The sequence below is a fragment of the Streptomyces sp. V4I2 genome, from assembly GCF_030817655.1.
In the GTDB taxonomy this organism is placed as follows: Bacteria; Actinomycetota; Actinomycetes; order Streptomycetales; family Streptomycetaceae; genus Streptomyces; species Streptomyces plumbiresistens.
In genome coordinates this window covers 6,664,090-6,719,462 of the sequence record NZ_JAUSZM010000003.1, presented here as the reverse complement: position 1 = coordinate 6,719,462, position 55,373 = coordinate 6,664,090, and the positions used below count along the sequence as shown (strand labels likewise).

At 70.4% G+C, this 55,373-nt stretch carries 54 protein-coding genes and 1 pseudogene (2 of these 55 only partly in view); 24 read left to right on the top strand and 31 right to left on the bottom strand.

Annotated features, from left to right (window positions below):
• Together QFZ76_RS31905 and QFZ76_RS31900 are read right to left on the bottom strand one after the other, a co-directional pair.
• Window positions 1-397: the 5' end (the start) of an N-acylneuraminate cytidylyltransferase gene (locus QFZ76_RS31905; protein ID WP_307676933.1), read on the bottom strand. It extends 857 nt beyond the left edge of the window; the window shows 397 of its 1,254 coding nt (coding positions 1-397); the start codon lies at window positions 395-397; the stop codon falls past the left edge of the window.
• 35 nt (window positions 398-432) lie between these two features.
• A complete protein-coding gene (locus QFZ76_RS31900) occupies window positions 433-1,812 on the bottom strand; it encodes a DUF6716 putative glycosyltransferase (protein WP_307676932.1) in 1,380 nt (459 codons plus the stop codon).
• Between the two features lie 198 nt (window positions 1,813-2,010).
• Between QFZ76_RS31900 and QFZ76_RS31895 the strand changes: the two genes are divergently transcribed.
• The 4 genes from QFZ76_RS31895 to QFZ76_RS31880 all read left to right on the top strand — a co-directional run bounded on the left by QFZ76_RS31895 (window position 2,011) and on the right by QFZ76_RS31880 (window position 7,173).
• Window positions 2,011-2,997 (top strand): glycosyltransferase family 2 protein, encoded by a 987-nt coding sequence (locus tag QFZ76_RS31895; RefSeq protein ID WP_307676931.1) that lies wholly within the window; start codon window positions 2,011-2,013, stop codon window positions 2,995-2,997.
• On the top strand, window positions 2,997-4,331 hold the full coding sequence (locus tag QFZ76_RS31890; protein ID WP_307676930.1) for an alpha-2,8-polysialyltransferase family protein: 1,335 nt from the start codon (window positions 2,997-2,999) through the stop codon (window positions 4,329-4,331). The genes QFZ76_RS31895 and QFZ76_RS31890 overlap by 1 nt, the downstream gene beginning before the upstream one ends.
• A gap of 137 nt (window positions 4,332-4,468) precedes the next feature.
• Entirely contained in the window at window positions 4,469-5,455 is a 987-nt protein-coding gene (locus QFZ76_RS31885; protein WP_307676929.1) for a hypothetical protein, read from the top strand.
• Window positions 5,456-5,478: 23 nt separating this feature from the next.
• A complete protein-coding gene (locus QFZ76_RS31880; RefSeq protein ID WP_373464548.1) occupies window positions 5,479-7,173 on the top strand; it encodes a phospholipid carrier-dependent glycosyltransferase in 1,695 nt (564 codons plus the stop codon).
• A gap of 186 nt (window positions 7,174-7,359) precedes the next feature.
• On the opposite strand, the gene QFZ76_RS31875 is transcribed toward QFZ76_RS31880, so the two are convergent.
• Complete coding sequence (locus tag QFZ76_RS31875; protein ID WP_307676928.1) at window positions 7,360-7,773, bottom strand: ATP-binding protein; 414 nt, start codon at window positions 7,771-7,773, stop codon at window positions 7,360-7,362.
• Window positions 7,774-7,970: 197 nt separating this feature from the next.
• On the opposite strand from QFZ76_RS31875, the gene QFZ76_RS31870 reads away from it, so the two are divergent.
• Both QFZ76_RS31870 and QFZ76_RS31865 read left to right on the top strand, forming a co-directional pair.
• Window positions 7,971-8,807: a helix-turn-helix transcriptional regulator gene (locus QFZ76_RS31870; protein WP_307676927.1), complete on the top strand. Its 837-nt coding sequence runs from the start codon at window positions 7,971-7,973 to the stop codon at window positions 8,805-8,807.
• A 7-nt stretch (window positions 8,808-8,814) separates the two neighbouring features.
• On the top strand, window positions 8,815-9,000 hold the full coding sequence (locus QFZ76_RS31865) for a DUF397 domain-containing protein (protein WP_307676926.1): 186 nt from the start codon (window positions 8,815-8,817) through the stop codon (window positions 8,998-9,000).
• Between the two features lie 61 nt (window positions 9,001-9,061).
• Here QFZ76_RS31865 and QFZ76_RS31860 read toward each other — a convergent pair whose 3' ends face one another.
• From QFZ76_RS31860 to QFZ76_RS31850, 3 genes are read right to left on the bottom strand one after another with little or no spacing between them, the layout of a single operon-like run.
• Complete coding sequence (locus QFZ76_RS31860) at window positions 9,062-9,190, bottom strand: hypothetical protein (protein WP_307676925.1); 129 nt, start codon at window positions 9,188-9,190, stop codon at window positions 9,062-9,064.
• A gap of 32 nt (window positions 9,191-9,222) precedes the next feature.
• Entirely contained in the window at window positions 9,223-11,556 is a 2,334-nt protein-coding gene (locus tag QFZ76_RS31855) for a glycosyltransferase (RefSeq protein WP_307676924.1), read from the bottom strand.
• Complete coding sequence (locus QFZ76_RS31850; protein ID WP_307676923.1) at window positions 11,553-13,022, bottom strand: glycosyltransferase family 29 protein; 1,470 nt, start codon at window positions 13,020-13,022, stop codon at window positions 11,553-11,555. Before QFZ76_RS31850 ends, QFZ76_RS31855 begins: the two co-directional genes overlap by 4 nt.
• 228 nt (window positions 13,023-13,250) lie before the next feature.
• Here QFZ76_RS31850 and QFZ76_RS31845 point away from each other — a divergent pair, with 228 nt between their 5' ends.
• A complete protein-coding gene (locus tag QFZ76_RS31845; protein WP_307680189.1) occupies window positions 13,251-14,366 on the top strand; it encodes an acyltransferase in 1,116 nt (371 codons plus the stop codon).
• A gap of 55 nt (window positions 14,367-14,421) precedes the next feature.
• On the opposite strand, the gene QFZ76_RS31840 is transcribed toward QFZ76_RS31845, so the two are convergent.
• Window positions 14,422-15,072 (bottom strand): TetR/AcrR family transcriptional regulator, encoded by a 651-nt coding sequence (locus QFZ76_RS31840; protein ID WP_307676922.1) that lies wholly within the window; start codon window positions 15,070-15,072, stop codon window positions 14,422-14,424.
• Between the two features lie 71 nt (window positions 15,073-15,143).
• On the opposite strand from QFZ76_RS31840, the pseudogene QFZ76_RS31835 reads away from it, so the two are divergent.
• A pseudogene (locus tag QFZ76_RS31835) lies at window positions 15,144-16,581 on the top strand (FAD-dependent oxidoreductase).
• A gap of 11 nt (window positions 16,582-16,592) precedes the next feature.
• Here QFZ76_RS31835 and QFZ76_RS31830 read toward each other — a convergent pair.
• Together QFZ76_RS31830 and QFZ76_RS31825 are read right to left on the bottom strand one after the other, a co-directional pair.
• Entirely contained in the window at window positions 16,593-17,168 is a 576-nt protein-coding gene (locus tag QFZ76_RS31830) for a Uma2 family endonuclease (RefSeq protein ID WP_307676921.1), read from the bottom strand.
• Between the two features lie 93 nt (window positions 17,169-17,261).
• Window positions 17,262-18,842 (bottom strand): methylmalonyl-CoA mutase, encoded by a 1,581-nt coding sequence (locus QFZ76_RS31825; RefSeq protein ID WP_307676920.1) that lies wholly within the window; start codon window positions 18,840-18,842, stop codon window positions 17,262-17,264.
• Between the two features lie 240 nt (window positions 18,843-19,082).
• Here QFZ76_RS31825 and QFZ76_RS31820 point away from each other — a divergent pair, with 240 nt between their 5' ends.
• Window positions 19,083-19,901 carry a L,D-transpeptidase family protein gene (locus QFZ76_RS31820; RefSeq protein ID WP_307676919.1) on the top strand — a complete coding sequence of 273 codons (819 nt, stop codon included), beginning with the start codon at window positions 19,083-19,085 and terminating at the stop codon, window positions 19,899-19,901.
• Between the two features lie 232 nt (window positions 19,902-20,133).
• Here the strand turns inward: QFZ76_RS31820 and QFZ76_RS31815 are convergent, their stop codons facing one another.
• From QFZ76_RS31815 to QFZ76_RS31795, 5 genes are all read right to left on the bottom strand, one after another.
• On the bottom strand, window positions 20,134-21,225 hold the full coding sequence (locus QFZ76_RS31815) for a hypothetical protein (protein WP_307676918.1): 1,092 nt from the start codon (window positions 21,223-21,225) through the stop codon (window positions 20,134-20,136).
• Window positions 21,225-21,887 carry an RNA polymerase sigma factor gene (locus tag QFZ76_RS31810; RefSeq protein ID WP_307676917.1) on the bottom strand — a complete coding sequence of 221 codons (663 nt, stop codon included), beginning with the start codon at window positions 21,885-21,887 and terminating at the stop codon, window positions 21,225-21,227. Before QFZ76_RS31810 ends, QFZ76_RS31815 begins: the two co-directional genes overlap by 1 nt.
• Before the next feature lie 318 nt (window positions 21,888-22,205).
• Entirely contained in the window at window positions 22,206-23,108 is a 903-nt protein-coding gene (locus QFZ76_RS31805) for a hypothetical protein (protein ID WP_307676916.1), read from the bottom strand.
• Entirely contained in the window at window positions 23,105-23,734 is a 630-nt protein-coding gene (locus tag QFZ76_RS31800) for an RNA polymerase sigma factor (protein WP_307676915.1), read from the bottom strand. Before QFZ76_RS31800 ends, QFZ76_RS31805 begins: the two co-directional genes overlap by 4 nt.
• A 160-nt stretch (window positions 23,735-23,894) precedes the next feature.
• Window positions 23,895-24,287 (bottom strand): hypothetical protein, encoded by a 393-nt coding sequence (locus QFZ76_RS31795; protein WP_307676914.1) that lies wholly within the window; start codon window positions 24,285-24,287, stop codon window positions 23,895-23,897.
• A 359-nt stretch (window positions 24,288-24,646) separates the two neighbouring features.
• Between QFZ76_RS31795 and QFZ76_RS31790 the strand changes: the two genes are divergently transcribed.
• The gene (locus tag QFZ76_RS31790) at window positions 24,647-27,262 is read left to right on the top strand and encodes an FG-GAP-like repeat-containing protein (RefSeq protein ID WP_373464547.1); all 2,616 of its coding nucleotides are present in this window, start codon (window positions 24,647-24,649) and stop codon (window positions 27,260-27,262) included.
• Between the two features lie 93 nt (window positions 27,263-27,355).
• Here the strand turns inward: QFZ76_RS31790 and QFZ76_RS31785 are convergent, their stop codons facing one another.
• Window positions 27,356-27,742, bottom strand: coding sequence for a hypothetical protein (locus tag QFZ76_RS31785; protein ID WP_307676912.1), 387 nt, complete (start codon window positions 27,740-27,742; stop codon window positions 27,356-27,358).
• A gap of 175 nt (window positions 27,743-27,917) precedes the next feature.
• Between QFZ76_RS31785 and QFZ76_RS31780 the strand changes: the two genes are divergently transcribed.
• A complete protein-coding gene (locus QFZ76_RS31780) occupies window positions 27,918-28,412 on the top strand; it encodes a DUF1877 family protein (protein WP_307676911.1) in 495 nt (164 codons plus the stop codon).
• A gap of 17 nt (window positions 28,413-28,429) precedes the next feature.
• Here the strand turns inward: QFZ76_RS31780 and QFZ76_RS31775 are convergent, their stop codons facing one another.
• From QFZ76_RS31775 to QFZ76_RS31765, 3 genes are all read right to left on the bottom strand, one after another.
• Window positions 28,430-29,005 (bottom strand): hypothetical protein, encoded by a 576-nt coding sequence (locus QFZ76_RS31775; protein WP_307676910.1) that lies wholly within the window; start codon window positions 29,003-29,005, stop codon window positions 28,430-28,432.
• 76 nt (window positions 29,006-29,081) lie between these two features.
• Window positions 29,082-29,597 carry a hypothetical protein gene (locus QFZ76_RS31770; RefSeq protein WP_307676909.1) on the bottom strand — a complete coding sequence of 172 codons (516 nt, stop codon included), beginning with the start codon at window positions 29,595-29,597 and terminating at the stop codon, window positions 29,082-29,084.
• Between the two features lie 99 nt (window positions 29,598-29,696).
• The gene (locus QFZ76_RS31765; protein ID WP_307676908.1) at window positions 29,697-31,316 is read right to left on the bottom strand and encodes a glycoside hydrolase family 20 protein; all 1,620 of its coding nucleotides are present in this window, start codon (window positions 31,314-31,316) and stop codon (window positions 29,697-29,699) included.
• 198 nt (window positions 31,317-31,514) lie between these two features.
• Between QFZ76_RS31765 and QFZ76_RS31760 the strand changes: the two genes are divergently transcribed.
• The 5 genes from QFZ76_RS31760 (at window position 31,515) to QFZ76_RS31740 (ending at window position 35,713) form a co-directional block, all read left to right on the top strand.
• Entirely contained in the window at window positions 31,515-32,093 is a 579-nt protein-coding gene (locus QFZ76_RS31760; RefSeq protein WP_373464378.1) for a 2-oxo-4-hydroxy-4-carboxy-5-ureidoimidazoline decarboxylase, read from the top strand.
• A gap of 191 nt (window positions 32,094-32,284) precedes the next feature.
• The gene (sdhC, locus tag QFZ76_RS31755; protein WP_266434677.1) at window positions 32,285-32,665 is read left to right on the top strand and encodes a succinate dehydrogenase, cytochrome b556 subunit; all 381 of its coding nucleotides are present in this window, start codon (window positions 32,285-32,287) and stop codon (window positions 32,663-32,665) included.
• A 7-nt stretch (window positions 32,666-32,672) separates the two neighbouring features.
• Window positions 32,673-33,155, top strand: coding sequence for a succinate dehydrogenase hydrophobic membrane anchor subunit (locus QFZ76_RS31750; protein WP_307676906.1), 483 nt, complete (start codon window positions 32,673-32,675; stop codon window positions 33,153-33,155).
• 24 nt (window positions 33,156-33,179) lie between these two features.
• Window positions 33,180-34,934: a succinate dehydrogenase flavoprotein subunit gene (gene sdhA / locus QFZ76_RS31745; protein ID WP_307676905.1), complete on the top strand. Its 1,755-nt coding sequence runs from the start codon at window positions 33,180-33,182 to the stop codon at window positions 34,932-34,934.
• The gene (locus tag QFZ76_RS31740) at window positions 34,934-35,713 is read left to right on the top strand and encodes a succinate dehydrogenase iron-sulfur subunit (RefSeq protein WP_266434683.1); all 780 of its coding nucleotides are present in this window, start codon (window positions 34,934-34,936) and stop codon (window positions 35,711-35,713) included. Before sdhA ends, QFZ76_RS31740 begins: the two co-directional genes overlap by 1 nt.
• 164 nt (window positions 35,714-35,877) lie before the next feature.
• Here QFZ76_RS31740 and QFZ76_RS31735 read toward each other — a convergent pair whose 3' ends face one another.
• Genes QFZ76_RS31735 through QFZ76_RS31725 form a run of 3 tightly spaced genes read right to left on the bottom strand, consistent with a single transcriptional unit; the run spans window position 35,878 to window position 39,222 of the window.
• The gene (locus QFZ76_RS31735) at window positions 35,878-38,334 is read right to left on the bottom strand and encodes a DUF4132 domain-containing protein (RefSeq protein WP_307676904.1); all 2,457 of its coding nucleotides are present in this window, start codon (window positions 38,332-38,334) and stop codon (window positions 35,878-35,880) included.
• Complete coding sequence (locus QFZ76_RS31730; RefSeq protein ID WP_307676902.1) at window positions 38,334-38,726, bottom strand: hypothetical protein; 393 nt, start codon at window positions 38,724-38,726, stop codon at window positions 38,334-38,336. Before QFZ76_RS31730 ends, QFZ76_RS31735 begins: the two co-directional genes overlap by 1 nt.
• A 55-nt stretch (window positions 38,727-38,781) precedes the next feature.
• Window positions 38,782-39,222 (bottom strand): hypothetical protein, encoded by a 441-nt coding sequence (locus tag QFZ76_RS31725; protein ID WP_307676901.1) that lies wholly within the window; start codon window positions 39,220-39,222, stop codon window positions 38,782-38,784.
• A gap of 150 nt (window positions 39,223-39,372) precedes the next feature.
• Between QFZ76_RS31725 and QFZ76_RS31720 the strand changes: the two genes are divergently transcribed.
• The 5 genes from QFZ76_RS31720 to QFZ76_RS31700 all read left to right on the top strand — a co-directional run bounded on the left by QFZ76_RS31720 (window position 39,373) and on the right by QFZ76_RS31700 (window position 42,261).
• Complete coding sequence (locus QFZ76_RS31720) at window positions 39,373-39,783, top strand: VOC family protein (protein ID WP_307676900.1); 411 nt, start codon at window positions 39,373-39,375, stop codon at window positions 39,781-39,783.
• Between the two features lie 104 nt (window positions 39,784-39,887).
• Window positions 39,888-40,283, top strand: a complete 396-nt coding sequence (locus tag QFZ76_RS31715) for a hypothetical protein (RefSeq protein ID WP_266434697.1) — start codon at window positions 39,888-39,890, stop codon at window positions 40,281-40,283.
• The gene (locus QFZ76_RS31710) at window positions 40,280-40,804 is read left to right on the top strand and encodes a thiol-disulfide oxidoreductase DCC family protein (RefSeq protein ID WP_307676899.1); all 525 of its coding nucleotides are present in this window, start codon (window positions 40,280-40,282) and stop codon (window positions 40,802-40,804) included. The genes QFZ76_RS31715 and QFZ76_RS31710 overlap by 4 nt, the downstream gene beginning before the upstream one ends.
• Before the next feature lie 10 nt (window positions 40,805-40,814).
• Entirely contained in the window at window positions 40,815-41,561 is a 747-nt protein-coding gene (locus QFZ76_RS31705) for a TetR/AcrR family transcriptional regulator (protein WP_307676898.1), read from the top strand.
• A gap of 91 nt (window positions 41,562-41,652) precedes the next feature.
• Window positions 41,653-42,261: a Uma2 family endonuclease gene (locus tag QFZ76_RS31700; RefSeq protein WP_307676897.1), complete on the top strand. Its 609-nt coding sequence runs from the start codon at window positions 41,653-41,655 to the stop codon at window positions 42,259-42,261.
• Here the strand turns inward: QFZ76_RS31700 and QFZ76_RS31695 are convergent.
• Window positions 42,254-44,662 (bottom strand): MMPL family transporter, encoded by a 2,409-nt coding sequence (locus tag QFZ76_RS31695; RefSeq protein ID WP_307680188.1) that lies wholly within the window; start codon window positions 44,660-44,662, stop codon window positions 42,254-42,256. The two genes, QFZ76_RS31700 and QFZ76_RS31695, sit on opposite strands and share 8 nt — an antisense overlap.
• 164 nt (window positions 44,663-44,826) lie before the next feature.
• Here QFZ76_RS31695 and QFZ76_RS31690 point away from each other — a divergent pair, with 164 nt between their 5' ends.
• Window positions 44,827-45,516 carry a response regulator transcription factor gene (locus tag QFZ76_RS31690; RefSeq protein WP_307676896.1) on the top strand — a complete coding sequence of 230 codons (690 nt, stop codon included), beginning with the start codon at window positions 44,827-44,829 and terminating at the stop codon, window positions 45,514-45,516.
• Complete coding sequence (locus tag QFZ76_RS31685; protein WP_307676895.1) at window positions 45,513-46,988, top strand: HAMP domain-containing sensor histidine kinase; 1,476 nt, start codon at window positions 45,513-45,515, stop codon at window positions 46,986-46,988. The genes QFZ76_RS31690 and QFZ76_RS31685 overlap by 4 nt, the downstream gene beginning before the upstream one ends.
• A 51-nt stretch (window positions 46,989-47,039) precedes the next feature.
• Here QFZ76_RS31685 and QFZ76_RS31680 read toward each other — a convergent pair whose 3' ends face one another.
• The 5 genes from QFZ76_RS31680 to QFZ76_RS31660 all read right to left on the bottom strand — a co-directional run bounded on the left by QFZ76_RS31680 (window position 47,040) and on the right by QFZ76_RS31660 (window position 51,287).
• A complete protein-coding gene (locus QFZ76_RS31680; RefSeq protein ID WP_307676894.1) occupies window positions 47,040-47,441 on the bottom strand; it encodes an ATP-binding protein in 402 nt (133 codons plus the stop codon).
• A 148-nt stretch (window positions 47,442-47,589) separates the two neighbouring features.
• A complete protein-coding gene (locus QFZ76_RS31675) occupies window positions 47,590-49,143 on the bottom strand; it encodes an ABC transporter substrate-binding protein (protein WP_307676893.1) in 1,554 nt (517 codons plus the stop codon).
• Between the two features lie 219 nt (window positions 49,144-49,362).
• A complete protein-coding gene (locus QFZ76_RS31670; protein WP_307676892.1) occupies window positions 49,363-49,692 on the bottom strand; it encodes a hypothetical protein in 330 nt (109 codons plus the stop codon).
• Window positions 49,693-49,730: 38 nt separating this feature from the next.
• Window positions 49,731-50,990, bottom strand: a complete 1,260-nt coding sequence (locus QFZ76_RS31665; protein WP_307676891.1) for a metallophosphoesterase — start codon at window positions 50,988-50,990, stop codon at window positions 49,731-49,733.
• 57 nt (window positions 50,991-51,047) lie between these two features.
• Window positions 51,048-51,287: an SCO4848 family membrane protein gene (locus QFZ76_RS31660; RefSeq protein ID WP_062702372.1), complete on the bottom strand. Its 240-nt coding sequence runs from the start codon at window positions 51,285-51,287 to the stop codon at window positions 51,048-51,050.
• A 91-nt stretch (window positions 51,288-51,378) separates the two neighbouring features.
• On the opposite strand from QFZ76_RS31660, the gene QFZ76_RS31655 reads away from it, so the two are divergent.
• The gene (locus QFZ76_RS31655) at window positions 51,379-52,722 is read left to right on the top strand and encodes a D-alanyl-D-alanine carboxypeptidase family protein (RefSeq protein WP_307676890.1); all 1,344 of its coding nucleotides are present in this window, start codon (window positions 51,379-51,381) and stop codon (window positions 52,720-52,722) included.
• On the opposite strand, the gene QFZ76_RS31650 is transcribed toward QFZ76_RS31655, so the two are convergent.
• The 4 genes in view from QFZ76_RS31650 to QFZ76_RS31635 are tightly spaced (each overlapping or abutting the next) and all read right to left on the bottom strand, a layout consistent with a single transcriptional unit that may run on beyond the window.
• Entirely contained in the window at window positions 52,670-53,578 is a 909-nt protein-coding gene (locus QFZ76_RS31650; RefSeq protein ID WP_307676889.1) for a YihY/virulence factor BrkB family protein, read from the bottom strand. The genes QFZ76_RS31655 and QFZ76_RS31650 overlap by 53 nt on opposite strands.
• The gene (locus tag QFZ76_RS31645) at window positions 53,566-54,003 is read right to left on the bottom strand and encodes a GtrA family protein (protein ID WP_307676888.1); all 438 of its coding nucleotides are present in this window, start codon (window positions 54,001-54,003) and stop codon (window positions 53,566-53,568) included. The genes QFZ76_RS31650 and QFZ76_RS31645 overlap by 13 nt, the downstream gene beginning before the upstream one ends.
• Window positions 54,000-54,980 carry a decaprenyl-phosphate phosphoribosyltransferase gene (locus tag QFZ76_RS31640; protein WP_307676887.1) on the bottom strand — a complete coding sequence of 327 codons (981 nt, stop codon included), beginning with the start codon at window positions 54,978-54,980 and terminating at the stop codon, window positions 54,000-54,002. The genes QFZ76_RS31645 and QFZ76_RS31640 overlap by 4 nt, the downstream gene beginning before the upstream one ends.
• A protein-coding gene (locus QFZ76_RS31635; protein ID WP_307676886.1) for a phosphatase PAP2 family protein crosses the window boundary here: on the bottom strand, window positions 54,973-55,373 show its 3' portion. It continues 109 nt past the right edge of the window; 401 of the gene's 510 nt are visible here — the last part of the coding sequence; the start codon falls outside the window, past its right edge; the stop codon is at window positions 54,973-54,975. The genes QFZ76_RS31640 and QFZ76_RS31635 overlap by 8 nt, the downstream gene beginning before the upstream one ends.

Here is a 55,373-nt window from a genome sequence, read left to right as displayed (position 1 = left end):
CCACCCCGTCGATGTCCTCGCGGACGATGAACGGGCTGGTGCACTGCACGAGCAGTACCACGTCGACGGCCGCCCCGTGCAGGGCCTCGTGGGCCTCCATTGCGTGCAGGACCGCGGCCTCCGAGGTCGCCAGGTCCCCGGCGATGGCGGCGGGCCGCAGGACGACCTCCGCGCCGGCCTGGCGGGCCGCGGCGGCGATGGCCTGGTCGTCGGTGGAGACGACGACGTCGGTCACCAGCCGGGTGGCGCGGCACTCGCGCACGGCCCGGACCACCAGCGGGACACCGCCGACGGGGGCGAGGTTCTTCGCGGGTACGCCCTTGGAGCCGCCGCGCGCGGGGATCACCGCGAGCACCCGGCGCACCGAAGCGCCTTGGCCCGCTTCCGGGTTGGACATGGCCTGTACTCCTAGGGAAGGGATCGGGGCGCCGCTCACAGCTCGCCCATCCGCCGGATGACGGGGGCGACCCGCTGCACGCCGTGCCGGTAGGCGCCGCGCGCCGCCCGGCGCACGATCTGCCGGACCGGGCCCGGCTCCTTGTCGGCGGCGGGGGCGCCGGGCAGCGGGCTGCCGTCGGGGCCGAGGTGGTGGCGGGCGAGGATGCCGGGCAGATAGCCGGGCGCGGTCGCGGGTGTGTAGTACGGCGTCAGCGGGGGCAGTTCGGGCGCGGCCAGCAGCTTGGCGATGCGCTCGCGGGCCGCCTCGAAGGCCGTCGCGTACGAGCCGTCCGTGGCGACGCCCTGCCGGGCCACCCACTCCTCGTCGGGCGCCGGCCGGTGACCGGCGTCGAGCTGGTCCCAGGAGGCCAGGCACCCGGAGCCGACGAAGTGGTGGTTGCCGAGCACCTCGCGAACGCCGAGGTCGGTCAGCACGACGGTCGGGATGCGGCGGTGCAGGGATTCCAGGGCGGCCGTCGAGCTGACGGTCACCAGCAGGTCGGTGCGGTCGAGGACCTCGCCCATGTGGCCGTAGACGAGACGGAAGTTGGGCGGCACGTCGGAGCGCTGCGCCAGCTTCTGGTAGGGCAACTCCTCGATGTGCGTGGTGTGTTCGCCCGGCTTGGAGCGCAGCTTCAGCAGCACCTCGCGCTCGGGGAACATCCGCGCGTGCCTGACGAGCCGCTCCAGCAGGTACGTACGGTCCTTGCGGCTGTCCGGGACGGACGGCTGAGCCGCGAAGACCACCGTGTAGGGCCTGCGCCCTTGCTTCGCAGACGAGTCGTGCTCCCCCGTGTAGGGGGCGCCGCCGAGGAACGGGAGTGCCACCTCGGTCACCGACGAGGCGTCGGCGCCCACTCCCTCGTACACCGCGGTGAAACGGTCCGCGTCCTGGCGGGAGTTGGCGAGGACGAGGTCGGCGCCGTGCCGCAGCAGCAGGCCGTCGGCGAGCTTCTCGTAGACGACGCCGACATAGCCGGTGACGACGACGGGACGCTTCTGACGGCCCTCCCAGACCCGCCCCAGGCCGTGCAGCATCGCCTGGACGCCGCCGCCGACGAGGGCGATGACGACGACGTCGTACTCTTCCTCGGCCATGGCCCGCAGGAACTCGACCGCGGTGACCTCGCGCAGCGAGTCGGCCCGCACGCCCACCTCTTCCAGCTGGCGGGGTGTGGGCGTGGCCCGGCCGCGCAGCAGGAACCCGCTCAGCGCGGGGCCCGCTTGCGCGTCGTCGCGCGATGCGGTTTCCATGGACGGGCCCGGCGTGATGCGGTCCGCGGTCAGCGCACCCCATTTCCAGCGGGTGTCCGAGTCCGCGAGGACGGCGATTCGCGGGGTGTTCCTTGTACTTGGTCCTGTACTTGGTGGCACGAGGAAAACGCTAGGAAGCAATTTCTAGGTGCGGCCCAACCAGGAATCAACGAAAAGTTAACAACAGCCCCCCTGGAGCCGAACTGGCCCACGGGAAAGCGGAAAGTACGCGGGATGCACCATTCCGACACATGGAGTTCACCCCCTGTATAGGCACCGTACGGTTCAGCTGCCGGACCGGCTCCTAGGGTTTTGCAGGTGCCAAAGCTTTCCGTGATCGTGCCGTTCTACAACGTGCAGCAATTCGCCCCGGACACCCTCAGAAGCCTTCGGATGAACGCTCGGCGTGACTTCGAGTTCGTACTGATCGACGACAGATCGACGGACGAAACCCCGGCCATTCTCGAACGCGCCGCCGACGAGCTCTCGGACGTCGCCCAGGTGCGTTACATCCGCCATGAGGTGAACGGCGGCCTCGCCACCGCGCGCAACACCGGCCTGGACGCCGCGCAGGGCGAGTACCTGACGTTCCTGGACGGCGACGACTGGCTGGCCCGCGGTTACCTCGCCGAACTGGTGTCGTCGATCGAGCAGTTGGGCTGCGACTTCGTCCGCACCGACCATGTGCAGGCCACCGCCCGCGCCCGGACCGTGCACCGGGCCCCGGTCGGCAGACGCGGCGAGGTGCTGGACCCGCGCGAGGCGATCCTGCCCGCGGACCGGACGACCTCGGTGGACTACGCCTACGCCTGGGCCGGCGCCTACCACCGCCGTCTGCTAGACCGGGGCCTGCTGCATTTCACCGACGGGCTGCGCACGGCCGAGGACCGGCCGTGGATCTGGAAGCTGCACCGCGAGGCCGAGTCGTTCGCCGTGGTGAGCCTGCTGGGCGTGTTCTACCGGCGTGGGGTCGCCTCCTCGCTGACCCAGATCGGCGACGCCCGCCAGCTCGACTTCATCCGCGCCTTCGACCAGGTGATCGAGGAGACGGCGGCGGACCCGGACGCCGGCACCCTGCTCCCCAAGGCGGTGCGCACCTACTGCGCGATCATCGCCCACCACCTCGCGGACGAGTCCAAGTGGGAACCGGCCGTGGCCAAGCAGCTGCGGGCGATGAGCGCGGCGGCGATACAGCGCATGCCGCAGGACGCGCTCGGTGACGTACTCGAGACCATGGACATGCGCCGCTCCTCCAGGCTGCGGCGGCTGCGGCGCCGGGTCACCACAGCGAGGGCGGCCGCCTGATGTCCTCCCGTACCGTGCAGATCTTCTGCGCCTCGACGCTGTACGGCGCCGCCACCCTGGCCGCCGCGATCGACTCCGACCTGTTCGCCGAGCCGGACCGCCGGGTGCTGCTGGTCTTCAACAACTCGGCCAACCCGGAGACCACCCCGGCGCTCGACGAGATGCCGGGCTTCGAGCCGCTGCGCGGCCACTTCGACGAGGTGCTGTCCTGGAACGAGGCCATCCGCCCCTTCCACCCCGGCTCCTGGACCCCGCGCCCGGACGACGTCCCGCTCTTCGAGCGCTATCTGCGCCTCCTGTGGGGCCTCGGCGAGGACCGCGTCGAGCTGGTCCTGGAGTCCATCCAGGTCACCCCCGCCCTCACGGTGGCCCAGCTGTTCACCGGCGCGCCCGTCGACGTCTACGCCGACGGGCTGATGAGTTACGGCCCCACGCGCAACAAGCTCGACCCGCTGGTCGGCACGCGGGTGCGGCGGCTGCTGCACCTGGACCTGGTGCCGGGGCTGCGGCCGATGCTGCTGACCGAGTTCGAGGTGCCGGCGGTCGTGGTGCCGACCCCCGCCTTCCTGAAGGTGATGGGCGAACTCACCACGTCCCTCCCGGAGTTGCCGGTCCTCCCGGACAACGCGGCGCTGCTGCTCGGCCAGTACCTGTCCGCGCTGAACATCCTCTCCGCCAAGGAGGAGGAGGACCTGCACGTGCGGATGATGCGCGGCGCGGTAGAGCGCGGGCACCGGACCATCGTCTTCAAACCGCACCCCACCGCGCCGGCCCGCTACAGCCGCCTCCTGGAGACCGAGGCCGAGAAACTGGGCGTCGACCTCACGGTGCTGGACACGCCGGTGCTTGCCGAGGTTCTCTTCGAGAAGGCGCGACCGGGACTGGTGGTCGGCTGCTTCTCCACGGCCCTCTTCACGGCGGCCGTGTTCTACGACCTCCCCGTCGCCCGCATCGGCACCGAGCCGCTGCTGGACCGGCTCACCCCGTACCAGAACAGCAACCGGGTCCCGGCGGTGCTGGCCGACGCGGTGCTGGCGGACCTGGAGTCCCGGGGCGGCGAGGACCCGATCCCGGCCGAGGATCTCAACGGCCTGGTCACCGCGGTCGGCTTCACGATGCAGCCGCAGATCCACCACCGGCTGCGCCCGGCGGCGGAGCGCTACCTCTCGAAGCACTTCGGGCCGCGCACCCAGCGCTATTTCAAGCGCAAGCGCCTCACGTCGCTGGGGTTGCCGGGGGGAATTCCGGAGCGGTTGGCGTTTCTGCCGCGCAGTTCGACGGCGCGCCGGGTGGTGCGGCGGGCACGGGCACTGAAGAAGGCTGTGAAGCGCTGAGCGAAGTGTGGATGAATTCACGGATAAGGCCAAGGAAACAACGGCACATGATCGAGCGTCTCCGTGGATTCCATGGCTAGGCGGTGTCCGTGACTCTAGGATCACGGACACCGCTTACCGAATCCCGCGAGGAACTCATGACGAAGCTCGGCCGACTCTACTCGATGTTCGACAGCGTCCAGCTGCCCGACAACCTGCCCTATACCCAGTGCAGCACCTGGGAATTGCAGTTCCTGTACCTCGTCGGGCGCCACACCCTGTCGGGCGAGGGCCACATCGTCGAACTGGGTTCCGGTGGCGGCGGATCGACGTACGCCCTGGCCATGGGCCTGAAGGAGAGTCCGGTCTTCGACGAGAAGACCGGGCGCCTGCACGCCTACGACTTCTTCCGCGTCGGCAAGGGCACCTTCGCCACGGAGAAGTTCTTCGACTCCGGTCACAAGCCCGAGGACGACAACTCCTTCCTGAACGACTTCCGCGGCCGCCTGGAGCCCTTCCTCCCGTTCCTGGAGATCCACGCCGGCGACCTCTGGCAGACCTCCGACCCGAACGACACCACGCCCGTCGAGTTCCTGCACATCGACATCGCCAAGACGGCCAGGGTCTTCCGCTGCGTCTCCGAACGCTTCCTGACCCGCATGCGCCCCGGCTCGGTCGTCCTCCACCAGGACTTCGCCGGCCCGCGCCTGCCGTGGCTGCACTGGAGCACCGGCGCGCTGCTCCCCTACATCGAGATCGCGGGTCCGCCGATCCGCTCCACGCTGGCCTTCGAGGTGACGAAGCCGATCCCCGAGGACGTCCTGAAGTCCATCTCCGAGGACACGTACACGGTCGACGAGAAGCTCGCCCTCATCTCCGCCGTCCAGGACCGCATCGACCGCGACCACACCGGCGGCATCCCCTTCAAGTCCGTCCTGGAACTGTCCAAGGCGTACGTCGCCCACTACGACGGCCAGCACAAGCGGGCCTGGTCCATTGCGAGGCCGCTGCTGTCGGACGAGTACCTGAGCAGGACTCGGGCGGACCATTTCGAGCAGCTCAAGAAGGCGTACGAGACCGACCGCGGGTCGGCGTCCCGGGTGTCGCCGGTGACCCGACTCAAGCGGCTGGTCCGCAGAGGGTGACATCAAGACTGGACGTGGGTGCTGTGCGGACGGAGACCGTCTCGGACAGTGCCCCTGGGAACATCGGGCGGCGCCGAAGACGCCCGGACCGCCTCGCGGCGCTGCGCCGACACCGGCGGCCGGTGTTCGCGCTCGCCGTCGTGACGCTCCTCGCGCAGATGGCGGTGGCGATGGTCACGACGGCCGTGGAACAGACCCCGACCATCGACGAACCGGTGTACGTCGGCACGGCCACGGTCTACCTGAAAGAGCACAGCCTTCGGTACAACCCGGAGCATCCGCCGCTGGGCAAGCTCATCATCGCGACCGGTGTGGTCATCGCCGACCCGCACCTCGGAAGCGAACTCCCCGCCCACCAGAGCAGACTCGGACGCAAACTGCTGTACGAAACCGGCAACGATCCGGGGCATCTGATGCTGTGGGCCCGCCTGCCGATGATCGTGCTGACGCTGCTGTTCGGGCTGGTCGTCTGCGTGTTCGCCCGCGACCTCACCGGCCGCGTGGGCGCTCTGGCGGCGCTCGCGCTGTACGCCTTCTCGCCCGACGTCATCGCCCACGGGTCACTGGCCACCCTCGACGTGCCCGCGGCGGGCTTCGTTCTGACGTCGGTCTGGCTGACCTGGCGGGCGCGTCGGCGGCCGGGGGTGTACCTGCCCCTGGCGGGCGCCGCGCTCGGAGCGGCCCTGGCCACCAGGATGAGCACCCTGCCGGCTGTTCCCGTGGTTCTCCTCCTCGCCGTGCTGTCCGTCCTGGCGGCCCGGCACACCGCCCCGCGCCGCCTGGCACGACCGCTCGCGCTCGGCGTCGCGTGCGCGGCCGGGATGACGCTGATCGCCATCTCCGTGGTGTGGGCCTCCTACCTCGTCGTCGACCCGCGGCTGCGCTGGACCGCGCCCGCCGACATGCCGGAAGTACACGGTCTGCGGGCCCTTGCCGCCGACTGGCTGCCGCTCCCCCGCGAGTACCAGGACGGGATGCTGCTCCAGTTCGGCAAGGAGGAGGTCGTGGTGCGGGCCGGCTTCCTCTACGGCCGGTCCTACTACGGCGCCCTCTGGTACTACCTGCCCGCCGCCCTGCTGGTGAAGACGCCGCTCGGCATGCTCGCCCTGTGGGCGGCCGGTGCCGTGGCCCTGTGTGCGATCCGGCGACTGCGGCCCGCGGTCCCGTACGTGCTGCTTCCCACGGCCGTTCTGCTCGCCTCGGCCATGACCGGCGACCGCGACCTCGGTGTCCGGTACGCGATCTTCATGCCGCTCTTCCTCGCCGTCGCGGCGGCGGCCATGATCGCAGTCCGGCGGAGATGGGCGTACGCCGTGACGGCGGTGCTCGTCGCGTTCGTCGGCGTCAGTTCGCTCAGCACGTACCCGTATTACCTGCCGTACGCGAACGAGGCGTTCGGCGGGCCCGCGAAGACCCACCTGTGGCTGCACGACTCGAACGTCGACTGGGGCCAGGACCTCGGACGCCTCGCCGACCGCCTGCGGCAGCGCTACCCGCACGAGACGGTCTGGCTGGTCTACATGGGCAGCGGCGAGCCCTCCTCCTACGGCATCCACGCCTCCGACCCGCTGACGGTCTCCCCGGACAAGGTGCGCGGCCTGCTCGTCGTCTCGGACTCCGAGGCCGCCACGGCAGAGGGCCCGCTGGCCGCGCTGATCGAGAGCAGCAGGGCGGTGGACGAGGTGGGGCACTCGATCACGATCTATCGCCGGCCCTGATGTTCCGCCCCGGGCGTCTGTATCGCCCACGTACCGGGGGGGAAGGCCGCGGGCGTCGCCCGCCTGGCTCCAGTGTTCGGAGTAGCCCGGCGCGCCCAGGAGCGAGAAGGTCTGCACGATGCCCGCGTCCGTGGCCGTGCCGATCTCCTTGCCGGGTACGCCGACAGCCGGCAGCATCGTCGTGGCTCAAGCCGCAGCGAGCTCACACCACACGTACTTCCCCCGGTTCCCCTCCCTCGCCAACGGCTGCCAGCCCCACACATCGGCGCACGCCCGCACCAGGGCCAAGCCCCGCCCCTCCTCCATGTCCGCGAGTTGCTCCAGGTGTCCCGGTGGCTCGGGCGGCTCCGAGTTCGCGTCCCACACGCCGAGCCGCAGCACGCCCGCCGACCAGCGCACGCGCAGTGCGGCAGGCCCCTTCGTGTGGCGTACGGCGTTGGAGACCAGCTCCGTCGCGAGGAGTTCCGCCACGTCCACCACGCCGATCAGGCCGTGCATCGTCAGGATCAGTCGGAGGGTACGGCGGCTTACGGTGACGGCTCGGGGGTCGTTCGGGATGTAGAGCGAGTACTCCCAGGGTTCCTTGCTGGTTTCGGGCATGCGTGAACTCCGTTCGGCTGCTGGGGGGTTGCGGTCAGCGGGCGGTGGCATTGCCGCAGCCGTCATGGCAGGACGGAGTGGTGCGCTTCCGGGGTCCCGATGTTCCGCAGAGTGTGCGTCGCATCACTGAAGGTAGGCGTAACGTGTAACGCCGAGCAAGCCGATCGCGTAACTCGACCCCGAACGAGGAGCTGTTGATGTCCCAGAGGCGCGAACCAACCGCACGTCAGATGCGCCTGGCGATCGAACTGCGCAGGCTCCGCCAGACGGCAGGACTCACCACCATCGAAGCAGCAGCACTACTCGGGGTGAATCGCGTCCAGATGAGCCAGATCGAATCCGGACTCGTGGGCGTGAGCAAGGAGCGAGTGCACCGCTTCGCATCCCACTACGCCTGCACGGACAAGGGGTTCATCGACGCCCTGGCGGCGATGGCCACTGACCGAACCCGTGGCTGGTGGGAGGAGTACCGGGGCCTGTTGCCCAAGCCATTCCTGGACCTGTCCGAGCTGGAGCACCACGCCCGTTTTCTACGCAGCATGGACATGCTGTTCGTACCTGGCCTGCTTCAGACGGAGGACTACGCACGTGCCCTCTTCTCGGCCAGGCTGCCCGAACTCACCCACGAGGAGCTTGAGTTGCGCATCCGGCACCGAAAGGCACGCCAGGAGAACACGATCTCGTACGAAGCGGTCATTCATGAGGCGGCGCTTCGGATCAGGGTCAGCGACCGTGCCACCTCGAAGTCCCAACTCGCCCGGCTCCTCGAACTCTCCGAAGCGGACCACATCACCGTGCGCGTCATTCCATTCGACCTGGACGACTTCGCCAGGGCGTCGAGCACGATGACGTACGCGGGCGGACCCTTGCCCAAACTGGACACAGTGGTGCGGGACGCACCCCATGGCTCAATCCTTCTCGATGCCGAAGCCCAGCTCAACATCTATCGAACGCGCTTCCGTATGGTGGAGGCCGTATCAATGGACCCCGTACGGTCGCGTGACTTCATCCACGAGCTGGCGAGAGAGCTGTGAGGCACCCATGGACAACTGGCGGAAGTCGTCCTACTCAGGCGAAGGCGACGGGAACGCCTGCGTGGAGATAGCAAACTCCCCCACCCAAGTCGCCGTCCGCGACTCCAAGGCCCCCACCCGAGCCACCCTCACCTTCAAGGCCGACGCCTTCTCCACCTTCGTAAAGGCCACCGCCCAGACGCCCTACGAGTGACCCAACTCCGTCGCAACCTCACCGGAGACAAGGGCGGCATTCCGGACTCGGCACCACCTCACTACAGCCGGACGTAGTGAAGGTCGCTGGTCAGCCGCCAGGTGAGTACGGTGGGCACCACGGCCGCCACGGCAGGCAGGGCGACCACCAGCCACCAGTACGGTGACCGGTGGCCGCCCCAGGGAGGCACCGTCGACCAGGGCAGTCGTCAGGCGCCGGCCGTCAGCCGCCCAGAATGGCCCGGAGGTCCGCCGCGTTCGCCTCCGTGACCTTCCACAGCTCCTGCTGCCGGCCATGCACGTCGGCGACCGTCGCCGCATGGTCGGCGAGGAGGTCCTTGGAGCGCTCCACCAAGCGGGCGGCGAGGTGCCGGTCGTGCACAGAGACGCCCCACTCGGGGCGCTCGATGTCCCGCAGGAAGTACGCCATCTTCGGGTGCGAGATCAGGCTGATGATGGGCGTGCCGACGCCGAACGGGATCATGCCGGCGTGGCCGCGCATGCCGATCACCAGCTTGGTGCGGGCGTACACGTCGCGGATCTCGTCGTTCTCGAAGTCGTACATCGGGATGACGGGCATCGAGATGCCGTGCTTGCGCCGCAGGTCGAAGGCGATCTTCTCGTCGTCGAGCGAGTGCGCCACGCACTTCACCTCGGCGAGCTCGCCCAGGTCCCGGACCGCCTGGGCCATCTGGGCCAGGAAGTAGTCGTAGTCGTGGCCGAAGCGCAGGCCCGCGCGGTCGTAGGCGGCGTTGATCAGGATGGTGTCGTCGCGCGTCAACGGGTCCTGCCAGTCCGCCACCAACTGCCGCATGACCGTCGTCGGACACGGCTGGAAGCGCACCTTGTCGTGCAGGTGAGAAGGCAGCATGGCGCGCACCTTCTCGATCGAGCCGTGATTGCGCAGCCCGAAGAAGGAGGACTTCTCGACGAGCAGACGCAGCGACTCCCGGAACCTGCCCGCCCGGTACGACTGGCCGTCGAAGGCGTTGAAGCCCACGGCGAAGACCGCGATCGGCACGTCGATACGATTCAGCAGCTCGTCCGGGACGTTCCACTGCCAGGCGCTGTTGCCGTTGGGCATGGTGTCCGGGATGAACAGGCCGCCGCCGCCGATGACCAGGCCGCGCCGGGAGTTCACGCGCTCCAGGGCCGCCTCGTCGAAGAGGCGGTGGGCGTGCACCGAGTGCCAGCGGCGCGAGGTGGTGTCGGGGTCGAAGGCGAGGCGGACGGTCTCCGGGAGGAGCTTGTCGCCCGCGTTGCCCTGCCGGTCCATGTAGAAGGCGACGTGCGCGAGCTGTTCCTCGGCGGCGCCCTGCTCCTGCGCGGGCAGGCCGGAGGCGCGCTGCGCCCAGAGCCGGCTGGAGCGGTGGGTGATGTCGACGGACAGGCCGGCGGTGGCGTACTTGAGGGCCGCGGTGTTGTCGCCGTGCACCCAGGCCATCTGGGCGAGGCGGGCGTAGGCGGTGGCGGCCCGGTTGGGGGCGGCGGTGGCGAGCAGCAGCTGGGCCTTGGCCTCGTCGTAGCGCGAGACGCTCATCAGGGCGTGGCCGAGCACCTCGTGCGGCCAGGCCGCGTCCAGCGGGATCTTCACACTGCTGAGGATGTCGACGGCGTCCTGGTAGTCGCCGGTCGAGATGTGCGCGGCGGCGACCTTGCGGGCGGCCTCGACGTCTGAGGTGCGCTTGACGTGCGGGGTGCCGAAGTGGACGAGCAGGTCGTGGTGGAGGCCGCCCGACTTCGAGAGGTACTCGGCGTGGAAGTCGGCATCGTCCAGCTCGAACTCGCGCCAGCGGTCCTCGGCCTGGCTGTAGCCGGCCTCGCCGCCCTGCCACGGCTTGTGGCGGCCGGTGAAGTGCAGGATCGCGGTGTCCTCGGGGACCGGGAGGTCGCCGGACAGGCGCCGCTTGACGAAGTTGTAGCGCGCGTCGAGGCGGATGAAGTCGCCGTCGAGGACCGCGTTCAGGATGCCCTGGTCGTGCTTGTCGAGTTCGTAGTCGCCGCTGCGTCCGGTGGCGTCGAGCTTGGCGCAGAACGCGTCGCTGAGGTACTCGCGCTGGACGACCAGCAGGCCCGAGTTGAGCTTGTGCTGGCCGTAGAAGAACTGCGAGACCGCCGCGAGCCCTTCGCGCAGCTCCAGCAGTTCGCTCAGGTCGCCGAGGACGACCATGTCCGTGTCGAGGGTGATGACGGTGTCGTACTCGCGCAGCCGGAAGACGTCCAGGATGAAGTACGCCTTGCGGACCAGGTAGTTGTCCTGGTCGCCCTTCTTGTACGAGTCGTAGTGCTCGGCGTTGACCCGGCGCAGCACGATCCGCGGGTGCAGGTCGCGGATCTTGGCGATCGAACCGGGGCGCAGGTCGTCGTAGAGGACGACGAAGTCCTCGCACACGCCCGGGTTGGACAGGGCGAGGCTGCGCAGCAGGACGAGGAAGCCGGGGAGGTAGTTCTCGTCGACGTAGCTGGCGAAGGCTGTGCGGCGCTTGCCGGTGAGGGCGTGCGCGTCGGTGGCCGGGGCCAGGGGGGCGGCGGTCCCGGTCGGGGAGATCGTGGTCATCGCAGGGAGATCCTCATGTCGGTCACGCTCTGGCCCCGCTGCATGACCCATGCCTTCTCGCTGGTGTATTCGTGCACGGAGGTGATGGCCAGCTTCATCGCTTCCTGGACGCGGTAGGCGCCGCTCTCGTAGAAGTCGAAGCCGATCAGGTCGAGGGTCGGGCTGACGTCGAGGAAGTCCAGCAGGTACAGCATGTTGAAGCCGGTGGTCGGGATGCCCGACCAGACGTCGGTGCCGAGCTTGCCGATGTTGCGCACGGGCCAGCGCAGGGACTCGTCGCCGAGATACGTCTGGGCGCCGGGGACCAGGCGGTTGCGCAGCGAGTGCTTCCAGTCGCCGGAGACGCCGCCGAAGACGAGCCGGGTGTCGACGGGCTTCTCCCAGTTGAAGCCGTGCTTGTGGATCGTGGCGTGCAGGTCGGTGCGGCTGCCGGTGTGCTTCGGCTCGATCCTGTACGAGTTGAAGCGCACCACGAGGTCGTACGCGTCGATCTCCGCGCCCATGGAACTGGCCCCGACACGGCCGGAGTTGGCGATCAGGCAGACCGACTTGCCGGCGATCCGGTTGCGGAACTCGCCGAGGCTGATCCACTGCACCCCGCCGACGGTGGGGTCCTCGACCGGGCCGCGCATCCGCATGCGGCGCTGCTCGGCGTAGAGGGCGATCGCCTCGGTGAGCGCGGGCAGGTCCCCGCTCCCGGTGTTCTCGGCGGTGCGCAAGTCGAGGTACTGGCTGAGGAGTTCCTGCCGGTCGGTGGCCGGGGCGTCCTCGGCGGCCAGGCTGAGGAGCGCTCCCACGAGCCGGGGCTCGGCGGCCTGCCAGTCGCCGACGGCGTGCGCGGCGAGGCCTTCGGCCCAGGTGTCGGTGGCGGGGCCGCGGGTGAACTGCTCGGCGCGCGGGCACTGGCGCCGGAGCAGGCTCAGCAGTTCCCGCTCCTTGTCCTGCGCCGCGCGCAGGCCGGCGATCCGGGCGCGGACGCCGAAGCCGTCGTCCTCGGTGAGGGCGAGATACCGCTCGTACGCCTCCACCGCCTCCTTCTCCTCGCCGAGCGCCTCCAGGAGGCGGGCGCGCAGGCGCCAGCCGGCGCGGGAGTTCTTGCGCTGGGCGAGCACGGTGTCGCTTATGACGAGCGCGAGGTTCAACTCGTCGTCGTAGCCGCACTCCAGCGCCTTGTTGGCGACGGCGAGCAGGGCGTCGAGGAGCTCGTTGCCGAGACCGGCGGAGGGGGCCGCGGCGCCCTTGACCGCCCGCTTGAGCAGGGCGGTGGCGCCGGCCGGGGCGGGCGCGGGGGTACCGGTGGAGGTGGTGCCCCATACGACGAGCAACTTCCTCAGCTGCTCGGCGAGTTCGACGCGGCGACGGTCGATGCTGCCGACGAGTTTGCCGCTGTGCACAGCACAGGCGCGCAAACAGTCGTCCAGCTCCCCTCCGCGCACACGTGCCCGTCTGTTCTGGACCCTCGTCATGGCACTCCTGATTTTGCCGCGTCTGTGTTGCGCGATTCGCTCTTTATTAGCACGTGGGGGGAGGTTGAGAGAAAGTTAGGAAACCAAGGCAAAGTCCAGGTGAATTCGCAGAGACCACCCGGACAACCGTCACCCCGCGGCACCGGATATCCCGGTGATTCGGACTAATGTGCTCCGGGTACCGCAGGAGCGCCCGGCGCGTCGACCAAGGGGAAATTCGTGACCAGCATGACCGTCCGGCCGGCGCCCGACGCGCCCGCGGCCGCTCTGCCGGAGCGGCCGGTCCGCCGGGAATCCCGGCTGCGCGCGCTCGACGGACTGCGGCTGGTCGCGGCGCTGATGGTGGCGGTCTATCACTACGGCGGCCGGGGCGGCGAGATCACCCAGGCCTGGGAGAGTTCGCCGAAAGAGCAGTTCCCCACGCTGCACACCTATTTCGCGTACGGCCCACTCGGTGTCCAGATCTTCTTCGTGATCAGCGGGTTCGTGATCTGCATGAGCGGCTGGGGCCGGCCCCTGAAGTCGTTCTTCGCGTCCCGCGTCTCCCGCCTGATGCCGGCGTACTGGGCGGCGGTCGTGCTCGTGACGGCGGTGTTCGCGCTGCCGATGGTCTTCTACAAGGCGGTGTCGCCGAGCGACGCACTGGTGAACCTGACGTTGCTCCAGGAACCGCTGGGCGTGGACCGGGTGCTCGGCGTGGACTGGACACTGTGGGCCGAGGTCCGCTTCTACGCGCTGTTCGCGCTGTGTGTGGTACTGCCCGGGGCGTCCCGGCGGCGCGTGATCATGTTCTGCGCCGGCTGGACACTGGCGGCGGCGATCACCCAGGGCGCCGACCAGCCGCTGCTCGACATCCTCTTCATGCCGGAGTACGCCCCCTTCTTCATCGGCGGTGTCGGCATCTACCTCGTCCACCGCGACCGGCGGGACGTCCACGGCTGGGGCATCGTCGCCGTGAGTTTCCTGATCGGGCAGCACTACGCGGTGCGCAGCCTGTGGAACGCCGCCGACCCGAACGCCTTCGCCCACCGCACCTCGCTCGGCATCGTCCTCGTCGTCGCCTTCGGCTTCGTGGCGGTCACGGCGATCGCGCTGGGCTGGTTCAACTGGGCGAACTGGCGCTGGCTGACGGTCGCCGGGGCACTGACGTACCCCTTCTACCTCGTCCACGAGCATCTCGGCTGGGTGGTGATCCACACCCTGCACATCCGGCTCGGCCTGCCCTCGGCGGAGACCTTCGCCCTGACGATCGGGGCGATGCTGCTGCTGGCGTGGCTGCTGAACCGGTACGTGGAGAAGCCGTTGACGCCGAGGCTGCGGGCGGCGCTGGCCAGGGTGCGCTGAATCCCGGTCCAGGATGCGCTGAACCCCAGGTCCAGGATGCGCTGAACCCCGGTTCTCACCCGGCGCGGTACCGCGCCTCGATCCCCGCGATCAGCAGGGCCAGCCCCTCCTCGAAGTGCCGGTCGTAGTCCTGGAACAGCTCCGCGCCCGCCTGGGCCGACAGGGGGAAGTCGGCCAGCAGGCGGGCGCGTTCGTCGAGGTCGTAGCCCTCGCGGCGCTCGTCGGGCAGGGGCTGGACGCCCTGTTCCTCGGTGACGAAGCCGAGGGTGTACAAGTACGTCGTCGAGGTCGCCCGGACCGCCTGGGCCAGGGTGAGGCCGGCCGCCGTGAACAGACGCAGGTTGTCCTCCATCTGCTCCGCGTGCTCGATGCCGGTGAAGCGTGAGCCGCTGAAGACCCGGGCGCCGTGGCGGTAGCCGAGCAGCGCCGTGCGCAGGCCGCGGTTGGTCTTCAGCAGCCGCTCCTGCCAGGTGTCGCCGGGGTCGAGGGGCGGCGCGGCGATCATCCGGCGGTACATCTCCGTCGCCATCTCGTCGAGCAGCGCCTGCTTGTCCTTGAAGTGCCAGTACAGGGCGGGCGCCTTGACGTCCAGCTCCTTGGCGATGCCACGCAGGGTCAGGCCGTCCAGGCCCACCTCGTTCAGGAGCTTCAGGGCGGTGTCCGCGACCCGCTTGCGGTCCAGGGGTGCTCGGCGTTCCGTGTTCACACTTGACAGCTTAACGGCGTTAAGGGCACTGTCGTCACCGACGGAACTTAACAACGTTAAGGAGAGCAGCTGTGCAGACGGATGTACTGATCGTGGGCGCCGGCCCCTCCGGCCTCGCCCTGGGCATCGACCTCGCCCGGCGGGGCGTGGACGCGCTGGTGGTGGAGCGGGCGGAGAGGCTGTTCCCCGGCTCGCGCGGCAAGGGCATCCAGCCGCGCACGATGGAGGTGTTCGACGACCTCGGCGTGCTCGACGCGATCCTCGCGGGCGGGGGCAGCTATCCGATCGGGATGGTCTGGCAGGACGGGAAGCGGGTGGGCGAGCACCGGATGTTCGACCCGGCCGAGGCGACCGAGGACTCCCCGTACACCGAGCCGTGGATGGTTCCGCAGTGGCGCACCCAGGAGATCCTGTTCGCGCGTCTGGAGGAGCTCGGCGGGCGGGTGGACTTCGGCCGGGAGGCGGTGGGGCTGGAGCAGGACACCGAAGGGGTGACCGTGCGCTTCGCCTCGGGCCCGGATGTGCGTGCCCGGTACGCCGTCGCCGCCGACGGCGGCCGCTCGGCCGTGCGCCGGGCGCTCGGCATCGGCATGACCGGCGAGACCGTCGACCCGAGCCCGACCCTCGTGGCGGACCTCCGGATCACCGGCCTGGACCGCGACAACTGGCACATCTTCCCGCCGAGCGGGGACGGCGACGGCTTCCTGGCGATCTGCCCGCTCGCGGGTACGGAGGACTTCCAGGCCGTCGCCCGGTTCCCCGAGGGCAGCACGGTGGACCTCTCCCTCGACGGCATCCGCAAGGTCGTCGCCGGCCGCTCCCACCTCGCCCCCGAGGACGTCACGGAGGTGCGCTGGGCCTCGGACTTCCGCCCGCGCGCGGCCCTCGCGGACCGCTTCCGCTCCGGCCCGGGTCTTCCTCGCCGGGGACGCGGCACACATCCACTCGCCCGCCGGGGGCCAGGGCCTCAACACCAGCGTCCAGGACGCCTACAACCTGGGCTGGAAGCTCGGCGCGGTGCTGAGGGGCAACGCCCCGGCCTCACTTCTGGACACCTACGAGGAGGAACGGCGCCCCATCGCCACCGAGATGCTCGGCCTGTCGACAAGCGTCCACCGCGGGGAGACCGAACGCGGCGAGGCCACTCGGCAGTTGGGCCTGCGCTACCGGGACTCGTCACTCACGGAGGAGACCCGGGCGGCCGTGACCGGAGTACGGGCGGGCGACCGCGCACCGGACGGCACGGTGGCAGGCGTGCGGCTCTTCGACGCGTTCCGGGGACCGCACTGGACACTGCTGGCACTGGGTACGGAGGCGGCACCCGAGCTGGGTACGGAGGCGGCACCCGAGCTGGGTGCGGAGTCGGTGCACGTCGTCCGCGGACCGGCCCAGGAGCCGTACGGGACAGGCCTGTTCCTCGTACGGCCGGACGGCTACGTCGGCTGGGCGAGCGACTCGGCGGCCGGGCTCGGGGGCTACCTCACGCGGCTGGGCCTGAGCCGGGCCTGACCGGCGCCCTGTCATCCGTCGAGGAGGGTGTCAACGGAGAGTTCGACGCGAACGCCGACGGATTCCGGAACGGGCACGCTCTGGCCCCGCTTGAAGCGCTGAAGGCCGGGATACTTTCCGTCGACCGGGTCGGTGTAGAGGAGGACCTCGCCATGCTTGCGGTCGGCGATGAGGTACGCCGGGATGCCGGCCTCGGCGTAGCACTCGACCTTGGGGCCGAGGTCGTCGGACCAGTTCGACGACGTTACTTCGACGACCATACGGAAGACGTTGGGTGCGTAGTAGTTCTTCTTGACGTGGGCGTCGCGGAAGTCCGCGTCGACGATGGAGAAGTCAGGGATCGCGAAGTCCTCAGGCAGCATGGGAAGCCAGAGGCCGATCCCCTGAACGTACTCATGCCCTGCCTCAACGATCCCCGCCCGGTCGAAAGCCCTGCCCAGTTTCGTCAGCGACAGCTGGTGCGTGCCATCCGGCGGCGGTGTCGCAGTGAGCCTCCCCTGGAGAATCTCCACGCGGTGGCCAGGCAGTGCACGGGCAAGCTGGTCGGCAGCCTCGCCCAGGGTCAGCTCCTGCTGCAGTACGGCCATGGCGTCCTCCATTTCGGGGCCCACTCTGCAACGGGCGTAACCGGAGGCACGCAGATTCAGCTCGTGATCACTCATACGGAGTGATCGCCCAGCTCAGAAGGCATCGCTCGGCACGTAGGTGCCCCAGATCGCCCGCAACGCGTTGCAGACCTCGCCCACCGTCGCCCGGGCCCGCAGCGCGTCCTTCATCGGGTAGAGGACGTTGTCCTCGCCCTCGGCGGCCTTCTTGAGGGCGTCCAGGGCCGCGTCCACCGCCGCCTGGTCCCGCTCCGCACGGAGTTTCGCCAGGCGCTCCGCCTGCTGTGCCTCGATGGCGGGGTCGACGCGGAGCGGCTCGTAGGGCTCCTCCTCGTCGAGCTGGTAGCGGTTGACGCCGACCACGACCCGCTCGCCGGAGTCGGTCTCCAGCGCGATGCGGTAGGCGGACCGCTCGATCTCGCCCTTCTGGAAGCCGTGCTCGATGGCGTCGACCGCGCCGCCCAGCTCCTCGACCTTGGCCATCAGCTCGATCGCCGCGGCCTCCACGTCGTCGGTCATCTTCTCGATGACGTAGGAGCCGGCGAAGGGGTCGACCGTCGCCGTCACGTCCGTCTCGTAGGCAAGGACCTGCTGGGTGCGCAGCGCAAGCCGCGCGCTCTTGTCCGTCGGCAGCGCGATCGCCTCGTCGAAGGAGTTCGTGTGCAGCGACTGCGTGCCGCCCAGCACCGCGCCCAGGCCCTGGACCGCCACCCGGACCAGGTTCACCTCCGGCTGCTGGGCCGTCAGCTGCACGCCCGCGGTCTGCGTGTGGAAGCGCAGCATCAGCGACTTGGGGTTCTTCGCGCCGAACTCCTCCCGCATCACCTTCGCCCAGATCCGGCGGGCGGCGCGGAACTTGGCGACCTCCTCCAGGATCGTCGTACGAGCCACGAAGAAGAAGGACAGCCGGGGCGCGAAGTCGTCGACGTCCATGCCGGCCGCGACCGCTGTACGGACGTACTCGATGCCGTCGGCGAGCGTGAACGCGATCTCCTGTGCGGGCGAGGCACCCGCCTCGGCCATGTGGTAGCCGGAGATCGAGATGGTGTTCCACTTCGGGATCTCGGCCTTGCAGTACTTGAAGATGTCGGCGATCAGACGCAGGGAGGGCTTCGGGGGGAAGATGTACGTCCCGCGCGCGATGTACTCCTTGAGCACGTCGTTCTGGATCGTGCCCGTGAGCCGGTCGGCGGTGACGCCCTGCTCCTCGCCGACCAGCTGGTACATGAGCAGCAGGAGGGCCGCCGGGGCGTTGATCGTCATCGACGTGGAGACCTTGTCCAGCGGGATCCCGCCGAACAGCACCCGCATGTCGTCGATCGAGTCGATCGCCACGCCCACCTTGCCGACCTCGCCGCTCGCGAGCGGAGCGTCGGAGTCGTGGCCCATCTGGGTGGGCAGGTCGAAGGCGACCGACAGACCCATCGTGCCGTTGGCGATCAGCTGCTTGTAGCGGGCGTTCGACTCGGTCGCGGTACCGAAGCCGGCGTACTGCCGCATGGTCCAGGGGCGGCCGGTGTACATCGAGGGGTACACGCCCCGGGTGAAGGGATACTTCCCCGGCTCGCCCAGCTTCTCCGCCGGGTCCCAGCCCTGAAGAGCCTCGGGACCGTACACCGGCTCGATGGGCAGTCCGGACTCCGACTCGCGCGCCATGGTGTGCTTGCCTCCCGCTGAGCTGTTACTCGCCGGTTACGGTCCGACCCTTCGACGGACTGTAGCGGTGGGCGTGCACCCGGTGGAGGGGAGCACGCTGGGACCTTGCTCACAGGACTTTTGCGGTCCCGGTCACAACAATGCCGCGCCGTTCGCAACCAGTCATCCGGGGGCAGACATCTCAGGTGGCATCGGCGCACATCGGTGAGACGACGGGGGGTCGCTGTGCGTACTGAGGGCATGGGGAGATGGTTCGCCGCGCTGCTGGCCCTGGCCGCGCTGAGCGCCTGTACGGTGCGGGCCGCCGACGGGGACGGCAAGCAGGACTCGCCGGTGCGCATCGAACTTCCCGGCAGCAGTCCCTCGGCCACTCCGAAGGACGACAAGCCGAGCTCCGCGCCCACCGAGAAGGAGACCGAGCCCGCGCCCCAAGTCCTCTGGTCCCGGGGCGACACCGGCCGGGACGTCCGTGAGCTCCAGGCCCGGCTGCGGCAGGTGGCCTGGCTCTTCGACGGGCCGACGGGGTCGTACGACGAACTGACCGAGCGGGCGGTCGAGGGCTTCCAGGGCAAGCGCGGGCTGCCGAAGACCGGCGAGACCGACACCGTCACCTGGCAGCGGCTGCTGAGGATGACACGGGAGCCGGGCAAGTGGGACCTGTATCTGATGGGCGGGCAGCAGGCCGACGCACCGGATCCGCGCTGCCTGACCGGGCGGGTGCTGTGCATCAGCAAGTCGAGCCGGACCCTGCGCTGGATGATCGACGGGCGGACGGTCAGCACCGTGGAGGTCCGCTTCGGTTCGCAGTACACGCCTACCCGCGAGGGCGTGTTCAGCGTCTACTGGAAGTCCCGGCACCACGTGTCGACGCTGTACGACTCGCCGATGCCGTACGCGATGTTCTTCAGCGGCGGCCAGGCGGTGCACTACTCCTCGGACTTCGCGGCCCAGGGATACGGGGGTGCCTCGCACGGCTGCGTCAACGTACGGGACGAGGCGGCGATCGCGGACCTGTTCACACAGGTGCGGAACGGCGACAAGGTCGTCGTCCACTGGTGAGGCGCGAGGAGAGAGGTATGGGGCGCGGGCGGGACCGGGGGAACGTGTCCCGCCCGCGCCTAGGTGCACGAGCCGCGAGTACGGGGGGAACCCCGGCTCTGTGCGACGGCCGATGACCAGTCGGCTCACTCATTACTGCGCCACGGCGGCCGAAAACGTCACACTCACCGCGGAAGAATTTCGACGGAACTCGCGCGACCCACGAACCCGCAGGTCAGTGACGTCTTTTTGATCAGAGCGCGCTGTACGTCGGGCTGGGCGTCGATCCGTCCGAGGGCGTCGCCGGCTCCGGCTCCAGGGACGCGGCGGGCGACGGCGTGGCCAGGCCGCCGTTCGTGTGGTGGCCGTTGCCGCCGGTGCCGTTGCCGCCGCCGGTGTAGCCCTCGCCCGCGTTCCGGCCGTCCCCGTCGCCGCGGTCGCCCTTGACTTCGTTGTCTTCCTGGCCGTCCTGCTCGCCCTTGCCGCCCTTGTCGTCGCCGTGGGCGTCCTGCTCGGAGGAACCGGAGGCGAGCACGCCGGCGCAGTACTTCCACACCTTTGCGGCGCCGCCGGCCGCGCCCTCGAGGGCGCGCTTGCGCTCGGAGCTCAGCTCCTCGCCGTCGCGCACGGCACTGCAGGCCGAGAAGGCCTCGCTCCACTCGCCGCCGGAGCGGCCTTCCTGGCCGTCGGCGCCGTTGCCGGTGCCGGTGTGCGGGCCGTCGTCCGGCGTGGCCGAGCCGCCGCGTGCGGTGTCGCGGGAGGAGCCCTGCCCGGTGTCGCCGGTGGCGCCGTCGGGGGTGGGCTCGCTCTCCGGGCCCTTCGGCGAGGGCGTCACCAGCGGGCGGTCCGGTGTCACCGCGGCCGAGACGGAGGCGGCGGGTTCCGGTTCGGAGTCGTTGAACGGCAGCGCTCCGGTTCCGGCCGCGTACGCGACCCCGCCGACCATGCCTACGGCCAGCGCGGCGGCCAGCCCGAGGCGCACGGGGCGGGTGCGGCGGCGGCGCGGGGCGCCCGGCTCCGGGCCGCCGATGCGGACCAGGCCGGCGTCGGAGGAACGGGGCCGGGAGCGCCGGTCCCGGGAGGCTCGCGCACCGCTGCCGTCAACGGCCCGGTCGCCGACCCAGTCGTCCACGCGATCCGTGCGCGCCTTGCGGAAAGCGGCCAACGCGGCCGCCTCACCAGGGAGTTCGGCACTGGAAGGCGAGTCGACGGAGAGTGCGCCGAGGGTCTTGGCGAGCCGTTCGGCCTGGTCGCGGTCGGCCGCGTCGACAGCATCGAGGGACTCTCCGCTCAGCAGACGCTCCGCCGTTTCGCGGTCCAGCCACCTATAGTGCTCGTCGGCCATCACATGTCCTTCTGCGTCCGCGCACGTGTATCCGTCACACTCGCGGACGTCACCGCCCGTCCGCGCGGTTCTCGCGGGGGCGGCAGGGCGTCGAGGCCGCCCGCCGATTCCGGATCGCCGTCGATGAGTTCGGCGAGCCGTTTCAGACCACGGTGCGCGGCCGTCCGTACCGCACCCGGCCGCTTGCCGAGCGTCTCGGCGGCGGTCTTGGCGTCCAGGCCCACGACCACCCGCAGCACGACCGCCTCGGCCTGGTCCTGCGGCAGCCGGGCGATGAGGGAGAGGGTGCTGTCGGTGGCCAGCAACTCCATGGCCTCGCCCGCGGTGTCGGAGTCGGCGGGTCTGCCGGTCAGCTCGGTCTCGTCGCCGCCGATCGCGGGGCGGCGGCCGCGCATGCGTATGTGGTCCAGCGCGCGGTTCCTGGCTATCCGGGCGGCCCAGCCGCGGAAGCGGTCCGCGTCGCCGCTGAACCGGTCCAGGTCACGGGCTATCTGCAGCCACGCTTCGGACGCCACGTCCTCGGCGTCGGGGTCGCCGACCAGTGTCCGTACGTACCCGAGCAGCCGCGGGTGCACCGTGCGGTACACAGTCCGGAACGCGGTCTCGTCCCCGTCCTGCGCGGCAAGCACGGCGGCCGTCAGCTCCGCGTCGTCCCCCAGCACAGTGTTCCTCAGTCGATGGTCGCGGCTTCGAGCCGCCGATGGTTGCGGTGGTCCTGCACCTTCCGCGCCCGGCGCGAAAGGCACGTTACGACCTGAAACCGCTGCCCGTCCATGTCCGTACAAGATGCAACTACCTCGGACGGGGCGAGTGACACCGGGGGTGTGACACAAAACGCACCGATGGCGCTGTAGGAAGTACGGGCCGCCGCGCGGCCCGTGCCGCGCGACGGCCGGGGCCTCTCCTGTGGGGGGTGGCGGCCCCGGCCGTTGCCGTGGCGGGTGGTTCTTCCCCGCCGTGGCGGGCCGTTGCCATGACGGCTAGTTCTTTCCCTCGGCCTTGTCGGCCTTTTCCTGATTGTTATCGGCATTGGTGTCGGCATTGGTGTCGGCATTGCCGTCGGCCTGACCGCTGCCGGCGTTGCCACCGGCCGATCCGGAACCCGCGCCGCCCTTGGCGGACTTGCTCGGCTTGACCGTCTTGCCCGGATTGCCAGGGTTGACCGGCTTGTTTTCGGCCGTCGCCCGCGCCAGCTGCTCGGCGCAGTAGGCAGGCACCTTCGCCTCACCGCCCGCGGCCGCCACCAGCCACTGCCACGCCGTCGAGTCGAGCGCCTTGCCGCGGCCCTGGACCTGCTCGTACGCCCGGCAGTGGGCCTCGGTGTCCTGCGCGGTGCCCGGCCGGTCCGTGGGACCGGACCCCGGCGCGGTCGTCGGACCGCCCGGCCGGGCCTCGTCACTCGCGGAGGCGGTGGCACGGCCGCGGTCGTCCCCGGCGCCGTCCGAGGGGGAGTCCCCCGACGAGCCGATCGCGGCGTACGCGACACCGCCCAGCGCGAGGCTGGCGAGGAACACGGACAGCGTGGTCCGCAGCGAACGTGCCGCACTCCGCTGCTCCCGGGGCCGCCAGTCGTCCCGGCGCCGGGTGCGTGCCCGGTGCGCACCCGCGTCCCGGGCGTCCCGGAAGGCGGCCACGGCCCGCTGCTCGGCGTCGGCGTCGACCGTGCCGGCGCGCATGGCGGCGGCGAGCAGGGTCTCCAACGCGGCGGGGTCGACCGCGGGACCGCCCGGAAGCCGATCGTCAGGGCGTACGCGTCGGCGGTCGGGAACCCCGCTGCCGTTCTGCCGCTCACCCATACCGTGTCCGTTCCCGTCGTCCGGTCCGGCCGGACCGTCCCGTCGGATCGGGCCGTCCGGCGTCCAGTTGTCACTGTCGCCCGTCATGTCGACTCCCCCAGCGTCCGGGGACCGTCATCCGTCATACCTTTGTCCGTGCTCTCGCCGCCCAGCTGGCGGGCCAGCCGCTTCAGCCCCCGGTAGGCGGCGGTGCGCACCGCGCCCGGGCGCTTGCCGAGGACGCGGGCGGCCGCGGGGCCGTCGAGGCCGACGACGACCCGCAGCAGTACGGCCTCGGCCTGGTCGCGCGGCAGCCCTCGGACCAGCTCCAGGGCGTACTCCGTGGAGATGGCCTCCAGCGCCTGGTCGTGCGTGCTGTGCGGACCGGGCAGATCCAGTACGTCCTGTTCGAGCGCCGACGGCCGGGGCCGTACCTTCTGGCGGCGCAGATGGTCCAGCGCCCGGTGCCGGGCGATGGTCGCGCTCCAGCCGCGGAACCCGGCCCCGTCGCCCTTGAACCGGCCAAGGTCCCGGGAGATCTCCAGCCAGGCGTCGGACGCCACGTCCTCGGCGTCGTCGCCGACGAGACCGCGCACGTACCCGAGCAGGCCGGGCTGGACCAGCCGGTAGGCGACCGCGAAGGCGGCCTCGTCACCCTGCTGGGCCCGCGCGACGGCCGCGCCCAGTTCCCCGTCGTACGCCTGCACCCGGCGGGGTTCCCCTCCTTGAGCCAAGAACCGTCCTCGTCCGTACCCGGTCGGCGGCGGATCCGCACGAAGCCGATTCCGCCGCCCTTGCCCTTGCCCCCCACGGTGATCAGCGCCTGGCCGCACCGAAGTGTCACAGCCACCCGGCCGTCCCAGCGTCCTCAGGGGCCCGGGTGGTGTGGGCATCTCACGCCACGACCCGCCGCGACCGGCCGTGCAACGTGAGGTAGAAGGTCCGCAGCGACTCCTCGGGACCGCCGGTGTCGAAACGGTTGCGGACCCTGCCGAGCGGGTTCCAGACCCGCCCGTCCGGCATGCGTACGCCGACCGGCTGGGCGAAGTACCCGCGCTGGTCGGCGTCGAGGTCCACCCACACCGCCCCCGCGCGACGGACGAGCACCTCGCCGACGTACGCCCCGAGCCCGAGCAGCGTCTCGCGCGCCCGTTCCCGGTCGGCGCCGCCCTTGCGCAGTCCGTCGATCAGGAAGTCGACGACGCGCAGGCTGGCCACGGAGTAGTCCAGCGGCAGGCGGTTGCGTGCGGTGACGCGGGCGACGAAGGCCGTCGCGTGCGGTCTCATCTCCCTTGCGCACGGCCCGGGTTCGTCCCTCGTGCCCATTCCCTTGCCCATGTCGGCCCCCTTCGGTCGGTCTCGGGAGCTCCCGCCACCGGCCACTCCCCCCGCTTGACCAAGCGGATACCGCCTCACAAACATCACTGGCCGCTTCCGTCTCAGCTGTTCGGTGACGTCCGGCGGAGTCTGTGCGCTGTCCAAGTGGGACCTGTGTGACAGGTGCCTTTTTCATGTCCATTTGTGTAGGGGTGGGTTAGTTGAGTCCTCGCAAGACCCATGCGTACAGGCCGTTGAGTCTGCGACGAAGAGCCTGGCTGACGGTCGGAGCCGTCGTCCTGAGCGGTGCGGGCGTCGTCACGTACGCGATGGCCGGTCAGCCCGCGCGGTCCGACGCCAAGGGCCAGGGGCGTGCACCGGCCGTCCACACCCTGAAGCTGAGGAGCGAGGGCGGAGGGCGCAAGGGGCTCGCCAAGCAGGAGACGAACCGTTTCAGCGCGGTCCTGGTGACCTGGGACGACCCGGAAGCCGGCGCCAAGGGCACGCCCGAGGTGCGCACCCGGGACCTGGAGACCGGCAAGTGGTCCGGCTGGCAGAAGCTGACGGTCGAGCCGAGCCAGGCGGACGGCGCGGAGGGCGAGCGGGCGGCCCTGCGCGGCGGCACGGAATCGATGTGGACCGGTGACGCCGACGGCATCGAGGTGCGCGTCGTGACGGCGGACGGCACGGAGGCGGGCGGGCAGCCGGCCGGCATGGACGTGCGGCTGCTGGATCCGGGGACCGATCCGAAGCGGACCGCGGCGTCCGGCCCGGAGCCGGCCGCGTTCGTGGCGGAGACCACCACGCCGACGCCCACCGATTCGGTGACCGTTACGCCCACCGACTCCGCCTCCGCCTCTCCGTCTGCGTCGGCCTCTGCCTCTGCCTCTGCGTCTGCCTCTGCCTCTGCGTCTGCGTCTGCGTCGGCGTCGGCGTCGGCGTCGGCGTCGGCGTCGGCTTCGGCCTCCCCGTCGGTGACGGCCTCCCCGACCCCCACCTCCACCGTCCCGGCTCCCCGCCCCTCGACCGTCGTCAAGCCGCCGGTCATCACCCAGGCCCAGTGGGGCGCCTCGACGGACTACGACGGCACGCCGGAGTACGGCGCCGAGATCAAGGCCGCCGTCATCCACCACACCGGCGTGGACAGCGACAACACCCTGTCCTGCGCGAAGTCCGCCGCCCGGCTGCGGTCCATCCAGCAGGACCACTTCGCCCGCGGCTACTTCGACATCGGCTACAACTTCGTCGTCGACAGGTGCGGCCAGATCTTCGAGGGCCGCAGCGGCGGCATGGACCTGCCGGTGATCGGCGCGCACGACATCGGCTTCAACACGAACACCGTCGGCATCTCGTACATCGGCAACTACGAGACGGCCCAGCCGAGCCGGGCCGCACTGGACGCGATCTCCCGGATCGTGGCCTGGAAGTTCGGGATGTACGGCATCGACCCGACCGGCAAGGTGACGCTGACCTCGGGCTCGGATCAGGGCGTCGACGGCAACAAGGTCCCCAAGGGTCAGTCGATCACGCTGCCGAGAGTCTTCGGACACCGGGACACGAACGCCACGGCCTGCCCGGGCGCGCACCTCTACTCCAAGCTCACCCGGGTCGCCCAGGTCGCCAAGACGCCGGGCATCTCGCACGCCCTGGCCACCTCCGACTACAACCGGGACGGCGTCACCGACCTGGTCGCGGGCGTCCCCAAGGCGAACGCGGTGAAGGTGATCCCCGGCAGCGTCGACGGCCCGGTCCCCGCCGCGAAGATCACGCTCACCCAGAACAGCCCGGGCGTCCCCGGTGCCACCGAGACCGGTGACGCCTTCGGCACCTCCACCGCCTGGGGAGACGTCAACGGCGACGGCTACGCCGACCTCGCCATCGGCACCCCCGGCGAGGACGACACCCTCGGCACCGACCGCGGCCAGGTCGCCGTCATGTACGGCCCGGCCCTCAACACCGGCTTCTCGTACAGCACTTCAGGGATCACGGCGGCCGGCGCCAAGCTCGGCTCCGCCGTCACCGTCGGCGACTTCAACGGCGACGGCAAGGCGGACGTCTTCGCGGCCGGCAGCGGCAAGGGCGGCAACTGGAACGTCCGGCTGGGCAGCGGCAAGTACCAGTACGGCGCGCTCACCTCCGCCACCGGCTCGGTCGCCTACCTGGACGCCGCGACCGGCGACTTCAACCGGGACGGCTACGCGGACGTCGCCCTCAACTACCGCGACACCGGCGGCATCGGCCGCGTGGTCCGCTTCGCGGGCTCGGCGACCGGCCTGACCAAGGCCGGGGTGATCTCCGTCAGGGGCGGCCGCTCCATCGCCGCGGGCGACGTCAACGGCAACGGCTACGACGACATCGTCATCGGCCAGCCCGTGGCGTCCGAGTCGGGCGGCATCTCGGGCGGCCAGATCACCATGGTCCCGGGCACGTCGACGGGCTTCACGACGACCGGCATGACAACAATCCACCAGGACACGACAGGCGTCCCCGGCGGCAACGAGTCCGGCGACACCTTCGGCGCCTCGGTCTCGGTCGGCGACTACAACGCCGACGGTTACGCGGACGCCCTCGCCGGCGCCCCCGGCGAGGACCTCACCCGCGACGGCGTGAACCGTGCCGACGCGGGCGACGCGATCCTCGTCAAGGGCAGCGCCTCCGGCCTCACCGGTTCCGGCTCGGTCGGCGTCTCCCAGGACACGTCCGTCATCCCCGGCGCCACGGAGACCGGCGACCGCCTCGGCTCGTCCGTGACCCTCGCGGACCTGTCCGGCTACGGCCGCGCGGACCTGACGTTCGGCGCCGACGGCGAGGACGGCACCGACGGCATCCTCGTCCACCTGCCGAGCAACAGCACGGGCCTCGGCTACGCCGACTCCGCCATCTACAGCAAGACCACACTGGGCACACCGACGGACGGCCGTCTGGGCCAGACCCTGACGCCGTAGCCGCCGGTTCGAGACAAGTGACCGTCCGGCCGCCGCGTCCCGGCCGGACGGTCACTTCCCTGCTGCCAGTTCCCTGCCGTCACTTCCCTGCCGTCACTTCCCTGCCGTCGCGTCCCGGCACAGCAACCGCAGCGACCCGTCCCCGGCGAAGCACCGCCGCGCCTCGTCCATCGGGTCCCACAGCCGGTTGTCGGGGGTGCGGATCCAGTGGTCGCCGCCCGAGGCCCACCACTCGGCACCGGTCTGACGGACGACCACCTCACCGGCGTAGGCCCCGAGTCCGCGCAGCACGGTCTCCACGGCGGCGTACGGCGCCCCGTCCCGCCGTATCTCCTCGATCATCCGGTCGACGCTCCACAGACTCTGCGCCGAGTAGTCGAGCCGCAGCCGCGCCCCCTCGCGCAGGGTGGCCACCACGTCCGCCGCCCACCGCACGGGCTTGGCCGCGGCGGAGGGCCTGGTCTCCTGATTGGTCGTCACAGTCGTCACATCGGGAAAAGCGTGGTCGGGCGGTGTTTCGTCACCCGGATCAGGAGACTTTCCGCAACCGGTGCAGGACCGCCCCACCGCCGCCCCACGACAGCCACAGGACTCCCTCAGGAATGAGGTTTACCCGGGTGTGACAATTCGCCGCTCCCGCGCGCTCCTCTCTCTGATGAACACGTACTTCCATTTCCGCGCGGTGCCGCCCCCGGCCCTGCGCAACAGCGCGACCTGGTTCCAACGACTGTTCGACGACGACTGGGACTCCGTGCGGGAGCGGATCGGTCGGCACCGGGAGGAGGTGCTGGACCAGCGGTACCTCGACCATGAGTTCCTCTACTCCGGCATCCCCCCGAACCACGCGCCGGACGGCCCTCCCTGCCAAGTGGTCCTGGGCGGCCGCCCGGTGTTCCACCCCGACGCGGCCCAGCCACCGTTCCTGCTGCTCACCGCGGCCCACACGGCCCGGGTTGCCGCGTATCTCACGGCGGCCGACTTCGACGACCTGTGGCAGGGCACACGCGAGAAACTCCTGCGGCCGTACGCCGAGCCGGACGCGGAGCCCGAAGTGCGGGCCGCCTTCGCCGCGACCCACCGGGACCTGACCGCGTTCTACAAGCAGACGGCCCTGTACGGGGACGCGGTGGTCAAGTGGCTGATGGTCTGAGGAGTCTCTGAGGTGCGTCAACCCCGCTTCCGGGACCGCCGCGACACCACCGCGCGCAGCACCCGCCGCCCCTCCGTCGACACCTCAAGCGCCCGCCGAACGCCGCCCGCGCCGTGTTCGGCGAGCAGTTCCAGGACGGTGACCTGGCGGCGCAGTTCGGCGGCGACGAGGGGCGACACGCCCTCCGTACGGCCCTCGCGGGGGGCGTCGACCGAGGACACCGGGCCGGCCGAGGGGTCGAGGAGGCGGTGGATGTGCAGGGCGGCGACGGAGCAGCCGTCGGCCCACACCCGTACCTCGGCGGCGGACCGTTCGGCCGGGGCGGCCTCGAGCATCCGGCGGGCCAGCAGCGCGGCCTCGTCCCCGGCGGACTCCGCGGGGCCGGCGCCGGCGAGCTTGTCGCGCACCTGGGCGATGCGCACGCCCCAGTCGCCGACGTCACCGCCGTCAGCGCCGTCAGCGAGGTCGGCCCACAGCGGCCGCAGCACTTCGTCGTCCCCGCCCAGCAGGGGCAGACACCGATCCAAACAAGCCAGCCCACTGGCCGCCAGTCCGCGTTCATCGGCCTGAGCGATCAGTTCCACCAGGCTCATTCCACGCTCCCTCGCCAGGCGGTCATCCCTAACGGAGCCCGCACTTCCCCTTACTGCGCGCGACGGCCCGGGAGTGTCACAGGGGCACCACGCCGAGCCGGTCGAGCAGCCGGAAGAACAGGTTTTCGGCCAACAGACCCGACCCGGGGTCGGAGTCGGCGGTCAGCACGTCGACCACCGTCTCGGCGGCGACCTCGTGCCCCGCCTCCAGCGCCCACGCGACGGCCCGCTCGGCGGCGTCCCGGGGCTCCAGGAAGTAGTCCTCCAGGGTCAGCCCCTCCCGGTCGGCACCGAGATACGTGGCCATGGCCGCCCGGCCCAGACAGCTCGTCCACGCCCCGCTCTCGGGCCCCGCCGCCTCCACGACCACGGTCGCGCTGTCCATGACGTACCCGAAGAGCGCGGGCGCGCCGGTCTCCACGGCGAGCCCGTTCATGCTCCCGACGTCGCCGTCACCGCTCGGGTACTCCCACACCTGCCACCCGCCCGGCGCCGAGGCCCGTAACGACATGCCCTTGACGCCGGACAACGCCTCCAGTTCCGCGAGCGGCCGCTCCCCGCGACCGACGACGAAGTACCCCCAGTAACCCATTCCGGTTCCCCCCGGCTGCTCTCCGTACGGCTCCGCCCGAATACACCATATTCGTACGGCCGTTCGCAGCCGGACGGGACAATCCGCCCCGATCCGGTTTCAGCCGAGCCGGTCCGCGAGCGCCTTGAACTGCGACCACGACAGCTCCGGCTTCCCCGGGTCCCACAGCTTCTGGACCGTCGCCCTGAGCGGCATCCGGATCCCGGTGGCGACCTGCGCCTGGGTCTGCGAGTTCGGCAGGTCGCCCCACACCGTGAAGACCCCGCCGAGGATCTGGTCGTCGTACTTCGCCGGAACCGGCTGCGTGCCGCGCACGACGAGCGGCGTCCACTGCTCGTAGATCCGCTGCCCGGTCGGATAGACGAAGGTCAGCGGCTCCCCGAGGACGTAGTACAGGAACTCGTCGTTGTAGTTGATCAGCTTCCGCCCCTGGCTCAGATACGCGGTCGGCAGCCGCGCCCCGATCTCCTTGCCCGTCCAGTACGCGACCTGGATGTCCGCGTCGGCCTTGACGGACGTACCGGCGAAGAACCCGTCGTTCCAGGCGCGGGGGGTCTTGTCGTGGGCGCGGACCGTGTCGGCCCGGTCGTTGAGCCAGCCGGTGGTGAGGTCCTCGACGCTCGCGCCGGAGCCGAACGCCTCGCGGGCGGCGGAGGCGAGTTGCGGGTAGGAGGCCTCGGGGTCGGACACCACCAGCGCCTGGTACTCGTCGCCGCCGAGGTGCCACTGGTCGCCGGGGAAGAGATCGGCGTACTCGTTCAGCAGGTCGTCGACGATCTCGGCGGAGTCCGGATCGGAGATGTCCACCGCCCCGCGCGTGGCCACGCCCCGCGTGTTGCGCAGCTGGAGGTCCGGGTGGGCGGCGATCACGGCGCCCAGATGCCCCGGCGAGTCGATCTCGGGCACCACGGTGATGTGCCGGCTCGCGGCGAGCGCGACGATCTGCCTGACCTGCGCCTTTGTCAGATGCTCCTGGGACACGACCTCCGGGTGGGAGTCGGACTCGATCCGGAACCCCTGGTCGTCGGAGAAGTGCAGCCCCAGCTGGTTGATCTTCAGATCGCCGAGTTCCCGGACCCGGTCCTCGATCCAGTCCGCGGTGAAGTGCTTGCGCGCGATGTCCAGCTGGAACCCGCGCACCGGCTTGGCCGGCTCGTCCCGCACGACGCCCTCCGGCGCCGTACCGCCGCCGTGCACCTCCTGCTTGAGCGTGCGCGTGCCGTAGAACACCCCCGCGTCCGCGGGCCCGCTGATGGTCACCCGCCCGCCGCGCACGGTCATCGTGTACGACTCCGGATCCGCGCCCTCGTCGTCATTGAGCGCCAGCCGTACGTCCCCGGCGCGCACGTCGCCCTGCTGCCCCGCGTACGTCAGCCCCAGCTCACCGGCGAGCAGCCGCCCCTCGTCGGCGAGGTCCCCGTCGCTGACCACGACCCGCTCGCCCTTGTCCGGCGTCCAGCCGGGCCCGCGCGCCGGGGTGTGGGTGCGGACGGCGGGGATGGTGCGGGGCGGCTGCGACAGCGGGTAGGAGCGGGTGGGGGAAGGACTCGGGGTCTTCGAGGCGGTGGGGGCCGGCTGCTGCTGCGCCGACCCCACGGGCTCACCGCCGCCCTCGCCGTCGTCGCCGGTGGCCAGCAGGCCGAGGCCCACTCCGGCCGCGACCGTCACGACCACCACCGCGACGATCAGCACCCACGTCTGCTTCAACGCGCTCTTCACCGGTGTCCTGCGACTGTGCTGACTCCGCCTGTGCTGACTCACAGCGACAACGCTAGGCCCTCGGGTGACCCGGACGCGTCCACCACACGTTCTGAAACTCTCCCGTTCGGATGAAATTCGGGCATCGGTCGGACACACGATGTCCGCCCTCGATAGCGTGGCGCCACATATCTCACATCATCCTCTGCCGAAACCCACGTGACGCCCCCACATCTTCCTGGCCGAGTGGCCATATCCTCGCTGCCCGAGCAGACCCGGGACACGCCCGGCACACCTGCCCCGCTGGAGCACTTCAACACCGCCCCGGCCGACGAGATCCGCCACACCCTCCTCACCTGCCTCCACAGCCTCCGCTGGGCCACCCGCGTCGCCGCCCACCGCCCCTACCCGAACCCGGACTCCCTCCTCGCCGCATCCGACGAGGCGGCGTACGACCTGACACCGGGCGACCTGGCCGAAGCGCTGGCAGCCGAGACGCTGCCGGTACTGCCGGACGACGCGTACGGGGCGGCACACATGGCGCTGGCGGCGGCGCAAGCGGCGTACGAGGCCCGGTTCGGACACCGGTTCGTCATCTGCCTGGACGACCTGGCCCCCGAGGAGGCCATCGATCACGTACTGGCGGCCATCCGGTCACGATTGACAAACGATCCGGAGGAGGAGCGGGGGGTGACAGCAGAGGAACTCCGCCGCCTGGCAAGGGGCCGTCTGGTGACGTACCTCAGGGGCGCGGGGAACTGCGCGACCAGCCCCCACGCACCCGCACCCGGCACATAGCAGGACACCCCACCCCAGAACCCGCCGGCCCTCACCCATACGCGTGCCACTTTGATCACACCGAGAGGCCCCGCGTAAGCCCAGCGCCAGCGTCTCGCTACGATGCTGGGGGCCGGTGGACCGTACCCGGCCGGGCCCGTCCGACACAGAAGCCGGCGCGGCCCCAATCCCCGCTCCCGGAGGGTTCTTCCGTGCCGGCTGGAACGCTGTACCGCGGCCGGGAAGGAATGTGGTCCTGGGTGGCTCATCGAGTCACCGGCGTCCTCATCTTCTTCTTCCTGTTCGTTCATGTGCTGGACACTGCGCTCGTCCGTGTCTCCCCCGAGGACTACGACAACGTCGTAGCCACCTACAAGACGCCGCTCGTGGCCGTGTTGGAGTACGGCCTCGTCGCCGCCATCCTCTTCCACGCGCTCAACGGACTGCGTGTCATCGCCGTCGACTTCTGGTCGAAGGGCCCGCGCTACCAGAAGCAGATGCTCTGGACCGTCGTGGGCGTGTGGGTCGTGCTGATGATCGGGGCGATCTACCCCGTCCTCGGCCACGCCTACCGTGAACTGTTCGGGAGCTGACGCGCATATGTCCACCACCGAAACCGCCGCGTCCGGTATCGGCCCTGTCGAGGGCGAGTCCCTCTACAGCGTCGACAACCCGGCTCCCCTCATCGAGGCCCCGCGCCAGCGCACGAGGAAGACCCCGAAGTCCACGCGGGGCAACTTCGAGATGGCCGCGTGGCTGTTCATGCGGCTGTCGGGCGTCGTCCTGGTCGTCCTGGTCATCGGCCACCTGCTGATCCAGCTGGTGCTGGACGGCGGCGTCTCCAAGATCGGCTTCGCCTTCGTGGCGGGCCGCTGGGCGTCCCCGTTCTGGCAGGTCTGGGACCTGCTGATGCTGTGGCTCGCGATGCTGCACGGCGCCAACGGCCTGCGCACGGTCATCAACGACTACGCGGAGCGCCCGGGCACCCGCCTGTGGCTGAAGGGCCTGCTCTACACCGCCACGGTGTTCACCATCCTGCTGGGCACGCTGGTGATCTTCACCTTCGACCCGAACATCCGCTAGGCACGGGGCTGAGGTAATCCACCCATGAAGATCCACAAGTACGACACCGTCATCGTCGGCGCCGGCGGCGCCGGTATGCGCGCCGCCATCGAGTCGACGAAGCGCAGCCGCACCGCCGTGCTGACCAAGCTCTACCCCACCCGCTCCCACACGGGCGCCGCGCAGGGCGGCATGGCCGCCGCGCTGGCCAACGTGGAGGAGGACAACTGGGAGTGGCACACCTTCGACACGGTCAAGGGCGGCGACTACCTGGTCGACCAGGACGCCGCCGAGATCCTGGCGAAGGAGGCCATCGACTCCGTCCTCGACCTGGAGAAGATGGGCCTGCCGTTCAACCGCACCCCGAACGGCACCATCGACCAGCGCCGCTTCGGCGGTCACTCGCGTAACCACGGCGAGGCCCCGGTCCGCCGCTCCTGCTACGCGGCCGACCGCACCGGTCACATGATCCTCCAGACGCTGTACCAGAACTGCGTCAAGGAGGGCGTGGAGTTCTTCAACGAGTTCTACGTCCTGGACCAACTGATCACCGAGGTCGACGGCGTCAAGCGCTCGGCCGGCGTCGTCGCCTACGAACTGGCGACCGGCGAGATCCACGTCTTCCAGGCGAAGGCCGTGATCTACGCCTCCGGCGGCACCGGCAAGTTCTTCAAGGTGACGTCCAACGCGCACACCCTCACGGGCGACGGCCAGGCGGCCGTCTACCGCCGGGGTCTGCCGCTGGAGGACATGGAGTTCTTCCAGTTCCACCCGACCGGCATCTGGCGCATGGGCATCCTGCTGACGGAGGGCGCCCGTGGTGAGGGCGGCATCCTCCGCAACAAGGACGGCGAGCGCTTCATGGAGAAGTACGCGCCGGTGATGAAGGACCTGGCGTCGCGAGACGTCGTGTCCCGCTCGATCTACACGGAGATCCGGGAAGGCCGCGGCTGCGGCCCCGAGGGTGACCACGTCTACCTCGACCTCACCCACCTCCCGCCGGAGCAGCTGGACGCCAAGCTCCCGGACATCACCGAGTTCGCGCGCACCTACCTGGGCATCGAGCCGTACACGGACCCGATCCCGATCCAGCCCACCGCGCACTACGCGATGGGCGGCATCCCGACGAACGTCGAGGGTGAGGTCCTCGCGGACAACACGACGGTCGTCCCCGGCCTGTACGCGGCCGGCGAGGTCGCCTGCGTCTCCGTCCACGGGGCGAACCGCCTCGGCACCAACTCGCTGCTGGACATCAACGTCTTCGGCAAGCGGGCGGGCATCGCGGCGGCGGACTACTCGCAGAAGGCGGACTACGTCGAGCTGCCGGAGGACCCGGCGCAGCAGGTGATCGACCAGGTCGAGCGCCTCCGCGGCTCCACCGGCACCGAGCGGGTCTCCGTGATCCGTCGCGAGCTGCAGGAGTGCATGGACGCCAACGTGATGGTGTTCCGCACCGAGCAGACCATCAAGACGGCCGTGGAGAAGATCGCGGAGCTCCGCGAGCGCTACCTGAACGTCTCGATCCAGGACAAGGGCAAGCGGTTCAACACCGACCTCCTGGAGGCCGTCGAGCTGGGCAACCTGCTCGACCTGGCCGAGGTCATGGCGGTGTCGGCCCTGGCGCGCAAGGAGTCCCGCGGCGGTCACTACCGCGAGGACTACCCGAACCGCGACGACGTCAACTTCATGCGCCACACCATGGCCTACCGCGAGGTGGGCGACGACGGCACCGAGTCCATCCGTCTCGACTACAAGCCGGTCGTCCAGACCCGCTACCAGCCGATGGAGCGTAAGTACTGATGGCAACCCCGACCCTGGACAAGGCGGACGCGGCCGGCACGCCCGAGCCCGGCTTCGCCGACTCCCCGTACATCACGGCGACCTTCCGCATCCGTCGCTTCAACTCCGAGGTCTCGGCCGAGGCGACCTGGGAAGACTTCCAGGTGGAGATCGACCCGAAGGAGCGCGTCCTCGACGCCCTCCACAAGATCAAGTGGGAGCTGGACGGCACTCTGACCTTCCGCCGCTCCTGCGCGCACGGCATCTGCGGCTCGGACGCCATGCGGATCAACGGCAAGAACCGCCTCGCCTGCAAGACCCTGATCAAGGACCTCAACCCCGAGAAGCCGATCACGGTGGAGGCCATCAAGGGCCTGACGGTCCTGAAGGACCTGGTCGTGGACATGGACCCGTTCTTCCAGGCGTACCGCGACGTGATGCCCTTCCTCATCACGAAGGAGACGAACGAGCCCACGCGCGAGCGTCTCCAGACGGCCGAGGACCGCGAACGCTTCGACGACACGACGAAGTGCATTCTGTGTGCGGCGTGCACGTCGTCCTGCCCGGTCTTCTGGAACGACGGCCAGTACTTCGGCCCGGCCGCCATCGTCAACGCCCACCGCTTCATCTTCGACTCGCGCGACGATGCGGCGGAGCAGCGACTGGAGATCCTGAACGACCGTGACGGTGTCTGGCGCTGCCGGACGACGTTCAACTGCACGGATGCCTGCCCACGTGGGATTGAGGTCACGAAGGCGATCCAGGAAGTGAAGAGGGCGCTTATTACGCGCCGCTACTGATCTTTTTCGCATGTGCATAAGGGCTCTGTTTCCGTACCTCTGGAAACAGAGCCCTCATGCAAGCCCGGGCGTCAGCACGGCTGCAGCACTCGTCGCACGAAGCCCGTCCTCCCCAAACGCCCCTCAGCGCTCTTCTGTACGGGGGCTTGGGGATCTCGGCTTCCCTACAGCTGACTCAGGATCGTCGGATCCGTGATCTCCGTGTCGTCGGCCAGCATCATCGCCTTGCTCAGGATCACCGCCAGCATCCGGTCCCCCTCGTACGGCAGGTAACCGGACTGCGGCGCACCCGCGTTGGACTTCGGGACGATGCACAGGTACCGGTCGTCCGGGGTCATCAGGATGTTGCCCGAGCCGAGGTGGATCTTGTACGTGTGGCGTTCGCCCTTCACATGCAGGAAGCGGCCCTCAAGGGTGCAGCGGTCGGCTATGGCGAGGCGCGGTATCAGGCGGTCCAGGAGGAGACGGCGGGTCTCGGCGCTCTGGTTGAGGTCGCCGAAGCCGTACGACGTCCAGTACTCGCGGAAGCGGCCGTCGGGGCCGCCGTCCTGCCAGGTCGGGTCGTTGCCGACGCTGGCCACGCCGACGAAGAGGTCGACGTCGCGCAGGACTTCGGAGAGGACCAGGGGTGGGATCGTATCCAGGGGCAGTGGTTCCACCGGGTCCGACCTGTCGCGCAGCCACATGCGGTACTCGCCGCCGTAGCAGTGCGCGGAGTTGTGCGGGGCGCCGATCGGGTAGAAGCGGACCTGGTCGGTGCGCAGGCGGAGGTAGCTGCCGGATTCGGTGGTGTCGACGCCGTACTCCTGGCCGTCACCCTCGATCCAGTACTCGGCGCGCAGGCCCCATTGCGGGAGGTCGCGGGTGGCCGGCGGTGCCTCGTCGTCGACGCACAGGCGGAGTTTGTTGCGCCAGCCCCGGATCGCCGCCAGGGAGTGGAACTGGTGCTGGCGGAGGACGTGGGCCGCGAAGCGGTTCGAGTACGTGCCTGTGGTGCGCTCGGCGTCCGTGAGGAGGTAGACCTCACGGTGGGCCTGCTTGAACGGCTGGGTGATCTCGTGGCGTTCCAGCCAGTCGCGCCAGGCGACGATCTCGGCGGGTTCGAGCCCGACGGGGTGCCAGAGCCGGACCTCGTGGCCGATGCGGACCGGGTCGTCGGTGAGGGTGCGCAGCTCGCCGTCGGCGTGGCCGACCGTGACGCCGTCCACGGTCCACAGGAGGCGGCGGGCCAGCGTGCCGACCAGGGGATGGTCGAGGTAGCGCTCGCGCCAGGTGGCGTACGGCCACGTCCGGCGGGCCAGGAACTGGCGGTCCAGGCGTTCGGTCTGGGCCGAGAGCATCTTGTCGACGTCTTTGACGGCGGCCTTGAGTTCCGCGAGCTCGTCGGGGTGGTCGCGCCGGACGGACGCGGGCACGCTCCTGACCGGCTTGCCGGTGGCGTTGCGCCAGGTCAACAGGGCTTTGGAGCCGTGCACTTCGAGCAGTGCGGTCGCTTCTCCCAACCGGTACTCGGCGCCGCCGACCTCGGTGAGCCCGTACATCGGTACGGCCAGTTCCTCGATCTCCTCGCGGCCGAGGCCCAGCGCGACGGCCCGTTCCTCCAGGGCCGAGTCGAGGAGCTTGGCGGTGTTCTTGTAGGTCACCCGGGTGGCCAGGCGGGCGAGTTCGGCCAGGGCGGACTCGCTGTCGATGCGGGCGAGCGCGATGACGCCGGCGTTGGCGACCTTGGGATTGCGCGGCCCGAGCCCGGCGACCTTCTTCAGCGAGGTCTCGACGAGGGTGCCGAGGGCGCGGGGCGTGTCGGGGTGCGGGGGCAGGACGGAGAGCAGCCACGCCAGGCCGCGCAGGGCGTTGGCGTTGTAGGGGTCGTAGGCGTTGTTGAGGTTCGCCTCGTACGCCCGCAGGTCCAGCGGGAGGGTGCGGGGGCGGCCGACGTGGGTCAGCCAGGACAGCACGGTCTCGCGGACGCGGTCGGGGCCGAGGGTGTCGACGAGGGCGGCGGCCCGCTTGTCCCACCTGGCCGTGGGTTTGGACGCGGTGGCGGTGGCGGCATGGGCGAGCAGGGCCTGCCAGTCGGCATCGGCGGTGTCCCGCATGGCCTGCTCGGCCCACGCCTCACCCACGTTGAGGACGGGCTCGGTCAGCTTCTTCGCCAGGGAGACCAGTTCGTCCAGGCAGTATCTGTCCTGGGCGGAGCGGCGGACGACGGCCACGACGGCGGGAGACAGCGCCCGGCCGGCGGCCCACTCCGCCTCGGCCAGGCGGTCGAAGAGCGTCGCGGACCAGAGAGAGTACTGCCGGCCCAGGTCGTCGAGGGTCTTGCGGCGCTCGGCCGCCAGAGGATCGTCGTCCAGTCCCTCGGCGGCGAGGGCGTACAGGGTCAGGGCGTTGCACCGGCTCTCCGTCTCGTCACCGACCGACGGGAAGCGCTCGGCCACCGCGTGCACCAGTTCACGGCGCCGCTCGGCGGGCAGCTCCCGCAGCTCGCGGAGCACCTCTTCCCAGCCTCCGGTCCAGTACGCCTGGTTGTCGACCAGCGCCTTCATCGCCTCGTCGGCGACCCGGTCCATGTCTTGGGCGGCGATGTGCCGGCGCAGCAGACGCACTCGAGGGCTGTGCATCAGCCACCCACCAGGGGAACGAGCTTCAGGAACGTGACCTCGGTGCCGAGTGCGAGCTCGATCTCCTCGTCGGGGTCGGTGACCTGGCGGTCTTCGACCAGCACGAGGAAGCCGTTGCCGGCGAAGGCCTTCAGCGCAAGCTCGGTCTGCGCCTCGGGGTCTATCCGCCGCGGCGTCCGCATCGCGTACCCGTTCAGCTCCCGCTCAGCGTCCTCGGGCTGCACCAGCCCCTGGAACACGCCCGGCGTACGCGCGTTGTACTCGGCGACCTCCTGGAACACCCGGCGCCGGACCAACTCGCGCACGGTGAGCCGCTCCTCGGCGATCTCGAGCCCCCAGCCGTCAGTGCGGCTCCCGCTTGTCGTCTCGTCGACGAACGTCACGATTCCCATGCCGTCGACAGTACGAGGCACCACTGACAACGCCCCCGGACAGGGCATGCACCGGTCACTTCAGAAGAGGCTTGCTCCACTCCCGCGCATCCGCCCTGCGCATCAGCTCCAGCGCCGCCTCCGCGTCGTCGGTCACCAGCGGATGCACGAGTTCGACGTAACGGAGCTGGCCGGCCAGGGACTTCCGCATCCGCTTGAGGCTGCGGGCGCTGAACGAGACACCGCCGGGCTTCTCGACGGCGCCCGCGGCGACCGCCAGCTTCTCGACGCTCACCTTGCACAGGGTGGAGGGCGTCTCGCGGCACGCGTGGATCTCGACGTAGCCGTCCCACAGCCCCAGGACGACCTCGTACTTCACGCCGGAACCGGTGTAGGTCGCTACGGCGACGGGCAGACCCGACTCCCGTTCGCCCGGACCCTCGAGACCCAGTCTCTCCGCGACGCCGGCACAGGTCTCACGCACCTCTGCGAAGAAGACCTTGACCCCTGGAACCATTCACGCCCCCCGCTGGAACCATCCACGCCCCCGCGCCGCAGCCCTGACGACGCTTCAGCGTAGCGGCGGAAGGGGCGGCGTCTGGGCCCAATGAGTGACCCCGCGGTCAGCCCGCCCGGTGAGCGGCGCCTTCGCACCTAATCTGATGGCATGTCAGATGACGAGTCGTACGAACTGCTCGGTTTCGACAACCTCCTCCTGCCCGTCGGGGACCTCGCGGAGGCCGTCGGGTTCTACGAGCGCGCCGGGTTCACGGTGGGGTTCCGGTTCGACGAGGGCGGGATCGCGCTGCTCAAGGTCGGAGGTGAGACGCCCGGGATCCTGCTCAAAGAGGAGGAGGGTTTTGGCCACCGTCCGCCGCCCTGGCCCTGCACGCGCGCGTGGCTGGAAGTACCGGACGCGCGCCGCGCCGCCAAGGAACTGGCCGCCGCGGGCATCACCCCGCTCGACGAGCCCCTCTCGATCGCCACCGGCTGGACCGTCGAGATCGCCGATCCGTGGGGGAACGTCATCGGGCTCACGGACTACAGCAAGCGGCCGGAGCTCGCGCGCAGGGCGTGACGCAGGTCCCATGCCCCTCCCCGGCAAGGGAGTTGAACACGTTCAAATACGGGACTACAGTCTCTCCCGTCAGCATTTTGAACGCGTTCAAGAAGGGGTGGGGCATGGACCGCACCGTCATCGCCTACGTCATCTACCTGCTGGTCAGCATCGGGCTGACCGTCTGGGTGGCCCGCACACTCAGCCGCAACGGACGCGTCTTCCTCGCCGACGTGCTGCGCGGCAACGAGAGCCTCGCCGACGCCGTCAACCACCTCCTGGTGGTCGGCTTCTACCTCGTCAACCTCGGCTTCGTCGCGCTCTACCTGAGCGGCGACGAGACCATCCAGGACACCCGCCAGATCTTCGAGGCCCTGTCGACCAAGCTGGGCGTGGTGCTGCTGGTGCTCGGCGTCATGCACCTGGGCAACGTGTACGTGCTCAACCGGATCCGGCGGCGGAGCGTCATGGAGCGGGAGCAGGTGCCGCCGGTCGCGCCGCAGGACTGGGTCCGGGCATGAGCACCGCGACGCCCGCCGAGGACCGGGGCACCACGCGTGTCCCGGTCCGCCGGCTCACCGTCCTGTACGACGCCGAGTGCTCCCTGTGCGCCTTCGTGCGCGACTGGCTCGTACGGCAGCCGCAGCTGGTGCCGCTGGAGCCGGTTCCCGCCGGGTCGGACGAGGCCCGGCGGCGCTTTCCGGGGCTCGACCACCGGGCCACCCTCGACGAGATCACCGTCGTGGGGGATGCGGGCCAGGTCTACCGCGGCGCCGCCGCCTGGATCGTCACCCTGTGGGCCCTGCGCGCGCACCGGCCGCTCGCGCACCGCCTGAGCACGGCGTCCGGGGCGAGGCTCGCCAAGGGCGCGGTGCTCGCCGCGGCCAAGTGGCGCGGGGCGCAGTGGCACGGACAGCGGGCGAACGCGGGCCAGTGGAGCGGCAAGGTGTACCGCCGCGCGGACGGGTGGGCGTACGACTCCGCCCGGGGATGGACGTACAGCCCCCCTGCCTGCGACAGCGGTACCTGCGCCACTCGTTAGGCTCCGTTCCGTGCCTGCGAACAACGACGGCCCCGATGAGGGCGGTAACCCGAGCAAGTCCGAGCAGACCCGCGCGCTCATCCTCGAGACGGCGATGCGACTGTTCCAGGAGCGCGGCTACGACAAGACGACCATGCGGGCCATCGCCAAGGAGGCCGGGGTCTCCGTGGGCAACGCGTACTACTACTTCGAGGGCAAGGAGCACCTGATCCAGGGCTTCTACGACCGGATCGCCGCCGAGCACCAGGTGGCGGTCCGGGAGGTCCTGGCCCGGGAGACCGACCTGGAGGCGCGGCTCGCGGGCGTCCTGAGGGTGTGGCTGGACATCGCGACCCCGTACCACGAGTTCGCGGTGCAGTTCTTCAAGAACGCCGCCGATCCGGACAGCCCGCTCAGCCCCTTCTCCCCCGAGTCGGAGCACGCGCGCGTGGAGGCCATCAGCATCCACCGGCAGGTGCTCGCCGGGGCGAAGACCAAGGTGCCGGAGGAACTGCGGGACGTCCTCCCCGAGTTGATGTGGCTCTCCCAGATGGGGCTCGTGCTGTATTGGATCTTCGACCGCACGGAGGGCCGCGAGCGGAGTTACCGGCTCGCCGAGCGGGGGGCGCGGCTCACCGCGCGGGGCGTGTCACTGGCCCGCTTCCGGGTGCTGCGGCCGCTGGTGCGGGAGGTGCACGAGCTGTTCACGGACTTCCTGCCGGGGATGACGAAGATGATGCCGGATCCGGGGGCGGGGGCGAGGGTGCGGGCGGAGTGATCCACGATCGGGTGAAAGGGCTCGGACGGGACATCGGGGAGTCGGCCTGCCTACGATGATGCTTTCGACACCAGCCCACAGGAGGCACGTGATGTTCGCAGCATCCGTCGAGCGGCCCTATGGCGACCGTCCGCTGATCGCGGAGGCGAACCGGCTCATGGACCGCCTTCCGGGGTACCGCGTCGAGATCATCGGAGGCCTGATCATCGTGTCCCCGCCCCCCAACGGTGCTCATGCTCGCGCGCTCTCCAGGTTGAGGCGCCCCTTCGCTGCAGCGGGGCTGGATGGCGGTGAAACCGAAATCCTCGAGGGACTTGGGCTCTGGCTCCCTGCCGGCGCCGAAGACTTCGCCATCCCCGACCTCGTTGTTGTGGACGCCGATTTCGAGGACCATCTCGTCGAGAACAACTGTTACGACCCAATCGCCTTCCGCCTCGTCCTGGAAGTCACGTCCAGCAACTACCAGAACGACCTCCGCGGCAAGGTCACCGCATACGCCCAGGCGAAGATCCCCGTCTACGTCATCGTCGACCGCCAGCATCAGCGCCTCCACGTCCTGACCGAACCCGCCGGGGACACGTACGCCAACCACCGCGTCCACGCTCCCGGCGAGCTCGTCACCCTGCCCGACTCCCTCGGCGCCAAGGTCACCCTCGACGTGGACGAGATCCTCAAGGCCGGGCAGCCGAAGGCTAGTTGACCGCGTCCACCTCGCCCTCTGCCAGCTCCACGTCACACACCAGCGGCCCGTCCCCGACCGCCACCTGCCGCGCCCGCGACCCGTACGACGGAGCCGTCGTCGCCAGCAGATACGTCCCCGGACCCGGCACCGACACGATGTACGAGCCGTCCGCGAGGGACACCACCCGGTCCAGCTGACGTCCGCCCGCCGACAGCAGCGTCACCGCCGCCTCCGGGACCGGCTCACCGTCCGCCGTACGGACGAAGCCGTGGACGACCGAGGCGGGGCCCTCCGCGGCAAGCGCCTTCGAAGCAGCCGCCTCCTCCTTCGGTTCCACCGCCAGATGCGGCAGCCGCTTGTCCAGCCACCCGGGCAGCCACCAGTTGGAGTTGCCGAGCAGGTGCATCGCGGCCGGCACCAGGGCCGTACGCAGGATGAACGCGTCCAGGGCGACCGCGGCGGCCAGACCGACGCCGGCCATCGCCGCCCCGTAGTCGCCGCTGAGCACGAACGCCATGAAGACGCACACCATGATCAGAGCGGCGGAGTTGATGACGCGGCTGGTCTCCGCCAGCCCCACCCGCACCGCTCGCGCGTTGTCGCGCGTGTGCACCCACTCCTCGTGCATGCGGCTGACCAGGAACACCTGGTAGTCCATGGAGAGGCCGAAGAGCAGGGACAGCATGATGATCGGCAGGAAGGCCGCGATCGGGCCCTCCTGGCCGAGGCCCAGCAGGTCCAGGCCCCAGCCCCACTGGAAGATCGCCACCAGGACACCGAAGGAGGCGGCCGCCGCGATCAGGTTCATCAGCGCGGCCGTCAAGGGGACCACGACGGAGCGGAAGGCGATCAGCAGCAGGACGAAACCGAGGCCGATGATCGTCGCGATGAAGTACGGCAGCCGGTCGGCCGTGACCGAGGCGAAGTCCTTCGAGACCGCTGTCACGCCGCCCACGTGGGCCTGGACGCCCGCCTCCGGGATCACCTGGTCGCGCAGGGTGTCGATGAGGCGGTCGGTCTCCTCGGCCTGCGGTGAGGTGGTCGGGACGACCTGGATGACGGTGACGCCGTTCGCGGGGGGAGCCGAGACGGCCTGCGCGACGCCCTCCGTGTCTTGGATGGTCGCGACCAGGCTGTCCCCCGCGTCGCCGTTCACGACCACCTGGAGCGGGCCGTTGAAGCCGGGGCCGAAGCCCTCGGCGAGCAGGTCGTACGCCTGCCTGGTCGTCGTCGACGCGTCGTCGTTGCCCTGGTCGACCGTGCCCAGCCGCAGGGACAGCAGGGGCAGGGCGAGGAAGGCCATCACGACGACGGCCAGGGCGGCGACCGAGCGCGGGCGGCGCTCGACGGCGGCCGACCAGCGGGCCGCGAGGCCGCTCGTGCGCTCCTCCTCGGGGCCGTGGGCGGCCAGCCGACGCCGCTGGCGGCGGCTGAGCACACGGTGGCCCAGGAGGCCGAGCATCGCGGGCAGCAGGGTGACGGCCGCGAGCACGCTCAGGACGACGGTGAGCGAGGTGCCGATGACCACGCCGTCCAGGAAGCGCAGGTTCGTCACCAACATCCCGGCGAGCGCGATGCACACCGTGCCGCCCGCGAACAGCACGGCCCGCCCGGAGGTGTTGAGGGCGGTGACCGCCGCCTCCTCGGGGTCCAGGCCGCGTTGGATGCCCTTGCGGTGCCGGGTGACGATGAACAGGGCGTAGTCGATGCCGACGCCCAGGCCGATCAACGTGGAGAGCAGGGAAGCCAGTTCGGGCACGTTCGTGACGTGGCTGAGCAGCTGGGTCCCGAACAGTCCGGTGCCCACGCCGAACAGCGCCACCAGGATCGGCAGCAGCATCGCGAACAACGAGCCGAAGGCCAGGAACAGCACGACGGCCGCCGCGAGGATGCCGACGATCTCGGCGGTGCCGGTCGGCGGCTCCTGCACGCGCGTGATGGCCTGGCCGCCCAGCTCGACCTGGAGGCCGTCGCCGCCGGCGTCCTGCGCGGTGTCGACGACGTTTTCGACCAGGTCCTTGGGTACGGCGTCCGCCTGCGCGGCAAAGGTGACCTGGGCGTACGCGATCCGCCCGTCCTCGCTGATCTGGGCGGCGCCCCGCTCACCGTACGGGTCGGTGACCTCGCCGACCCCCTTCATGCCGCCGATCTCCCGCAGCGCGGGTTCTATCCGGGACCGTACGGAGTCGTCCCGTACGGAACCCTCGTCGACCTTCCACACCACCGTGTCGGTGTCGCCCGCGCGCTCCGGGAAGGCCTTCGCCATCAGGTCGTACGCGCGCTTGGAGTCCGTGTTGGGCAGGGAGAAGACCTCCGCGTAGTTCGTGCCCGCGCTCGAACTCGCCGCGCCCAGGCCGAACAGCGCTCCCACCCACAGCAACAGGACCACCAGCCGGTGCCGGTAGCACCAGCGTGCCAATGTCGCCACGCCAAAATCCCCTCATAGTCCGGTCGGTCCCCCAGGTCCTGGCCAACAGAATTGGCTGCGGCACGCGTGCGTGGACATGCAACGGGCGGGACTCTCAAGGAACTCCAAAGCACGAACCGGCCCGACTGTCAGTGCTCGCCCCGATACTGGGGAGCATGACGACGGCTCCAGGCACCGTGCTGGTCGTGGAGGACGAGGAGAGCATCGCGGACGTCCTCGCCATCGCGCTGCGCTACCACCGGTTCGAGGTGATGGTGGCGGGCACCGTCCGCGAGGCGCTCGCGCTCGCCGACCGGACCAGGCCCGACGCCGCGCTGCTCGACGTCATGCTGCCGGACGGGGACGGGCGGGCCCTGGCGCGCGAACTGCGCGACCGGCGGCCCGACCTGGCGCTCGTCTTCCTCACCGCCCGCGACGAACCCGCGGAGGTGGTCGGCGCGCTCGGCTTCGGCGACGACTACATCACCAAGCCGTTCAACATCGACGAGGTCGTCGCGCGGATCACCGCGGTGCTGCGCCGCACCCGCCCGGCCGACGTCCTGGCACAGCGCCCGCCGCTGCGCTACGGCGACCTGGAACTGGACGAGACGACCTACTCGGTGCACCGCGCGGGCCGCTCCGTCGAGCTCACCCCCACCGAGTACGCCCTGCTGCGCTTCCTGGTGCGCAACGGCGGCCGGGTCGTGCCCAAGGAGCAACTCCTGCGCCACGTCTGGCAGTACGAGCACACGCCGCCCGAGTCGACCGTCGTCGAGACCTACATCAGCTATCTGCGGCGCAAACTCGACGCACTGGGACCGCCGGTGATCACCACCCGGCGTGGTGTGGGATACGGGCTGGCATGAGGCTCCCCGCAAGGCTGCTCAAGCCCGTCCCGCGATCCCGCCGCAAGCGCGGCATCCACTCCCTGCGCGCCAAGCTCACGCTGGCGAACGTGGCGCTGCTCGCGCTCGGCATCGTCGCGGCGACCGCCGTGAGCGTGATGGGCATGCGGTACTACCTGCTCGACCAGATCGACGCGGAGCTCACCAAGACCCGGGACTCCCTGGGCGGTTCACAGCTCACCCTGCGGGAGATCGACTCGCTGAGCATGCTGGGTTTCGTGCGCGACCGGCTCGTCCAGCAGCAGTCGGACGACCAGCCACGACCGGACTCGCTCTTCGCCGCCGTGGACAGGCGAGGCAAGCCCGTCGGCCTCCTCGGCTTGGAGCCGACCGACGCCCAGCGCGCCTTCGCGAAGGCGGTCGACGACCCGCGCGCGCTGATCGAGGACCCCGAACCGCACGACATCCGCGTGCAGGACGCCGACTACCGGGCGTCCGCGACGCAGCTCACCGACGGCACCTACATCCTGCTCGCCACTTCCACCGACGGCCTCCACAAGGGCGTCGCCAAGGCCGTCAAGTTCGATCTCGCCATCGGCTCGCTGCTGCTCGCGGTGCTGGCCTGTCTGACGATGTTCAGCGTCCGGCGCCGGATGCGGCCGCTGGAGGACATGGTGGAGACCTCGTCGGCGATCGCCGAGGGCGATCTGACCCGGCGCGTCCCCTCCAGCTGCGAGGCCACCCTGGAGGTCGAACAGCTGCGCGTCGCCCTCAACTCGATGCTCCACCAGGTCGAGTCGGCGTACCGCACCCGCGAACACAGCGCGGCCCAGCTGCGCCGCTTCGTCGGCGACGCCTCGCACGAGCTGCGCACCCCGCTGTCCGCGATACGCGGCTATCTCCAGCTGTACGACAAGGGCATGCTCACCGACCCGAGTCAGCGCAAGCGCGCCTGGGACCGGATGAACGGCGAGGTCGACCGCATGGGCCGCCTCGTCGACGAGCTGCTGACCCTGGCCCGCCTCGACCAGCGGCCCGAACTCCGGTTCCGGAACGTCGACCTCACCCGCCTGGTCCGGGACGCGGCCGAGGATCTGCGCGTCCAGCAGCCGCAGCGGCCCCTCACGGTCGACGCCGACGGCTCCCTGCTGGTGCACGCCGACGAGTCCGGGCTGCGCCAGGTGCTCGGCAACCTGGTGGGCAACGTGCGCACGCACACGCCCGCCGACGTGCCGGTGCGGCTCGGCGTGGAGCGCGCGGACGGGATCGTACGACTGTGTGTCGCGGACAAGGGGCCGGGGCTCGGCCCGCAGGACGCGGCGCGCGTCTTCGACCGCTTCTTCCGGGCCGGCCGGGGTGCGGGCAGCGGGCTCGGCATGGCGATCGTGCAGGGCGTGGTGCACGCGCACGGGGGTGAGGTGGCGGTGCGGACGGCGCCGGGCGAGGGGCTGGCGGTGACGGTCACCCTGCCGGCGGGGGCCGTACGGTCGTAACGCCGTGTACCGCGAGCACGGCCCTGCAGGTGTCCCGACCCGTGTCCCGCTTCAGGCGTTGGCCGGCACGAGTGCCCACACCGTCTTGCCGTGCCGGCCCCTGCTCCACACCCCCCAGGCCGCGGCGATGTGGTTCACCATGTGCAGGCCGCGGCCGGTCTCCTCCCACTCGCCCACCACGCGCAGCCGGGGCTCCACCCGGCCCTCGTCGGAGACCTCGATCAGGCAGGAGCCGTCGGCGAGGGCGGTCACCGCCACCTCGAACTCCCGCTCCACGAGCGGGCCGTGGCGTACGACGTTGGTGGCCGGCTCGGACACGAGGAGCACCGCGTCGGCCAGCGCCCGGCCGTCCGGGGCGTGGCCCCAGTCGGCCAGGTGGTCCCTGACCCGGCGCCGGGCGAGACCGACGGAGGCCGGATGCCGGGGCAGCCGGAAGGAGTTGCGTCTCAGCACGTCTGCTCCTCACCCCGCCCACACCTCCCTCACATGGTGCTGCGCCGGGTGGCCGTCCGGCGTCACTCGGGCGAAGGTCACTACCGCGAGATCGCGTCAGATCCGCCGGACCCGGCTTCGGAGCCGTCAGGTCCGGCTTCGGAGGCCGTCAGATCCAGGTGAGACGCCAGAGGCGGAACCCGCCGGTGCCGTCCGAGAGGTACTGGCCGCCGCCCACCGCCTCGCTGGCGACGACGTACTCCTTGGCCTGCCACAACGGGATGACCGGAACATCACGGGCGACGGCCTGCTGCAGCTCGCGGAAGTCCTCGGTGGCCTCGGTGCGGTCGGCGTACCTCTGGCTGTCCTGAATCAGCTGGTCGACGGCCTTGCTGCGGTAGCCGGTGTTCATGGTGGCGCCGGAGCCGACGAGCGGGGAGCCGAAGGTGTCCGGGTCGGGGTAGTCGGCCACCCAGCCGACGGCGTACGCGTCCAGCTTCCCGGACACCCAGCGCTTCTGGAAGTCGGTCCACTCGTAGCCCTTGACGGTCACCTGGAACAGGCCGCTCGCCTCCAGCTCCCGCTTGAGTTCCGCGGCCTCCTCGGCGGCGGCGCCGCGGCCCGTGGCATAGCCGTAGGTGAAGCGGACCGGCAGGCTCACGCCGGCCTCGGTGAGCAGTTGCTTCGCCTTGCCCGGGTCCAGCTTGGGGTAGAGGTCGAAGAACGACGTGGTGTGGCCGGTGATGCCGGTCGGGATCAGCGAGTAGAGCGGGTCGACGGTCCCGTCGTACACCGTGGCGGCCAGCCGCTCGCGGTCGATCAGCCAGGCCATGGCCTGCCGGACGCGGGTGTCGTGCAGCGGCGAACCGGCGCGGGCGTTGAGGTACAGGTTGCGGGTCTCGGAGCTGTCGGCCACGGACACGCGCTGGTCGGGGTCGCTGGCGTTCAGCCCGGAGAGGACCCCGGGCGGCAGCTGCCGGGTGGCGACGTCGATCCGCTTGGCCTTCCAGGCGGCGTCGAGCTTGTCGCCGTCGCCGTAGTAGCGCAGTTCGACGGGCCGGCCGGTGTCCTTGAGGGCGCCCTTGTAGCGCTCGTTGGGCGCGAGATCGGCCTTCTTCTCCTTCGTATACGTGGTCAGGTCGTACGGTCCGGTGCCGTCGGCGCCGGTGCCGGTGCGCAGGCCGTTCGCCGGGTACTTGGTGCGGTCGACGATCGAGCCGGCTCCGGTGGCCACCTTGAACGGGAAGGTGGCGTCGGGCGAGGAGAGCCGGAAGGTGACGGTGAGGTCCTTCGCGCTGACCGAGCGGAGGGTGCTCAGCAGGGACGCGGGACCGACCTCGGAGTTGATCTTCTTGACCCGCTCGAAGGAGTACTTCACGTCCTCCGCGGTCATGTCACGGCCGCTCGGGAAGGTGAGGCCCTCGCGCAGTTCGCAACGGTAGGTGCGCAGGCCGCTGCCGACGAACGCGCAGCTTTTGGCGGCGTCCGGAACCGGCGTGGCGCCGCCGGGCTCGAAGGTCAGCAGTGACTGGAAGACGTTGCTGAACAGCGCCCAGGAGCCGGCGTCGTAGGCGCCGGCCGGGTCGAGCGACGTGACGGCGTCCGTCGTACCGACCGTGATGGTCCTGTCGTCGTTCTGCGCCGGCAGCAACTGCCAGGCACCCACTCCGACGGCCGCCAGCACCAGCAGCGTCGCGAGTATCCGCATGCGAACCGAACGCATCGGTTGGCCCTCCCCAGGCCCCTCGGGGCCGTGCGCAAATGCCACTCCCCTAGCGGCGCCGCTCACCTTTCCACACGCGTTTCACCTGGGGGAAGAGGGATTTGGGGAGTTGGGAAAGACATTACCGCAAGGGGTTTCTGCGACGTTTCACAGCTCCCTCACAGCCTGTCCGGCGGCCCCGCGGCAGCCCGCTTCCGCAGACCGACTCCGTAGGCCGACTCAGTAGGCCACCGCCCAGGCGAACACGCCGACGCACACCGCGATCGACGCGACCGCGCGGGCCAGGATCACCCGGTCCGCGATCCGCCGCAGCGGCGCGACCGGGACACAGCGCAACGCCCACGTGAGCGGCAGCGAGAGCACCGCGGCGTACGCGAGCAGGAAGAGGGGCCGGGAGGGGTCCCAGGTGTCGCGGCCCTGGTTCTCCAGGTGGAGGAGTCCCGCGAAGACGTAACAGACGAGGGCGCAGGATCCCGTGAGGGCGGTCTCGAACAGCGCGAACAGCGTCGGACGGGTGCGCGCGAGGCGTAGGACGGGCGTTCCGGTCATGTGGAGTCTCCTCACCCGGTCCTGTCCGCCCACGGCGTTCAAGCCTGCGTCGACGCCAGTTCGATCACCGTGATGTCCGATTCGGCCCCGACCCGGGTCGGCGGGCCCCACGCGCCCGCGCCGCGGCTGACGTACAGCTGCGTGTCACCGTAGCGCTCCAGGCCGGCGAGGGTCGGGTTCGCGGCCGAGGCGATGAAGTTGCCCGGCCAGAGCTGGCCGCCGTGGGTGTGGCCGGAGAGCTGGAGGTCGACGCCGTGCTCGACGGCGTCGTGGATCTGGACCGGCTGGTGGGCGAGCAGCACGCACGCGCGTGCCGTGTCGCGGTCGCCGAGCGCCTTGACGAAGTCGGGGCCCTGGCCCTCGTCCTCGCCCGACACGTCGTTGACGCCGGCGAGGTCGAAGTGGGCCAGTTCGGTACGGGCGTTCTCCAGCGGGCGCAGGCCCAGCCGTCGTACCTCCTCGATCCACTGCTCGGCGCCGGAGAAGTACTCGTGGTTGCCGGTGACGAAGTACGACCCGTGGCGCGCCCGCAGCCCGGCCAGCGGTGCCGCGGCCGGGCCCAGGTCCTTCACGCTGCCGTCGACCAGGTCGCCGACGACCGCGATCAGGTCCGGCTGGGTGCCGTTGATCGTGTCGACGACCTTCTGGGCGAAGCCGCGTCCGAGCACCGGCCCCAGGTGGATGTCGCTGACCACGGCGATCCGGTAACCGTGCGCCGCGCGCGGGAGCTTGGCCAGCGGGACGGTGACCCGCTTGACGGTGGGGCCGTTCAGGACGCCGTACGTGCCGTAGCCGACGGTCCCGACGGCGACCGCCGCGGCGGCGCCCCCGACGACCCGGGAGACGAAGAGGCGGCGGGAGGGGAGGGACGGCGGGACGGCGGCCGGGGGCTCCGCATCCGGTTCCGGGTCGTGGTCCGGCGTGGGTGCCGTTCCCGCCGGGACCGGCTCGGGCTCCGGCTGTCGTACGGCCGTCTCGGCGCCCGCCCGCCGTTCCAGGAACCGTCGCAGCAGCGGTCGTACGACCTCACCCGCCACCACGGCCAGCAGCAGGTAGATCGACAGGGCCATCCACAGGAAGCCCGGCCAGGCCAGGACGCGCTGGAGCCAGAAGGGCGCGCCGGTGCGCTCAGCGACGAGGGCCGTGACGGTGAGCACCCAGCCGCCCGCGATCAGCACCGCGCCCGCGCGGCGCACCGGGCCGGGAGCCTGGGTCGTGTCGCGGAACAGGCGTCTCCACAGGTACCAGTTGGCCGTGACCAGCACGGCCAGGACGAGCAGTACGAAGAGTATGACCACGGTCTCGTGTCCCCCGTTGTGGGCTGTTACGGCTGTCAGGGCTGTTACGGCTGTCGGTTATGACGTCCGGCGCAATGCGCGCACTCCGCGCAACCCGATGACCCCGACGACCGTCCCCAATACGAAGGAGACGACGGCGAGCAGCAGATGCACCCAGAAGTACGCCGTCGGGTGACCGTCGTCGAAGGCGAGCCCACTGCTGTCCTTGATCAGGTTTTTGACGAAAGTGACCCAGATGACCCAGCTCCACACCCCGAAGGCGAGCAGGAACCAGGAGACGGGGCGGCTGAGCTTCATGCGTCCAGTATCGCCGCCGGGTGTCCGGTTCCTTGGCCGGGGTGGGGAGGGAGACGGGACTTCACGCCCTGTGCCATGTACGTTCCTGACCGTGCCCGCACCCAAGAAGACCGCCAGGCGATCCCTGCTGGTCATTTCCGTTGTCCTGTCGTCCGCCCTGTCCTCGCTCGTGTTGACCGCGCCCGTCTCCCTGGCGGCGCCGAGCCCGTCGCCGAGCACGTCCGCGAGTCCGTCGCCGAGCACGTCCGCGAGTCCGTCGGCGAGTCCGTCGGTCACTCCCCCGGCGAACATGTCGACCGTCGGCGGCGAACGCCTGGGCCTGCCCGGGGCGCAGGTCGATCTGGCGAGCGGGGTGCCGGTGCTGCCCAAGGGCCTGAGCGCGCGGTCGTGGATCGTCGCCGACGCCGAGTCCGGGGACGTACTGGCCGCCAACAACGCGCACTGGCGGCTGCCCCCGGCGAGCACCCTGAAGATGCTCTTCGCGGACACCGTGCTGCCCAAGTTCGCGAAGACCCAGAAGCACAAGGTCGTCCCCTCCGACCTGGCAGGCATCGGTTCCGGCTCCAGCATGGTCGGCATAAAGGAGGGCGAGACGTACACCGTCCACGACCTGTGGCTCGGCGTCTTCCTGCGGTCCGGCAACGACGCCGTGCACGTGCTGTCGCAGATGAACGACGGCATCGACAACACCGTCAACGAGATGAACGCGCACGCCGAGGAGCTCCAGGCCCTCGACACGCACGCGGTCAGCCCCGACGGTTACGACGCGCCCGGCCAGGTCTCCTCCGCGTACGACCTGACCCTGATCGCCCGTTCCGGGCTCCAGAAGAAGGACTTCCGCGAGTACAGCTCGACCGTCTCCGCGAAGTTCCCGGGCGAGACGACGAAGAAGAAGGGCAAGACGACCCGCGGGTCCTTCGAGATCCAGAACACCAACCGGCTGCTGACCGGCGACTCCGACATCTCCGTCTACCCGGGCATCGCGGGCGTCAAGAACGGCAACACCACCAACGCGGGCGCCACCTTCACCGGCGTCGCCGAGCAGGGCGGCAAGGTGCTGCTCGTCACCGTCATGAACCCGCAGAAGGACGAGCGCAACGAGGTCTACAAGGAGACCGCCCAGCTCTTCGACTGGGGCTTCAAGGCGGCCGGCAAGGTGGAGCCGGTGGGTGAGCTGGTGCCGCCGAAGAGCGCCGTGCAGGCCAGCGCCCAGCCGGGGGCGAACGCCTCCGGGGAGGCGGGGGGTACCGACGCGGGCGGCGCCGGGACCTCTTCGAAGCCGGTGGCGTCCGCCACGGCCGAGACCGCTTCCGGGGGCATGGGGGTCGCGCTCGCGATCACCGGCGGGCTGCTGGTGGTGCTCGCGGGCGCCGCGTTCCTGGTCAACCGCCGTTGGCCGCTGCCGGATCTGGTACGTCGTCGGCCTCGCCCGTAGGTTCGTCCTCCTTGCTCTGCGTGGCCGTCCAGGCCGCGCAGAACAGGACCAGTTTCGCCGTGAAGTTGATCCACAGCAGCAGGGCGACGGGGACGCCGAACGCGCCGTACATGCTCTTCGCGGCCACACCCTGCATGTAGCCGCTGAGCAGCAGCTTCAGCAGCTCGAAGCCGACCGCGCCGGTCAGCGCCGCCACGATCAGCCGGCGGCGCTTCGGCTCGACTCCCGGAAGCAGCGTCAGGACGTAGAGGAGCAGCAGGAAGTCCGCGAGTACGGCGACGAGGAACGCGGCGATGTGCAGCAGGACGCTGCCCCAGCCCTCCTTGTCGATGCCCAGCTGGCCGGTGATCCAGCCGACCATCGCGGAAGCCACGGTGGAGGCGGCGAGCGTGACGAGGACGGCGCCGCCGAGGCCGACGAGGATGCCGAGGTCCTTGGCCTTGCGCAGGACCGGGTTCTCCTCGTCGTCGGGCATCTCCCACACGGCCCGCAGGCACTCGCGCATCGAGCCCGCCCAGCCGATGCCGGTGAACAGCAGGGCGGCGCCCGCGATGAGGCCGACGGTGCCCGCGTTCTGCACCAGTCCGTCGATGTTGAGCTGGTCGGAGATGCCGGGCACCTGCTCGGCGATCTTGTCCTCCAGCGTGTTCTGCCGCTCCTTGCTGAGCGTGGCCGCGGCGACCGCGGCCAGGACGGTGAGCAGCGGGAAGAGCGCCACGAAGCTGGTGAACGTCATCGCGGCGGCCAGCCGTGTCCACTTCACCCGGTCCAGCCGCTCGTACGACCGCCACGCGTGCGTGGCGGTCAGCCGGGCGACGAGCGGCCCGACGCCGGGGAGTTTTTTCAGCCAGTCCATGATCCGACTCTGCCCTCGCTGCGGAAGACCAATGTCCTGGTGCCCCAAAACCGCAGGATCGTGGCCAGGGCCATGCCGATTCCGGCGCCGGAGACGGTGTCCGCGCGCTGCGAGGTGAGGCCGAGGCCGTAGTGACTGACGGCGAGGCACAGGAGCTGTACGAGGGCGCCGGCGAGGTTCACCGCGAAGAAGACGGCATACGGGCGCGCTCCTCTCGGGCCGGTGTCCCGGTACGTGCCCAGCGCGTTGCCCGCGTACGTCACCGAGCAGCCCACGACGAAGGAGAGCACCTTGGCGGTGAGCGGGTCGAGACCGGCCTGGCCGCGCAGGTAAGTGAAGAGGGTGAGGTCGGCGGCGTAGGCGAGGAGGCCGACGGCGGCGAATCCGAGGAGTTCCCGGCGGCTCGTCCACGCGCGCGTCCTCACCAATTGGCCACCGCCAAGGCGTACATCGCGATCCACAGCAGGCCGATCAGAGCGAGGGCGCGGTCGCGCAGGACGACGTCCTCGGGTTCGCCTGCCGTGCCGCGGTCGGCGAAGACGGCGTATCTGAGGATCGCGAGGATGAAGGCGACCATGGAGAGCTGCCGCCAGGGCAGGAGGCTGGTGTGCGGGACGCCGCCCTCCTCCAGGGCCCACAGGCAGTAGCCGAGGACGGCGACGCCGGCCGCGAGCTGCCACACGAAGCGCAGGTAGCCGGTGGTGTACTCGGTGAGCAACGCGCGCGTGGCGCCCGCCTTCCCGGCCATCTGGACGGCTTCGGAGTAGCGCTTGGCCGACACCATGAACAGCGCGCCGAACCCGGTCGTGATGAGGAACCACCGCGACAGCGGGATATCGAGCGCGAGGCCGCCGACCACGGCCCGCATCAGGAATCCGGTCGTGACGACGACGAGGTCGATGACCAGGATGTGCTTGAGGCTGACGCAGTACGCCAGTTGCATGCCCAGGTAGGCCGCCAGAAGCGCCGCGACGGCCGGCGAGACCAGCCAGGCCGCAACAACCGGCGCGAGGACGCCGAGAGCGGCTCCTACGGGGTACGCGACGGGTACGGGGACCTGTCCGGCGGCGACCGGGCGGCGGCGCTTGGTGGGGTGGGCGCGGTCGGCGTCGGCGTCCCGGGCGTCGTTGACGAGGTAGACGGCGGCCGCGCAGGCGGTGAAGAGGGCGAAGACGAACGCGAGTTGGGTGAGGGCGTGCCGGGAGAAGAGCTGACCGGCGGCGGTCGGGGCGGCGATGACGAGGCCGTTCTTGACCCACTGCTTGGGGCGCGCGGCCTTGAGGAGCCCGCCCAGGAGGCTGCCCTCTGGGGGTGGTGCGGACTGCCGGAGGGGCGTGCGCTGTTCCGGCAGCGTGGTCTCGCGGATGCGCGCGCCGCCCGTCATCGGCGCGGTCTCAGTCATGCGCGCTCCCTCTCATCCAGCGCGCTCCGATGCGCGCTGTCAGCGCCCCCAGGGCCGCGCCCGCCGCCACGTCTGAGGGGTAGTGCACGCCGACGACCAGGCGGGACACACACATCGCGGCGGCCAGCGGCGGGACGGCGTACGCCCCCAATGCGCCGAAGGCGACCGAGGCGGCCACTGCGGACGTCGCGTGCGAGCTCGGGAAGGAGTGCCGGCCGACGGTGCTCACCAGGGGCTCCACATGCGCCGGACGCGGGCGGCGTACGACCCATTTCACGCCCATGCCGGCGAGGTGCGCGCCCGCGGTGAGCGCCGTCCCGCGCAGCCATGCGCCGCGGCGTGGACCGTCCGCCACGGCTCCCGCGAGACCCGCCGCGAGCCACAGCGCGCCGT

What these genes read in the sequence shown, in the direction of transcription:
- QFZ76_RS31650 (WP_307676889.1), bottom strand. Translation starts at nt 53,578, where the DNA reads ATGGACTGGCTGAAAAAACTCCCCGGCGTCGGGCCGCTCGTCGCCCGG.
- QFZ76_RS31830 (WP_307676921.1), bottom strand. Translation starts at nt 17,168, where the DNA reads ATGGCCGTACTGCAGCAGGAGCTGACCCTGGGCGAGGCTGCCGACCAG.
- QFZ76_RS31720 (WP_307676900.1), top strand. Translation starts at nt 39,373, where the DNA reads ATGTCAGATGACGAGTCGTACGAACTGCTCGGTTTCGACAACCTCCTC.
- QFZ76_RS31725 (WP_307676901.1), bottom strand. Translation starts at nt 39,222, where the DNA reads ATGGTTCCAGGGGTCAAGGTCTTCTTCGCAGAGGTGCGTGAGACCTGT.
- QFZ76_RS31875 (WP_307676928.1), bottom strand. Translation starts at nt 7,773, where the DNA reads ATGCCCGAAACCAGCAAGGAACCCTGGGAGTACTCGCTCTACATCCCG.
- QFZ76_RS31770 (WP_307676909.1), bottom strand. Translation starts at nt 29,597, where the DNA reads ATGGGTTACTGGGGGTACTTCGTCGTCGGTCGCGGGGAGCGGCCGCTC.
- QFZ76_RS31865 (WP_307676926.1), top strand. Translation starts at nt 8,815, where the DNA reads ATGGACAACTGGCGGAAGTCGTCCTACTCAGGCGAAGGCGACGGGAAC.
- QFZ76_RS31780 (WP_307676911.1), top strand. Translation starts at nt 27,918, where the DNA reads ATGAACACGTACTTCCATTTCCGCGCGGTGCCGCCCCCGGCCCTGCGC.
- QFZ76_RS31675 (WP_307676893.1), bottom strand. Translation starts at nt 49,143, where the DNA reads ATGCGTTCGGTTCGCATGCGGATACTCGCGACGCTGCTGGTGCTGGCG.
- QFZ76_RS31670 (WP_307676892.1), bottom strand. Translation starts at nt 49,692, where the DNA reads ATGACCGGAACGCCCGTCCTACGCCTCGCGCGCACCCGTCCGACGCTG.
- QFZ76_RS31870 (WP_307676927.1), top strand. Translation starts at nt 7,971, where the DNA reads ATGTCCCAGAGGCGCGAACCAACCGCACGTCAGATGCGCCTGGCGATC.
- QFZ76_RS31775 (WP_307676910.1), bottom strand. Translation starts at nt 29,005, where the DNA reads ATGAGCCTGGTGGAACTGATCGCTCAGGCCGATGAACGCGGACTGGCG.
- QFZ76_RS31790 (WP_373464547.1), top strand. Translation starts at nt 24,647, where the DNA reads ATGGCCGGTCAGCCCGCGCGGTCCGACGCCAAGGGCCAGGGGCGTGCA.
- QFZ76_RS31715 (WP_266434697.1), top strand. Translation starts at nt 39,888, where the DNA reads ATGGACCGCACCGTCATCGCCTACGTCATCTACCTGCTGGTCAGCATC.
- QFZ76_RS31850 (WP_307676923.1), bottom strand. Translation starts at nt 13,022, where the DNA reads ATGACGAGGGTCCAGAACAGACGGGCACGTGTGCGCGGAGGGGAGCTG.
- QFZ76_RS31795 (WP_307676914.1), bottom strand. Translation starts at nt 24,287, where the DNA reads ATGAGACCGCACGCGACGGCCTTCGTCGCCCGCGTCACCGCACGCAAC.
- QFZ76_RS31740 (WP_266434683.1), top strand. Translation starts at nt 34,934, where the DNA reads ATGGCAACCCCGACCCTGGACAAGGCGGACGCGGCCGGCACGCCCGAG.
- QFZ76_RS31820 (WP_307676919.1), top strand. Translation starts at nt 19,083, where the DNA reads ATGGGGAGATGGTTCGCCGCGCTGCTGGCCCTGGCCGCGCTGAGCGCC.
- sdhA (WP_307676905.1), top strand. Translation starts at nt 33,180, where the DNA reads ATGAAGATCCACAAGTACGACACCGTCATCGTCGGCGCCGGCGGCGCC.
- QFZ76_RS31845 (WP_307680189.1), top strand. Translation starts at nt 13,251, where the DNA reads ATGACCGTCCGGCCGGCGCCCGACGCGCCCGCGGCCGCTCTGCCGGAG.
- QFZ76_RS31815 (WP_307676918.1), bottom strand. Translation starts at nt 21,225, where the DNA reads ATGGCCGACGAGCACTATAGGTGGCTGGACCGCGAAACGGCGGAGCGT.
- QFZ76_RS31710 (WP_307676899.1), top strand. Translation starts at nt 40,280, where the DNA reads ATGAGCACCGCGACGCCCGCCGAGGACCGGGGCACCACGCGTGTCCCG.
- QFZ76_RS31640 (WP_307676887.1), bottom strand. Translation starts at nt 54,980, where the DNA reads ATGACTGAGACCGCGCCGATGACGGGCGGCGCGCGCATCCGCGAGACC.
- QFZ76_RS31700 (WP_307676897.1), top strand. Translation starts at nt 41,653, where the DNA reads ATGTTCGCAGCATCCGTCGAGCGGCCCTATGGCGACCGTCCGCTGATC.
- QFZ76_RS31730 (WP_307676902.1), bottom strand. Translation starts at nt 38,726, where the DNA reads ATGGGAATCGTGACGTTCGTCGACGAGACGACAAGCGGGAGCCGCACT.
- QFZ76_RS31805 (WP_307676916.1), bottom strand. Translation starts at nt 23,108, where the DNA reads ATGACGGGCGACAGTGACAACTGGACGCCGGACGGCCCGATCCGACGG.
- QFZ76_RS31735 (WP_307676904.1), bottom strand. Translation starts at nt 38,334, where the DNA reads ATGCACAGCCCTCGAGTGCGTCTGCTGCGCCGGCACATCGCCGCCCAA.
- QFZ76_RS31890 (WP_307676930.1), top strand. Translation starts at nt 2,997, where the DNA reads ATGTCCTCCCGTACCGTGCAGATCTTCTGCGCCTCGACGCTGTACGGC.
- QFZ76_RS31660 (WP_062702372.1), bottom strand. Translation starts at nt 51,287, where the DNA reads ATGAAGCTCAGCCGCCCCGTCTCCTGGTTCCTGCTCGCCTTCGGGGTG.
- QFZ76_RS31750 (WP_307676906.1), top strand. Translation starts at nt 32,673, where the DNA reads ATGTCCACCACCGAAACCGCCGCGTCCGGTATCGGCCCTGTCGAGGGC.
- QFZ76_RS31685 (WP_307676895.1), top strand. Translation starts at nt 45,513, where the DNA reads ATGAGGCTCCCCGCAAGGCTGCTCAAGCCCGTCCCGCGATCCCGCCGC.
- QFZ76_RS31825 (WP_307676920.1), bottom strand. Translation starts at nt 18,842, where the DNA reads ATGGCGCGCGAGTCGGAGTCCGGACTGCCCATCGAGCCGGTGTACGGT.
- QFZ76_RS31690 (WP_307676896.1), top strand. Translation starts at nt 44,827, where the DNA reads ATGACGACGGCTCCAGGCACCGTGCTGGTCGTGGAGGACGAGGAGAGC.
- QFZ76_RS31885 (WP_307676929.1), top strand. Translation starts at nt 4,469, where the DNA reads ATGACGAAGCTCGGCCGACTCTACTCGATGTTCGACAGCGTCCAGCTG.
- QFZ76_RS31855 (WP_307676924.1), bottom strand. Translation starts at nt 11,556, where the DNA reads ATGACCACGATCTCCCCGACCGGGACCGCCGCCCCCCTGGCCCCGGCC.